The 57,540-nt window shown below is 64.9% G+C and carries 49 protein-coding genes, 1 tRNA gene and 1 pseudogene (1 of these 51 only partly in view); 26 read left to right on the top strand and 25 right to left on the bottom strand.

Annotated features, from left to right (window positions below):
* Together aroA and ABIB35_RS13370 are read right to left on the bottom strand one after the other, a co-directional pair.
* On the bottom strand, window positions 1–98 hold the 5' end (the start) of the coding sequence (gene aroA, locus ABIB35_RS13375) for a 3-phosphoshikimate 1-carboxyvinyltransferase (RefSeq protein WP_354182145.1). It extends 1,258 nt beyond the left edge of the window; only the first 98 of its 1,356 coding nucleotides appear in the window; it begins with the start codon at window positions 96–98; its stop codon lies beyond the left edge, outside the window.
* A gap of 4 nt (window positions 99–102) precedes the next feature.
* A complete protein-coding gene (locus tag ABIB35_RS13370; RefSeq protein ID WP_354182143.1) occupies window positions 103–684 on the bottom strand; it encodes a DoxX family protein in 582 nt (193 codons plus the stop codon).
* Between the two features lie 325 nt (window positions 685–1,009).
* Between ABIB35_RS13370 and ABIB35_RS13365 the strand changes: the two genes are divergently transcribed.
* On the top strand, window positions 1,010–1,735 hold the full coding sequence (locus tag ABIB35_RS13365) for a sigma-70 family RNA polymerase sigma factor (RefSeq protein ID WP_502915792.1): 726 nt from the start codon (window positions 1,010–1,012) through the stop codon (window positions 1,733–1,735).
* Entirely contained in the window at window positions 1,732–1,992 is a 261-nt protein-coding gene (rsrA, locus tag ABIB35_RS13360) for a mycothiol system anti-sigma-R factor (RefSeq protein WP_354182139.1), read from the top strand. The genes ABIB35_RS13365 and rsrA overlap by 4 nt, the downstream gene beginning before the upstream one ends.
* Before the next feature lie 92 nt (window positions 1,993–2,084).
* Here rsrA and ABIB35_RS18765 read toward each other — a convergent pair whose 3' ends face one another.
* The 7 genes from ABIB35_RS18765 to ABIB35_RS13330 all read right to left on the bottom strand — a co-directional run bounded on the left by ABIB35_RS18765 (window position 2,085) and on the right by ABIB35_RS13330 (window position 13,350).
* Complete coding sequence (locus tag ABIB35_RS18765) at window positions 2,085–2,159, bottom strand: 50S ribosomal protein bL37 (protein ID WP_369299106.1); 75 nt, start codon at window positions 2,157–2,159, stop codon at window positions 2,085–2,087.
* Window positions 2,160–2,261: 102 nt separating this feature from the next.
* Complete coding sequence (locus ABIB35_RS13355) at window positions 2,262–4,049, bottom strand: dipeptide ABC transporter ATP-binding protein (protein WP_354182137.1); 1,788 nt, start codon at window positions 4,047–4,049, stop codon at window positions 2,262–2,264.
* On the bottom strand, window positions 4,046–5,083 hold the full coding sequence (locus ABIB35_RS13350) for an ABC transporter permease (RefSeq protein WP_354182135.1): 1,038 nt from the start codon (window positions 5,081–5,083) through the stop codon (window positions 4,046–4,048). The genes ABIB35_RS13355 and ABIB35_RS13350 overlap by 4 nt, the downstream gene beginning before the upstream one ends.
* A gap of 12 nt (window positions 5,084–5,095) precedes the next feature.
* Window positions 5,096–6,628 (bottom strand): ABC transporter permease, encoded by a 1,533-nt coding sequence (locus ABIB35_RS13345; protein WP_354182133.1) that lies wholly within the window; start codon window positions 6,626–6,628, stop codon window positions 5,096–5,098.
* Window positions 6,629–6,742: 114 nt separating this feature from the next.
* Complete coding sequence (locus ABIB35_RS13340) at window positions 6,743–8,497, bottom strand: ABC transporter family substrate-binding protein (RefSeq protein ID WP_354182131.1); 1,755 nt, start codon at window positions 8,495–8,497, stop codon at window positions 6,743–6,745.
* 339 nt (window positions 8,498–8,836) lie between these two features.
* On the bottom strand, window positions 8,837–9,436 hold the full coding sequence (locus ABIB35_RS13335) for a GDSL-type esterase/lipase family protein (protein ID WP_354182129.1): 600 nt from the start codon (window positions 9,434–9,436) through the stop codon (window positions 8,837–8,839).
* Window positions 9,437–9,501: 65 nt separating this feature from the next.
* Complete coding sequence (locus tag ABIB35_RS13330) at window positions 9,502–13,350, bottom strand: multifunctional oxoglutarate decarboxylase/oxoglutarate dehydrogenase thiamine pyrophosphate-binding subunit/dihydrolipoyllysine-residue succinyltransferase subunit (RefSeq protein ID WP_354182127.1); 3,849 nt, start codon at window positions 13,348–13,350, stop codon at window positions 9,502–9,504.
* Window positions 13,351–13,870: 520 nt separating this feature from the next.
* Between ABIB35_RS13330 and ABIB35_RS13325 the strand changes: the two genes are divergently transcribed.
* From ABIB35_RS13325 to ABIB35_RS13305, 5 genes are all read left to right on the top strand, one after another.
* The gene (locus ABIB35_RS13325) at window positions 13,871–15,262 is read left to right on the top strand and encodes a hemolysin family protein (protein WP_354182125.1); all 1,392 of its coding nucleotides are present in this window, start codon (window positions 13,871–13,873) and stop codon (window positions 15,260–15,262) included.
* Window positions 15,259–16,329: a hemolysin family protein gene (locus ABIB35_RS13320; protein WP_354182123.1), complete on the top strand. Its 1,071-nt coding sequence runs from the start codon at window positions 15,259–15,261 to the stop codon at window positions 16,327–16,329. Before ABIB35_RS13325 ends, ABIB35_RS13320 begins: the two co-directional genes overlap by 4 nt.
* A gap of 148 nt (window positions 16,330–16,477) precedes the next feature.
* A complete protein-coding gene (locus ABIB35_RS13315; protein ID WP_354182121.1) occupies window positions 16,478–17,473 on the top strand; it encodes a metal ABC transporter substrate-binding protein in 996 nt (331 codons plus the stop codon).
* Window positions 17,470–18,285: a metal ABC transporter ATP-binding protein gene (locus tag ABIB35_RS13310; protein WP_502915790.1), complete on the top strand. Its 816-nt coding sequence runs from the start codon at window positions 17,470–17,472 to the stop codon at window positions 18,283–18,285. The genes ABIB35_RS13315 and ABIB35_RS13310 overlap by 4 nt, the downstream gene beginning before the upstream one ends.
* A complete protein-coding gene (locus tag ABIB35_RS13305) occupies window positions 18,272–19,144 on the top strand; it encodes a metal ABC transporter permease (RefSeq protein WP_354182119.1) in 873 nt (290 codons plus the stop codon). Before ABIB35_RS13310 ends, ABIB35_RS13305 begins: the two co-directional genes overlap by 14 nt.
* A gap of 27 nt (window positions 19,145–19,171) precedes the next feature.
* On the opposite strand, the gene ABIB35_RS13300 is transcribed toward ABIB35_RS13305, so the two are convergent.
* Window positions 19,172–19,594 carry a Fur family transcriptional regulator gene (locus tag ABIB35_RS13300; protein WP_354182117.1) on the bottom strand — a complete coding sequence of 141 codons (423 nt, stop codon included), beginning with the start codon at window positions 19,592–19,594 and terminating at the stop codon, window positions 19,172–19,174.
* A 197-nt stretch (window positions 19,595–19,791) separates the two neighbouring features.
* On the opposite strand from ABIB35_RS13300, the gene ABIB35_RS13295 reads away from it, so the two are divergent.
* From ABIB35_RS13295 to ABIB35_RS13285, 3 genes are all read left to right on the top strand, one after another.
* A complete protein-coding gene (locus ABIB35_RS13295) occupies window positions 19,792–20,460 on the top strand; it encodes an MBL fold metallo-hydrolase (RefSeq protein ID WP_354182115.1) in 669 nt (222 codons plus the stop codon).
* Entirely contained in the window at window positions 20,457–21,329 is an 873-nt protein-coding gene (locus ABIB35_RS13290; RefSeq protein WP_354182113.1) for a sulfurtransferase, read from the top strand. The genes ABIB35_RS13295 and ABIB35_RS13290 overlap by 4 nt, the downstream gene beginning before the upstream one ends.
* A gap of 135 nt (window positions 21,330–21,464) precedes the next feature.
* Window positions 21,465–21,893, top strand: a complete 429-nt coding sequence (locus ABIB35_RS13285) for an HIT family protein (RefSeq protein ID WP_354182111.1) — start codon at window positions 21,465–21,467, stop codon at window positions 21,891–21,893.
* Window positions 21,894–21,937: 44 nt separating this feature from the next.
* Here ABIB35_RS13285 and ABIB35_RS13280 read toward each other — a convergent pair whose 3' ends face one another.
* The 4 genes from ABIB35_RS13280 to ABIB35_RS13265 all read right to left on the bottom strand — a co-directional run bounded on the left by ABIB35_RS13280 (window position 21,938) and on the right by ABIB35_RS13265 (window position 28,369).
* Window positions 21,938–22,945, bottom strand: coding sequence for a phosphotransferase family protein (locus ABIB35_RS13280; protein WP_354182109.1), 1,008 nt, complete (start codon window positions 22,943–22,945; stop codon window positions 21,938–21,940).
* Window positions 22,946–23,159: 214 nt separating this feature from the next.
* Window positions 23,160–27,080, bottom strand: a complete 3,921-nt coding sequence (hrpA, locus tag ABIB35_RS13275; RefSeq protein WP_354182107.1) for an ATP-dependent RNA helicase HrpA — start codon at window positions 27,078–27,080, stop codon at window positions 23,160–23,162.
* A gap of 13 nt (window positions 27,081–27,093) precedes the next feature.
* Complete coding sequence (locus ABIB35_RS13270; protein WP_354182105.1) at window positions 27,094–28,092, bottom strand: helix-turn-helix transcriptional regulator; 999 nt, start codon at window positions 28,090–28,092, stop codon at window positions 27,094–27,096.
* 76 nt (window positions 28,093–28,168) lie between these two features.
* Window positions 28,169–28,369: a hypothetical protein gene (locus ABIB35_RS13265; protein ID WP_354182103.1), complete on the bottom strand. Its 201-nt coding sequence runs from the start codon at window positions 28,367–28,369 to the stop codon at window positions 28,169–28,171.
* 81 nt (window positions 28,370–28,450) lie between these two features.
* Between ABIB35_RS13265 and ABIB35_RS13260 the strand changes: the two genes are divergently transcribed.
* The 3 genes from ABIB35_RS13260 to ABIB35_RS13250 all read left to right on the top strand — a co-directional run bounded on the left by ABIB35_RS13260 (window position 28,451) and on the right by ABIB35_RS13250 (window position 30,803).
* Window positions 28,451–29,452, top strand: coding sequence for a GlxA family transcriptional regulator (locus tag ABIB35_RS13260; protein WP_354182101.1), 1,002 nt, complete (start codon window positions 28,451–28,453; stop codon window positions 29,450–29,452).
* Window positions 29,453–29,574: 122 nt separating this feature from the next.
* On the top strand, window positions 29,575–30,348 hold the full coding sequence (gene fabG, locus ABIB35_RS13255; protein WP_354182099.1) for a 3-oxoacyl-ACP reductase FabG: 774 nt from the start codon (window positions 29,575–29,577) through the stop codon (window positions 30,346–30,348).
* Window positions 30,349–30,350: 2 nt separating this feature from the next.
* Window positions 30,351–30,803, top strand: a complete 453-nt coding sequence (locus ABIB35_RS13250; protein WP_354182097.1) for a MaoC family dehydratase — start codon at window positions 30,351–30,353, stop codon at window positions 30,801–30,803.
* Between the two features lie 80 nt (window positions 30,804–30,883).
* Here ABIB35_RS13250 and ABIB35_RS13245 read toward each other — a convergent pair whose 3' ends face one another.
* The 7 genes from ABIB35_RS13245 to ABIB35_RS13215 all read right to left on the bottom strand — a co-directional run bounded on the left by ABIB35_RS13245 (window position 30,884) and on the right by ABIB35_RS13215 (window position 37,411).
* Entirely contained in the window at window positions 30,884–32,206 is a 1,323-nt protein-coding gene (locus ABIB35_RS13245) for an ABC transporter substrate-binding protein (RefSeq protein WP_354182095.1), read from the bottom strand.
* The gene (locus ABIB35_RS13240) at window positions 32,203–33,390 is read right to left on the bottom strand and encodes a branched-chain amino acid ABC transporter permease (protein ID WP_354182093.1); all 1,188 of its coding nucleotides are present in this window, start codon (window positions 33,388–33,390) and stop codon (window positions 32,203–32,205) included. Before ABIB35_RS13240 ends, ABIB35_RS13245 begins: the two co-directional genes overlap by 4 nt.
* Complete coding sequence (locus ABIB35_RS13235; RefSeq protein WP_354182091.1) at window positions 33,387–34,265, bottom strand: branched-chain amino acid ABC transporter permease; 879 nt, start codon at window positions 34,263–34,265, stop codon at window positions 33,387–33,389. Before ABIB35_RS13235 ends, ABIB35_RS13240 begins: the two co-directional genes overlap by 4 nt.
* A 1-nt stretch (window position 34,266) precedes the next feature.
* Complete coding sequence (locus tag ABIB35_RS13230; protein ID WP_354182089.1) at window positions 34,267–34,983, bottom strand: ABC transporter ATP-binding protein; 717 nt, start codon at window positions 34,981–34,983, stop codon at window positions 34,267–34,269.
* Window positions 34,980–35,774, bottom strand: coding sequence for an ABC transporter ATP-binding protein (locus ABIB35_RS13225; RefSeq protein ID WP_354182087.1), 795 nt, complete (start codon window positions 35,772–35,774; stop codon window positions 34,980–34,982). The genes ABIB35_RS13230 and ABIB35_RS13225 overlap by 4 nt, the downstream gene beginning before the upstream one ends.
* A 66-nt stretch (window positions 35,775–35,840) precedes the next feature.
* Window positions 35,841–36,815 (bottom strand): NADPH:quinone oxidoreductase family protein, encoded by a 975-nt coding sequence (locus tag ABIB35_RS13220; protein ID WP_354182085.1) that lies wholly within the window; start codon window positions 36,813–36,815, stop codon window positions 35,841–35,843.
* Window positions 36,812–37,411: a TetR/AcrR family transcriptional regulator gene (locus ABIB35_RS13215; RefSeq protein ID WP_354182083.1), complete on the bottom strand. Its 600-nt coding sequence runs from the start codon at window positions 37,409–37,411 to the stop codon at window positions 36,812–36,814. The genes ABIB35_RS13220 and ABIB35_RS13215 overlap by 4 nt, the downstream gene beginning before the upstream one ends.
* A gap of 257 nt (window positions 37,412–37,668) precedes the next feature.
* Here ABIB35_RS13215 and ABIB35_RS13210 point away from each other — a divergent pair, with 257 nt between their 5' ends.
* The 4 genes from ABIB35_RS13210 (at window position 37,669) to ABIB35_RS13195 (ending at window position 41,638) form a co-directional block, all read left to right on the top strand.
* Complete coding sequence (locus ABIB35_RS13210) at window positions 37,669–38,835, top strand: efflux RND transporter periplasmic adaptor subunit (RefSeq protein WP_354182081.1); 1,167 nt, start codon at window positions 37,669–37,671, stop codon at window positions 38,833–38,835.
* Entirely contained in the window at window positions 38,832–39,545 is a 714-nt protein-coding gene (locus ABIB35_RS13205; RefSeq protein WP_354182079.1) for an ABC transporter ATP-binding protein, read from the top strand. Before ABIB35_RS13210 ends, ABIB35_RS13205 begins: the two co-directional genes overlap by 4 nt.
* The gene (locus ABIB35_RS13200) at window positions 39,542–40,735 is read left to right on the top strand and encodes an ABC transporter permease (protein ID WP_354182077.1); all 1,194 of its coding nucleotides are present in this window, start codon (window positions 39,542–39,544) and stop codon (window positions 40,733–40,735) included. The genes ABIB35_RS13205 and ABIB35_RS13200 overlap by 4 nt, the downstream gene beginning before the upstream one ends.
* Before the next feature lie 219 nt (window positions 40,736–40,954).
* Window positions 40,955–41,638 carry a M23 family metallopeptidase gene (locus ABIB35_RS13195; RefSeq protein ID WP_354182076.1) on the top strand — a complete coding sequence of 228 codons (684 nt, stop codon included), beginning with the start codon at window positions 40,955–40,957 and terminating at the stop codon, window positions 41,636–41,638.
* Between the two features lie 76 nt (window positions 41,639–41,714).
* On the opposite strand, the gene ABIB35_RS13190 is transcribed toward ABIB35_RS13195, so the two are convergent.
* From ABIB35_RS13190 to ABIB35_RS13175, 4 genes are all read right to left on the bottom strand, one after another.
* Window positions 41,715–41,787 (bottom strand) — tRNA-Arg (locus ABIB35_RS13190).
* An 81-nt stretch (window positions 41,788–41,868) separates the two neighbouring features.
* A complete protein-coding gene (locus ABIB35_RS13185) occupies window positions 41,869–43,431 on the bottom strand; it encodes a ferredoxin--NADP reductase (RefSeq protein ID WP_354182074.1) in 1,563 nt (520 codons plus the stop codon).
* The gene (locus ABIB35_RS13180; protein ID WP_354182072.1) at window positions 43,428–44,294 is read right to left on the bottom strand and encodes an FAD:protein FMN transferase; all 867 of its coding nucleotides are present in this window, start codon (window positions 44,292–44,294) and stop codon (window positions 43,428–43,430) included. Before ABIB35_RS13180 ends, ABIB35_RS13185 begins: the two co-directional genes overlap by 4 nt.
* 10 nt (window positions 44,295–44,304) lie before the next feature.
* Complete coding sequence (locus tag ABIB35_RS13175) at window positions 44,305–44,754, bottom strand: hypothetical protein (protein WP_354182070.1); 450 nt, start codon at window positions 44,752–44,754, stop codon at window positions 44,305–44,307.
* Between the two features lie 170 nt (window positions 44,755–44,924).
* On the opposite strand from ABIB35_RS13175, the gene argS reads away from it, so the two are divergent.
* The 9 genes and pseudogenes from argS to ABIB35_RS13130 form a co-directional block, all read left to right on the top strand.
* Window positions 44,925–46,574 carry an arginine--tRNA ligase gene (gene argS, locus ABIB35_RS13170; RefSeq protein WP_354182068.1) on the top strand — a complete coding sequence of 550 codons (1,650 nt, stop codon included), beginning with the start codon at window positions 44,925–44,927 and terminating at the stop codon, window positions 46,572–46,574.
* Window positions 46,575–46,577: 3 nt separating this feature from the next.
* Complete coding sequence (lysA, locus tag ABIB35_RS13165; RefSeq protein WP_354182066.1) at window positions 46,578–48,038, top strand: diaminopimelate decarboxylase; 1,461 nt, start codon at window positions 46,578–46,580, stop codon at window positions 48,036–48,038.
* Between the two features lie 9 nt (window positions 48,039–48,047).
* Window positions 48,048–49,346: a homoserine dehydrogenase gene (locus tag ABIB35_RS13160; protein ID WP_354182064.1), complete on the top strand. Its 1,299-nt coding sequence runs from the start codon at window positions 48,048–48,050 to the stop codon at window positions 49,344–49,346.
* A 4-nt stretch (window positions 49,347–49,350) separates the two neighbouring features.
* A complete protein-coding gene (gene thrC, locus ABIB35_RS13155) occupies window positions 49,351–50,466 on the top strand; it encodes a threonine synthase (protein ID WP_354182062.1) in 1,116 nt (371 codons plus the stop codon).
* A 12-nt stretch (window positions 50,467–50,478) separates the two neighbouring features.
* A complete protein-coding gene (gene thrB / locus ABIB35_RS13150; protein WP_502915789.1) occupies window positions 50,479–51,480 on the top strand; it encodes a homoserine kinase in 1,002 nt (333 codons plus the stop codon).
* Between the two features lie 375 nt (window positions 51,481–51,855).
* Window positions 51,856–54,087 carry a transcription termination factor Rho gene (gene rho / locus ABIB35_RS13145; protein ID WP_354182060.1) on the top strand — a complete coding sequence of 744 codons (2,232 nt, stop codon included), beginning with the start codon at window positions 51,856–51,858 and terminating at the stop codon, window positions 54,085–54,087.
* Between the two features lie 221 nt (window positions 54,088–54,308).
* Window positions 54,309–55,388: a peptide chain release factor 1 gene (gene prfA / locus ABIB35_RS13140; protein WP_354182058.1), complete on the top strand. Its 1,080-nt coding sequence runs from the start codon at window positions 54,309–54,311 to the stop codon at window positions 55,386–55,388.
* Window positions 55,389–55,395: 7 nt separating this feature from the next.
* Window positions 55,396–56,268 (top strand): peptide chain release factor N(5)-glutamine methyltransferase, encoded by an 873-nt coding sequence (prmC, locus tag ABIB35_RS13135; protein ID WP_354182056.1) that lies wholly within the window; start codon window positions 55,396–55,398, stop codon window positions 56,266–56,268.
* Window positions 56,269–56,341: 73 nt separating this feature from the next.
* Window positions 56,342–57,001: pseudogene (locus ABIB35_RS13130) on the top strand (L-threonylcarbamoyladenylate synthase); the annotation flags it as partial.
* Window positions 57,002–57,540 lie beyond the last annotated feature (539 nt).

The following is a 57,540-nucleotide window of genomic DNA, read 5'->3' as shown; positions in this document are numbered from 1 at the left end:
GACTTGGAACCGGGGACGCGGACCTGGGCATCCAATGGAGCGGAAGCCCGGGGAGCGGGCCAGGGGGAGACTGTCTGCGGTGCGGCGGGGGAGGACATGGGGCTAGGAACCCGAGATGCCGGCTGCGGTGGTGCGGACGGCCCGGTTGGCCTTCTTGAGCTGCTTGGCTGCGTCCTTTTTAACGGAACGCGACTTGCGGCCGGCATCCTTGCCCAGAGATGCAACGCTGCGGCGGGTGTCGTCTGCCAGATGGCCGGCACGCCAGGCCAGCCCGGGGCGGCCGTTGGTATCGACAGCCACCAGCAGGACGGCGCCAATCAGCGAAAGGTTCTTCAAAAGGGCCGCACGGCGGGCCTTGCGCTCGTCTGAAGTGTCGGTATCCGCATTTTTGTATTCGACCACCGCGTTCAGTACAGCGGTACCGGTCAGCAGCAGGCCGGACAGCCGGGGCAGCTTGCCCAGGGCCAGCAGCGCGCCGGCACCCACCTGGGTGGCGCCAAGCACCTTGGCAACCAGCTGGGGGTTTCCGGTCACCGCGGCAGCGGAGGGAACCAGTGCACCGGCACGCTCCAAGGTGGGACGCAGCTGCTCCGCAGTTTGATCAGAATCGCGCAGGCGGTCGACACCGGCTGCGATAAAACCTGTGGCTAGGAGCGGGCGGGCGAGCAAACGGACAATCGACATATTGGCCTCCTGGTTGCTGCCCGGTCTCGGAATAATCGGGCAGAATACTCCTAGTTTGGCACTTTTGCTCAGTGTGCACACCTTAGGTGGCCTCACGGGCCGAAGAGCTCTCGCTGGAATAAGCGGCGAAGGGGGAGCGTTGTGGCGGGTATAAGGCATTCTTCACAGAGTTGGGGAATGCCGGATCATGGCCCGCCGGAGGAACAATGCGTTCCTCGCTGAAGCGCGGACCGCGCAGTCCACGAACGCAGTGAGGAGAGCAAACGTGAGTGCTGGCCTGGTGACCACGGACGCACAGCCAGAGGCTGGGGTGTCCGGACTGCAGCTGCGGGTGGCTCCTGGCCCTCGCACCGTAGACTTGGGAGTGATGAGAACTGATGCGCCGGAAGGCAGCCCCCAAGTGGAAGACTCCGAACTGGATGTCGCTTCCGAATCGGAAGAGGCCCGCAAGATTCGCTTTGAGCGCGATGCCATGCAGTATGTGGATCAGCTCTACTCTGCAGCCATGCGCATGGCCCGCAATCCCTCCGACGCTGAGGACTTGGTGCAGGAGGCCTACACCAAGGCCTTCTCCGCGTTTCACCAGTACCGGCCGGGGACCAATCTGAAGGCTTGGCTGTACCGGATCCTGACGAACACGTACATCAACCTGTACCGCAAGCGGCAGCGCGAACCGTTGCAGGCGAATTCCGACGGCGTTGAGGACTGGCAGCTGGCCCGTGCCGCGGAGCACAGCTCCACCGGACTGCGCTCCGCCGAAGCGGTTGCCCTGGACCATCTTCCCGATTCCGACGTGAAGGATGCACTGCAAGCTATTCCGGAGGAATTCCGGTTGGCCGTGTATTTCTCCGATGTGGAGGGTTTTGCGTACAAGGAAATCTCGGAAATCATGAACACGCCCATCGGAACCGTAATGTCGCGCCTGCACCGTGGCCGCAAAATGCTCCGCGAATTGTTGGCCGAATATGCACAAGAGCGCGGTATCCGCGGTAAGGCAGCACCTGCCGCTGCGGGAGCGCACCAGAACAAGAAACAGGGGAACACGCTATGAGCGATTGCCAAAGCCTGGGCGATTGCGAGGATACCCGCATCGAACGGCTGTACGAGTACCTTGACGGTGCCCTCTCCCACGAGGACATCGTGGAAATTAAGGAGCATCTGGACGGTTGTCCCGAGTGCGCCGAGGAACACGACTTGGAGTGCGTCATCCGATCGGTGGTGAAGCGCTCCTGCACGGAGGCTGCCCCGGAGACGCTCAAAGCCAGCATCCTGGCCAGGATCAGCCAGATTCAGACTGCTGACCACTAGCCGTCAAAGTCTGTGATCAAAAAGAACCCCCGGGGCCAAGAGGCTCCGGGGGTTCTTTTTAGTGGCGATGGGCCACACGGTGAGTCCAAGACTTAAGTGTTGGGACGCTTACCGTGATTGGCGCCGCCGCGCTTACGGTCACGACGCTTGCGTGCACGCTTGCTCATAGCTGCCTCCTTCGATTTGCTGAAAGTTCTGCCCTCCAGTGTCCCACAAAGTGAGCCCGACAACCTAAACCGCGGCACGGGCCGGCCGCGGTGCCGGTAGGGCTACTCAGCTGAGCTGCCTGCTGCCATGAGGGCGTTACGCTGTTCCCGGCGCAGCGCCTGTTCGGCGGGGTCCGGGACCGGTGCGGCGGCCAGCAGACGGCGGGTATACGCATCCTGTGGATAGCGCAGCACCTGCTCTGTGGACCCCTGTTCCACCATGATTCCCTTGTTCAGCACTGCGATGTGGCTTGCCAGGATTTCCACCACCGCCAGGTCGTGGCTGACGAACAGGCAGGCAAAACCGTACTGCTGCTGCAGGTCCTGCAGGAGGGCCAGCACCCTGGCCTGAACCGAAACGTCAAGGGCGGAGGTTGGCTCATCCGCGACCAGCAGCGAGGGCCGCAGCGAGAGTGCCCGGGCAATTCCCACCCGCTGCCGCTGGCCGCCGGAAAGCTCATGCGGATACCGGTTGCGGAAACTGGTGGGCAGCTGTACATCATCCAGCAGGCCCTCCACCCGGTGGTCCAGATCCTTCCGCGAGAGCTTTTCATGCAGGAACAGCGGTTCGCCGATGGATTCACCGATGGACATGCGCGGATTGAGGGAAGCCGCCGGGTCCTGGAACACAATGGCGAATTTCCTGCGCAGAGGCAGCATCTTCTTGGGGGACAAGCCGGCAATGTTGGTGCCGTTGATGTCCACGCTGCCGGCACTGACCGGCAGCAGGCCCGTCACTGCACGGGCGATGGTCGACTTTCCGGAGCCGGATTCGCCGACCAAACCCATGACTTCACCGGGATTGATGATGAAGGAAACATCGGACACTGCCTTGAATCCGGGCTGCCGGAAACGGCCGGGATATTCAATGGAGACACCGGTCAGCTGCAGGGCAGGGACCACGCCCGCGTCCGGAGTGGCAAGATCGGCTGAGTCCCGGAGGACAGCCCGGGGGGCCTCGGATATCTGGAGCGAGCCGTCATCCTCCACCTCGACGGCCGAAAGCACTCCGCCGACTATCGAACCCAGATGCGGAACCGCGGCCAGCAGTTGGCGGGTGTACTCCTCCTGCGCGTTGCTGAAAAGCTCAGCCACCGGAGCGGCTTCAACAATCCGGCCCTTCTCCATGACCACCACCTTGTCAGCGAGGTCCGCCACTACACCCATGTCATGGGTGATGAGCAGGACCGCACTGTTCAGACGCTTATTGAGGTTCCGGAGCAGTTCCAGGACTTCAGCCTGGACCGTGACATCCAGGGCAGTGGTCGGCTCATCAGCCACCAGCAGGATGGGGTCATTTGCGATGGCGATGGCGATCATGGCCCGCTGGCGCTGGCCGCCGGAGAACTGGTGCGGATAGGAATCGTACCGCCTCTCCGGCTCCGGGATTTCCACCATCCGGAGTAACTCGATGGCGCGTTTCTTTGCCTGGGCCGGAGAAGCATCGGTGTGCTGTTCGATGATCTCCTTGATCTGCTCGCCCACGGTGAGCACAGGGTTGAGCGCGGTCATAGGCTCCTGGAAAATCATGGCAATGTCATTGCCGCGGATTCTCCGCAGTGCCGACTGCGGAGCCCCGATGAGCTCCTTGCCCTGGAGCTTGGCACTGCCCTTGGACCGTCCGTTGCCGGGGAGGAGTCCCAGCAGTGCCATGGAGGACATGCTCTTTCCGGAACCGGATTCACCAACGATGGCCAGGATCTCGCCAGGGGATACGGTGAAGGAAACGTCCTCCGCCGCCATGACCCACTTGTTGTCCACGCTGAAATCGACGCCGAGGCCCGATACTTCCAGAATCGGAGCCGTGCCAGCTGTTGAGGTTATGTCGCTGTACAAGGGTGCCGAACTCATTGTTTGTTCCTTGTCTGTCGGGGATCAAACGCGTCCCGGAGGCCGTCGCCGATGAAGTTTACGGTCAGCGCGATGGCGACAATGAAGATGCCGGGCCAGAAGAAGAGCCATGGGCGGGTGGTCATGGCGGCCCGGTTTTCATTGATCAGCTTTCCTAGGGACGTGTCCGGCGCCTGTACGCCAAGGGTCAGGAAGCTTAGGGCAGTTTCCAGCAGGATGGCGCCGGAGATGGCCAGCGTTGCGGACACAATGATGACGCCAACGGTATTGGGCAGGATGTGTTTGAAGATGATGCGGCGGGAACTGGCGCCGACGGACTTGGCGGCCTCCACAAATTCTTTCTCCCGCAGGGAGAGGAATTCGCCGCGGACGATGCGGGCCAGCCCGGTCCAGGTCAGCAGGCCCAGGAAGATGGCGAACACCACGATTCCGTAGTCGGACACGAGGCTGGCTAGTGCGGCGGCCACCACCAGCAGGGGGATGGTGATGATGACGTCGGTGAGGCGCATCAGGACGGTTTCGGTGAAGCCGCGGAAATAACCGGCAACGGCACCGATGACGGTTCCCACCACAGTCCCTACGATGCCGACGATAAACGCGATCGTCAGGGAGATCTGGGCTCCCCGCATGGTCATGGCGAAGTAGTCGCGGCCCAAAGTGTCCTGGCCGAACGGGTGGTTTCCCAGTCCGCTCCAGGAGACGGTGGGGGCACCGCCGTCTTCCAGCTCCATTACCGTGGAAAACGTGTGCGGCCACCAGCCGGGGATGCGCAGCGGGCCAATTGAAAGCCCGATGGAGGTGAAGGCCAGCAGCACAATGAACACCAGCCCGCTCAGGCCGGCCAAGGCTCCTTTGTGGCGGAAGAACCGTTCCCGGACCAGTTGAGCCTGGCTTTTTGCGGCGGTGATCTGCGGATCTGCAGTGACCGCCCGGGTTGCGGGCGCATCTGCAATGTCAGTTCTCTGGCTCTCCAGAGTCATGCTCGTCAGTTCCGGGCTGCTGCCCTGGGTTCCGGACGGTATTTTTTCAGTCATGTCTTCCGCCTATCAGTTCAGGCTAATGCGCGGGTCGAGGAACGCGTACGCGATGTCGGCCAGCATGTTGAAGGTCACTGCGGCCACGCCTGTCACCAGGAAGAAGGCCATGATCACGTTGGGGTCCACATTGGTCAGGCCGTCGGTGAACATCTTGCCCATGCCGCTCCAGCCGAACACCGCCTCGGTAATAACGGCTCCGCCAAGGACGCCGGCAAAGTCGAAGGCCATCAGTGTGGTGATGGGGATCATCGCATTTCGGAAGGCGTGCTTGACAACCACCGTCCGCTCGCTCAGTCCCTTGGCCCGTGCCGTCCGGACATAATCCTGGTTCATGACTTCGAGCATGCTGGCCCGGGTATAACGGGTATACGTGGCAAAGGAGATCAGCATGATCGCCATGGTTGGCAGGACCAGATACAGGGCGTAGTCCAGATTGATTTCCCAGAAGGAGCCCTGCAGGTTCGGAGTCGACGATCCGGTGGTCGGAATTGGACGGCCGCCGTTTTTGCGTGCGAGTGACGGATAGGCGCCCAACAGGGCGTCCATAAAGACGAAGAAGCCAATGGCGATTCCAATGACCGCTGTCAGGTTGCGGGTCTGCTTGGCATAGGGGCCGCCGACAAAATGCCCGATGGCCAGTGATACGAGCAGAGTGAGGACAGCGAGCCCTGCAATGATGCCCCAGTTGGGATCCTGCATGAGGGGCTGGGTCACCAAGTAAGCAACGAATCCCACAGCTGCGGTGGCGAGAGCGGCGTACACAATCCGGCGGCGGCGGAAGCCTGCCAGCAGGGCTGTGAGCCCAAGTGCAAGCCCGAACGCTGTGATGAGGAGGCCAATCGGGCCCAGACCCGGGGTCTTGAACCAGTTGCTGACCAGCAGCAGGTAGAACGTAAGCGAGGTGGCAACGGCGGCAATGGCGAAGACACGGAGGCGGCGGTTCCTGTCGCCGCCGACGGCTATCGCCGCGACGACACCTGTTATGAGCCCCACGGCCGCTATGCCCAGATAGGACATTTGGGGATCGGCCAGCCAGGTGTTCAGATCAATCGCCAGGTACTGCTTAAGCAGGGTGGAGAGCCAGAACAGCGGCATGGAGAAGAGCAGGAAGGAAACGAAGGTAATGGAGTAATCAAAGGTGCTGTACTGGCGGAGGGCGGTGACCAGGCCAACCGCGACTCCCAGGACGATGGCGATGACGGTGGCCACGACGACGAGTCGGAAGGTGGAACCGATCGCTGTCTGCAGCTGGTCGATCACGGGGCTGCCTGCGCGGTTGAGTCCAAGCGTGCATTCGGCACCGCCGGGGATCAGGCAGCGGCCCACTTCCTGCAGCCACAGGAGGTAGCGGGCTGCGACGGGCTGGTCGAGGTGCAGTGCTGCCGTTCGCTGGGCAATGCGCGATTCGCGTTCGGCGCTTTGGAGTTCGACGAGGTCAGCAAGGGGATCGCCCGAGTTGATGGCAAGGATGAACATCAGCACTGTGGCGGCGAGAAGGATGAAGAACGAGGTCACCGCTCTTTTGAAGATAAAGAAGAACACCGAAGGCTCCTATGGGGATGGTACGGAAAGCCGTTTGCGGGACAAAAGTTTGGGATGGGCAGACACTTGGGTCTGCCCATCCCGCTTTCTAACCGTTTAGGCGTGATGCCTTGGCTAGGCCTTCTTGGTCCACTTGAAGGCGTTCCAGGTGACGCCGCTCTGGGTGGGGTTGTATACCACTTCTTCCATGCCGGAGTTGTGGGCCACAATGTCGGCCTGAGTGTAGAGAACGACGTTGTAGACGTCCTTGGCCAGTTCTTCTTCGAGTTCCTTCTTCAGTTCCAGTACGCGGTCAGCGTCAGTGGTCCGGGCAACTTCGTCCCACAGGTCGTCGACCTTTTCGCTCTTGAACTTGCCGTAGTTCTGGACGCCCTCGGAGTCGTAGATCGACTGTGCGCTGGCAACCAGGCCTGAACCGGCCCAACCGAAGACTGCTGCGTCCCAGGAGCCGAGCTCATCGAGCTTGGTGGTCCACTCGGCATCAGGGGAAGCAATGATGTTGAAACCGGCCTGGTCGCAGGAATCCTTGATCAGGGCAGTGATGTCCGCGCGCACCTGGCTGGCTGCGGAGAACAGCATACGGACGTCAACGGGCTCGGTTTTGCCGGCCTCTTCCATCAGCGTCTTGGCGCCTTCGAGGTCAACCTCATCGTATTCGCTGGCAGCCGGGGCTGCTTCAAGAACTTCGTCGTACTCTGCCTGCGACTGCTGGAAGTCGCGCAGGTTCAGCACAGTGGCCTCCGGGTCGACCGGCTTGACGAACTTGTCGACGATGTCCTGGCGCGGAACGCACTTGGAGAAGGCCTGGCGGACCTTGAGGTCCTTGAATACACCGTTTTCGGACTGGTCCAGGTCAATGTGGGTGAAGGTCATACCCGTACCGGTGATCATGGAGACAGACTCACCGATGGCTTCGATCTGGTCCTTGGTGTCACCGGTGGGACCGGACGGTTCAATGACGTCCACGTCACCGTTCTGCAGGGCCTGGACAGCTTCTGTGTCATCAATGGTCTTGAAGACGATGCTCTCGGTGGCGCCCGTGCGTCCGTCGCCCCAATAATTCTCGTTCTTCGTCAGCGTTAGGTTACCGCCGGCGGCGCTGTCCAGCTTGTACGGGCCGGAAGAGGGGATGAGTGCCGCATCCGGCAGCGAGGGGAGTCCCTCGGCGTAGCCCCAGCCGGTGTTCCAGAACTCAGCAACGGGCTTCAGAGCGGCCAGGTTGTTGTCCTGGATAGCGGCAACGAGTGCTTCGCCGTTGTTGTCGGTGCTCAGACCACCCTGCTCAGCGGCAATGTGCGCCGGCATCAGGGAACCGATCATGAGGTTTTCCCAGTCAGCGTACGGCGTGTCGTAGATGTACGTGAATTCCTTGTCGCCGGCTTCGCCTTCAGGCATTGCCAGGTACTCGTAGCCGTTGTTGGAGGAGGGCTCAAAGATCTCGGTTTCGCCTTCAACCACCTTGCCGGAGAAGGCCGCCCAGTTCATCAGGATATCGTCGAAGTCGATCGGAGTTCCGTCGGACCACTGGGCGTCCTCGTTGATCGTGTACTTGACGGTCAGCGGGTCGTCACTGGTCTTCTCGAAGGTGCCGAACTCTTCGTTGCGGATAACACCTTCGGGGCTGTACTCCGAGAAGTTGCTGTGGACCAGGTTGTCAACGTACGTGTTGTACACGCTATTGGACTTGGAGGTGCCCCCGTTGTAGAAATCCGGGGCCTGGCTGATGGCAACCGAGATGGAGGCCGCAAGGTTGGCGTCCTCGGTAGTGTCGGTATCGGCGGTTTCTCCGCCTCCGGCTGAGCCGCAGGCTCCCAGGAAGAGGGCCCCCACGGAAAGTGCGGCAAGAGTTGCCGTGCGCTTAGTACGCATTCGTAGTCCTAACTGGTGATGAAGTCGTCAGGAACCCCCATTGGCGGCTCCCCCAAAGCGATCGTGATGACCGCCACATGTTCCGAAAGACTAGCCACTAAATGTTTCAGCCGTGCTAACAGTGAGCGGATGTTAACTGATTGTTACCTGAGACACAGGAGAAGCAGATGTGCCAGGGGGTTACCGAATGCCAGGTGGGGGAGCAGATCCCGCGCGGATGCAGGGATCTGCGCCTGCTGGCGGTTCTCAGTGCGGGGAGGAAGGGTCCCCGGAGTCAAGACTTTAAACGATGAGGGCCTCCGGCGTGTCGCCGAAAGCCCTCATGGGGAAATCCGAAATTCAGTTCATGTCCGGCAGGTCCAGCCAGCGGTACCAGCCGCGGTGCAGGACCAGCCACGCGATCAGGCCATAGCCTGCCTGGCCCGGGGTCCCCCCGTTGGACGCCAGATCAGTGCGCCACTGTTCGTGGTTCAGCAGGGGAGTCAATGTATCCACGTATACGTGCTTGCGCCGTGTGGTGACGTCACCGAAAGCCGCCGACAGGTCCGACAGACGCCTGTTCCGCTCGGCGTCAAGGCCGGGAGGCGGCCCCACAACAAAGACCTTGATGCTCATCTGGGCAGCCCCGTCCAGGATGTTGGCCAAGTTGAGGCGGCTTCGCGCGGTCGACAGGTCAAGGTCAAGGTCACGGTCCGACAAGCCGATGACGAGCCGGTTTTCACAGTGGTCGTCGAACCGACGGCCGGCTTCCTGCAGCCAGCGGTTCGCCAGCGATTCAGTTCCTTCTTGGGGGGCCGCCAAGGTGTATGCCTGGACACTGACGTTTTCGGGCGTGGTGCGGGCCAACACGCGGCCCAGCCAGCCCAGTGCACGAGGGTCGCCGTGCCCGGCCAGCAGCTCGTCGCCGACTGCCGCAAGCCTGATTTTGCGTTGTTCCACTAGTCACCTTCTCCGGTCACAAAAAAACAGGGTGGGGCGCCACCGGCGCCCCACCCCAACTTAGCCTACTGACGTTCGAAGGCCTTCTTGACGAGGATGTCCTGCTCGACGGCGTGCCGCTTGGCGGATCCTGTTGCCGTGGACGCCGACGCCAGGCGCGAAACCAGGCGCAGCGGCCGGTCCAGCTGGGCCGGCAGGTTCAGGCCGATGAACGGCCACGGACCCTGGTTGGCGGGCTCGTCCTGTGCCCAGACCACATCGGCGTTCGGGTACTTGGAGACAGCGGCCTGGATTTCCGCGACGGGCAGCGGGTAAAGCTGCTCTACCCGGACAATGGCTGTCTTCTCGTCTCCGGTCTTCTGCCGGTTTGCCAGCAGATCGTAGTACAGGCGGCCGGAAACCAGAAGCACGCGCTCGACGGCGTTTGCGTCCAGTTCAGCATGCTCCGGGATAACCGGCTGGAAGGAACCCTGCGTGAACTCTTCCACCGAGGTGGCGGCCGCCTTCAAACGCAGCAGCTGCTTCGGCGTGAAGACGATCAACGGCTTCCGCGGCCGGCTGTAGGCCTGGCGGCGCAGCAGGTGGAAGTGCGAAGCACCCGTGGTGGGGTTGGCAACAATCATGTTGTCTTCGGCGCACATCTGCAGGAAACGTTCGATCCGAGCGGACGAGTGGTCCGGACCCTGGCCCTCGTAGCCGTGCGGAAGCATCAGCACCAGCGACGAACGCTGGCCCCACTTCTGCTCGGCGGACGAGATGAACTCGTCGATGATGGTCTGCGCGCCGTTGACGAAGTCGCCAAACTGCGCCTCCCACAGCACCAGTGCGTCCGGGCGCTCCACGGAGTAGCCGTATTCGAAGCCCATGGCGGCGAATTCGGACAGCAGCGAATCATAGATCCACAGCTTGGCCTGGTTCGGGTCCAGCTCGGCCAGCGGCATCCACTCGGCGCCGGTTGCCCGGTCGTGGAAGACAGCGTGGCGCTGGGTAAAGGTGCCGCGGCGCGAGTCCTGTCCGGCCAGGCGTACGGGGACGCCTTCCATGACCAGCGAGCCAAAGGCAGCGATTTCCGCGAAACCCCAGTCGATGCCGCCTTCACGGGACATCTGCTCGCGCTTCTCCAGCAGGGCCTTGAGCTTGGGGTGAACGGTGAAGCCCTCCGGCACTGCCACGTGGGCCTTGCCGATATGCGCCAGCACCTCGGATGAGATGGCCGTGGAAGCCGGAGACACAATCGTGGTGCCCTCCTGCTGCGCTGCGGGGCGTTCCAGATCCGAGACAGCTTCGGTGTCCTTGGTGATGACCGGCAGGGGAGAGGTCTGGGCGGCATGCGTTTCGGCAAACACCCGTTCCAGCCGGCCCTGGTAATCGCGCAGCGCCTGCTCCGCCTCTTCCTGGCTGATGTCGCCGCGTCCGATGAGGGACTCGGTGTACAGCTTCCGGACGGAGCGCTTGGCCTCGATCAGGCTGTACATCATCGGCTGGGTCATCGAGGGATCGTCGCCCTCGTTGTGCCCGCGGCGGCGGTAGCAGACCATATCAATGACAACGTCCTTGTTAAAACGCTGACGGTAGTCGTAGGCCAGCTGTGCGATGCGCACAACCTGCTCCGGATCGTCCCCGTTCACATGGAAGATCGGTGCCTGAACCATCTTGGCCACGTCGGTGGAGTACACCGAAGAACGCGACGACGTGGGCGAGGTGGTGAAGCCAACCTGGTTGTTGACCACTACATGAATTGTTCCGCCGGTGCGGTAGCCCCGAAGCTGCGACAGGTTCAGGGTTTCCGCCACGACGCCCTGGCCTGCAAAAGCGGCGTCACCGTGGATGAGAATCGGCAGGACCGGGAACTCGTCGCCCTGGTCCAGTCGGTCCTGCTTGGCGCGGACAATACCTTCGAGGACGGAATCCCCGGCCTCAAGGTGGGACGGGTTGGCTGCCAGATAAACCTTGGTCTGGTTGCCGTTGTCAGACGTGAAGGTGCCTTCGGTGCCGAGGTGGTACTTGACGTCGCCCGAGCCCTGGACGCTGCGTGGGTCCTGGGTGCCTTCGAATTCGCGGAAGACCTGGGCGTAGGTCTTGCCGGCGATGTTGGTGAGTACATTCAAGCGTCCGCGGTGGGCCATGCCAATGCCCACTTCGACCAGGCCGTCGTCGGCCGCACCGGAGATTATCGTGTCCAGCAGCGGGATTAGGGATTCGCCGCCTTCCAGCGAGAAACGCTTCTGGCCAACGAACTTCGTCTGCAGGAAGGTCTCAAAAGCTTCGGCCGCGTTGAGCTTGCTCAGGATACGCAGCTGCTCTTCGCGCGTGGGCTTGCTGTACCTGGTTTCCAGACGGTCCTGGAACCACTCGCGCTCCGCCGGATCCTGAATGTGCATGTACTCAATGCCGGCAGTACGGCAGTAGGCATCACGCAGCACGCCAAGGATCTTGCGCAGCTTCAACATGGGTTTTCCGCCGAAGCCGCCGGTGGGCCATTCCCGGTCCAGGTCCCAGAGGGTCAGGCCGTGATTGAGGACGTCCAGGTCCGCGTGGCGGCGCTGAACGTATTCCAGCGGGTTGGTATCCGCCATCAGGTGGCCGCGGACGCGGTACGCGTGGATCAGCTGCTGGATACGCGCAACCTTGTTGATCTGCTCTTCGGGGTTGACCTGGATATCCGGGCTCCAGCGGACGGGCTCGTAGGGAATCCGCAGCGACTCGAAGACTTCGTCGTAGAAACCCTGCTCGCCGAGGAGCAGCTGGTGAATGATGCGCAGGAACTCGCCGCTGCCTGCACCCTGGATGACGCGGTGGTCATAGGTGGAGGTCAGGGTGATGACCTTGGAGATGGCGTTGCGGGCCAGGATCTTCTCGTTGGAACCCTGGAATTCCGCCGGGTAGTCCAGGGCGCCGGCACCGATGATGCAGGCCTGGCCCTTGGACAGACGGGGAACGGAATGGACCGTTCCGATGCCGCCGGGGTTGGTCAGCGAAATGGTGGTGCCCTTGTAGTCGTCAGCCGTGAGCTTGCCGTTGCGGGCCTTCTTCACGAGCTCTTCATAGGCGTGCCAGAACTCCGAGAAGTTCAGGGTTTCGGCCTTCTTGATATTCGGGACAACCAACAGGCGGGTGCCGTCGGGCTTGGGCATGTCAATGGCCAGGCCGAAGTTTACGTGCGCAGGCTGGACAGCAACGGGCTTGCCGTCCACGACGTCGTAGTACACATTCTGGGACGGGAACGCAGCGGCTGCACGGATGATGGCGTAGCCAAGGAGATGGGTGAAGGACACCTTGCCGCCCCGGGCGCGCTCCAGATGGCTGTTGATGACAATGCGGTTGTCGATGAGCAGCTTTGCCGGAATCGCGCGGACCGTGGTGGCCGTGGGGACACTCAGGCTGAGGTCCATGTTGGTGGCAATCGCCTTAGCCGGACCCCGGAGGATGTTGACCTTATCTTCCTCCGCCGCGGCAGAGGTGGGCTGGGTCTTGGGCAGCTGGGCCGGGATCGGCGGTGTCTTGCTGTCAGCCGTCTTATTCTCGGCGGCTGTGTTCTTGGCCTCGGCCGGCTTGGAATCCTTGGCGGCGGAGTTCGGCGCTGCTGCTTCCTTGGCAACCGGTGGCTTACCGGACTGCTGGGTGGAAGCGGGGGATTCCCCGGAGGCCTTCGGCTTTACCGACTCGGTCTGCACCACCGGAAGCTGACGGGTAGCGGGATTGGCGCCCAGTTCGCTTGGGGCAGCGGATCCGTTTCCGGTCGATGCGGCTGCGCCGGAGCCCTGTGCCTCCTCGTTCTTGAAGGAGTCGAAAATGCTCCACCACTTCTTGTCAACCGAATTCTTGTCCTTGAGATACTGCTCGTAGAGTTCATCGACAAGCCACTCGTTGCCGCCGAATTCTTCCGGCAGCCGGTGGTTGGATTGGTCTGGCACTGTTAATACGCCTCTTCCATGAGTTGCCTTTTGCCCTGAATTGGCACCATGTCTGAGGGCTTGCGCCGCAAAGCTCACTGGTGCGGCCCGGCCGGTGCGCTGTGACCGAGACTTCATGCCAGTCTAGTGACATTCCGGGACAACTGGCCAATTTGGTTTGACTTCCAGCGTGCGGGAGCGCCCTCGCGTCCGCGCCCTGACCCGCGGCTGCCAGTGCCTGCGCGTGGGGCGCCTGCGGGCCGTGCGGCGAGCGGGTTAGCGGCATCGGATTAACTGTGGCGCTCAAATACCAAACCTGTAAACTGAAAATCTAATGGACAGTTTCTCTAGGCGCCGGCCTGCGTCCCCGTCCGCAGTTACTGCGGATCGCACGCACAGAGCCGGCCACGCCCGAACGCAAGCACACCGTACCCCCAGCGCCGCATCGGAGCCTTCCAGACCGGCTTGTGCCGATCACCCTCCGTCTGCCCCGCGCGATGCCGTTAGCCCCGCCCCCCGTCTCTGGGCGGTGAGCTCCTAAATGGAATGGCTCTATCTTCTTTTTGGCCTGGTGCTGATTCTCGGTACCGGCTTTTTTGTGGCCGTGGAGTTCTCCCTGGTGGCCCTGGACCAGCCCACGGTACGCCGTGCCGTGGAGAACGGCGACAAAGCAGCCGAACCTTTGCTGCGCTGCCTCACCTCACTCTCCACGCAACTCTCCAGCTGCCAGCTGGGCATCACCCTCACTACGCTGCTGACCGGCTTTGTCATGGAACCCTCCGTGGGCAAGCTGCTGAAAACGCCGCTTTCAGCCCTGGGGCTTCCTCCGGTTGCCGTGGATTCGGTCTCCGTTGTGGCCGCGATGATCCTGGCGACGTTCCTGTCCATGCTCCTGGGTGAGCTGATCCCCAAGAACATGTCCATCTCGCTGCCTTTCCGGATGGGTCGTGCGCTGGCCCGGCCGCAGCTTGCCTTCACTGTGGTGTTCAAACCGGCCATCCTGGTGCTGAACGGCTTCTCCAACAAGGTCCTGAACCTGTTCGGCCTTGAAGCCAAGGAGGAAGTCACCGGCGCACGCACCCCGGCGGAACTTTCCTCCATGGTGCGGCGCTCCGCTGAAATGGGAACCCTGGACCAGGGGACAGCAAACTTCCTCTCCCGAACTTTTTCCTTTGCTGAGCGGACGGCTGCTGACGTCATGACCCCGCGGATCCGGCTGGAGACCATCGATTCCGAGCAGTCGGTTGCCGATGTTATTGAGGCTGCGCGCCGCACCGGCTATTCCCGCTTTCCTATCCTGGGCGATTCCCCGGATGACATCAGGGGTGTTGTCCACGTTAAAAAGGCAGTGGCCGTCCCGCGGAGCCGGCGGGCGGATCTGCCCGCCGGAGCCATTATGAGCGAGGTCCTGCGGGTGCCGGAGACTGTGCACCTGGACAGCCTGCTCTCCGAGCTCCGCAATGCCAACCTGCAACTCGCCGTCGTCCTTGACGAGTGGGGCGGAACCGCCGGCGTCGCCACCCTTGAAGACCTGGTGGAAGAGATCGTAGGCGAAGTCTCCGACGAGCACGACAAGATCAAGCCGGGCGTGCTGCAGAGCGCCGCCGGAGCGTGGTACTTCCCGGGGATCATGCGCCCGGATGAAGTCTCCCGGCTGGTGCCGCTGCTGACCATCCCGGACGAAGCCGGCTACGAAACCGTGGGCGGTTACATTATGGCCGAGCTCGGACGCATCGCCCGCGTGGGAGACCATGTTGCCGTTGACGGCGGTGAGCTGGAAGTCGAGCGCATGGACGGGCGCCGGATTGACCGCGTCAGCTTCATTCCGCAGTACGACGACGACGACGACCCGGCAGCTGTGGACGAAAGCGTTCCGACCTCCGCCAAGTCCTCTGAACCGTCCGCCGCGCGGGAAGCGGGGGATCGGCGATGAGCGATGTCATGGGCATTTTTTGGTTGGTCATCCTCTTGATCGGCAACGCGTTCTTTGTGGGCGGCGAATTTGCCGTCATGTCCGCACGGCGCAGCCAGATCGAACCGCTGGCCGAAGCCGGCTCCAAACGCGCGAAAACCACCCTCTGGGCCATGGAACATGTGTCTCTCATGCTGGCCTGCGCCCAGCTGGGCATCACGGTGTGTTCCCTGCTGATCCTCTCCGTGGCAGAACCGGCCATCCACCATCTCCTGGCCGCTCCGCTGGAGGCCGTTGGCCTGCCGGTTGAATTTGCTGACGGTGCCGGATTCCTGGTGGCACTGCTGATTGTCACCTTCCTGCACGTAACCTTCGGCGAAATGGTCCCGAAGAACATTTCGGTGTCCGTTGCGGACCGCGCGGCGCTGCTCCTGGCGCCGCCGCTGGTCTTCATTTCCCGGGTAGTGCGCCCCATCATTTTCAGCCTGAACTGGCTGGCGAACCACGCACTGCGCGTTATGGGCATTACGCCGAAGGATGAGGTGGCCTCCACCTTCACGCTGGAGGAGATGCAGTCCATCGTGGAGGAATCCACCAAACACGGACTGGTTGCCGATGACTCCGGCGTCATCTCCGGTGCGCTGGAATTTTCCGGGCAGTCTGCCGGCACCGTGATGGTGCCCCTGGATGAGCTCGTGACCCTGCGGACGGATACCACTCCGGCGGAGTTTGAAAAGGCCGTGGGACGCACGGGTTTCTCACGTTTTGTGCTGATGGATGACCACGGAAACCTGACGGGCTATATGCATCTGAAGGACATCATGGCCATTCCAGCTGATGCCTATGACCGTCCGCTGACTGAAAACAAGGTGCGCACCCTGGCTAACCTGAGGCTGGAGGACGGCATCGAAGATGCCCTGGCCACTATGCAGCGCACCGGTTCGCACCTGGCCCGCGTGCTGGGTCCGGACAACCAGACCCGCGGGGTGCTCTTCCTGGAAGACATCATCGAACAGCTGGTGGGTGAGATCCGGGACGCGACCCAGGCCCAGGGTTTCCGCCGCTCCGGAGAAAGCTATTCCGAATAGCGGCCCGGCGGCGCTGTAAATACGCAGCTGAAACACTGGTGTAGCCAGATGCGAATGATTCGCGTTTAGGTTATGCTGAGGGGAACTCCGTTCGCGGAGTTCCCCTTCCACCTTTAAGCCTCACTGTTCGACAGGAATACCACTACTTATGCGACGAACCTCCGCCCGCCTTGCCGGAATTCTCCTGGCCGGCGGAGCCCTTGCCCTGACCGGCTGTACCGGCGGAGGGGACTCCGGGGCCGGTTCTTCCGACACCGGGGCAGGAGAAGGCCGGCTGAACGTGGTGGCCTCCACCAACGTTTACGGCAACATCATGGAGACTGTGGGCGGGAACAACGTCAGTGTCACCGCCATCATTGACCGGCCCAGCCAGGACCCGCACTCCTACGAGGCGACGGCGCGGAACAAGCTGGCCGTCTCGGACGCCGATCTGGTGGTGCTCAACGGCGGCGGCTACGACGTCTTTATGGAGCAGCTGGTTGCCGATTCAGGAATCGACAGCGCCGATGTGCTCAATGCCGTGGAAATTTCCGGGCTGGAGAAAGAAGCCGACGACGGCGCCTCCCACTCCGCAGACAACGAAGAAGCGCACGACGAAGATCACGGCGGGCACTCGCACGGTTCCTTCAACGAGCACGTCTGGTACAGCCCCCAGGCCATGGGGCTGCTGGCCGAAGCCGCGGCAGAACGCCTGTCCACCCTGGATCCGGACAACGCCTCCGACTACCGGGACAACGCCGCCTCATTCAACAGCGGCATCGAGAACCTCACCGCCGATCTCTCGGAAGCCAAGGCCGTGGCCGGGGACCGGGAGGTAGCCGTAACGGAGCCGGTTCCGGAGTATCTGTTCGAGGCTGCCGGCCTGCACAACGTGACCCCGGGGGACTTCACCTCGGCCGTTGAAGAGGGAGCCGACGTTCCGCCCGCCGTGCTGAAGGAGATGCAGGACCTGCTGCGTTCGGGCGACGTAGCCTTCCTGGCCTACAACACCCAGACCTCCACCTCGCAGACCGAATCAGTCCGCGCCACCGCTGAGGAAGCCGGAGTTCCCGTGCTTGACTTCTCCGAGACTCTGCCCGAAGGGCAGGACTACCTGACCTGGATGGGCTCGAACGTGGCTTCCATCGATGACGTGCTCCGGTGACCGGTCCGGTAGTGCGGCTCCGGAACGCCGGCTTGTCCTTTGGCTCCCGAACCCTGTGGGACGGACTGGACCTGGACATCACGGCCGGCGAATTCCTGGCGGTCCTGGGGCCCAACGGGTCCGGGAAGACCAGTTTCCTCAAGGTCCTGCTGGGCCTGCAGGAACTCTCACGGGGGTCCGTGGAGATCAACGGCCGGCCCGCCCGGCGCGGCAGCCGCGACATCGGCTATATACCGCAGCAGAAGGCCTTTGCCCCCGGAACACCCCTGCGTGCACGCGATCTGGTGGGCCTAGGCGTGGACGGCAACAAATGGGGCCTGCGGCTGAAGCGTTCCCCCGTGCGGCGGCGGGTGGATGACCTGCTGGAACAGGTGGGGGCCACCCGGTACGCCAACGAACCAGTAGGGCTGCTTTCCGGCGGGGAAGTCCAGCGTCTACGGGCAGCGCAGGCACTGGCTACCGATCCTGAGCTACTGCTCTGCGACGAACCGCTGCTTTCCCTGGACCTGCATCACCAGCAGGCGATCAGCGGGCTGATTGACCGGCGCTGCCATGAGCAGGGTTCGGCCGTGGTCTTTGTGACGCACGAGATCAACCCTGTGATCGACTACGTGGACCGCGTACTCTACCTGGCCGGCGGCACCTTCCGCACCGGAACGCCGCAGGAGGTGCTGCGCTCGGACGTGCTCTCGGAAATGTACGGAAGCCGGGTGGAAGTGCTGCGCAGCCACGGCCGCATTGTGGTCCTGGGCATTCCCGATGCGACCACCCACGTACACGGTGAGAGCGAGGACGACCATGGACTTGCGTGAATTCTTCTCCGCCGTCTTTGATTTCAGCGACTACGGGCAGCTGCTGCCGCTGGTCACCAATTCCCTCTGGGCAGCGGCGATCCTTGGCCTGGTGGGCGGCCTTATCGGCACCTTTGTCCTGATGCGGGACCTCGCCTTTGCCGTGCACGGCATTGCGGAGCTGTCCTTCGCCGGCGCAGCCTTTGCGCTGCTGATCGGTGCCAACGTGGTGTTCGGTTCACTGGCCGGTTCGGTGGTCGCAGCGGTGCTGCTGGCCGTCATGGGCCTCAAGGCACGGGACCGGAACTCCGTGACCGGGGTAATCATGCCCTTCGGGCTGGGCCTGGGCATCCTGTTCCTGGGCCTCTATGAGGGCCGGTCCGCCAACAAATTCGGGCTGCTCACCGGGCAGATTGTCGCCGTTGATACCGTCCAGCTGAACCTGCTGGCCGGCACCGCCGTCGTTGTGGTGGCCGGACTGGTCCTGATCTGGCGGCCGCTGACATTCGCCAGCGCCGATCCCGAGCTGGCCGAGGCCCGCGGGGTTCCCGTGCGCGTGCTGTCCGTTGTCTTCATGATCCTGCTGGGACTGGCAGTGGCACTGTCCATCCAGGTGGTGGGTGCGCTGCTGGTGCTCTCGCTGCTGATCACGCCGTCGGCCGCGGCCCTGCTGGTGACGTCCTCGCCGCGGCTGGTGGTGCTGCTTAGCGTACTGTTTGCAATGACCTCGGCGGTGGGCGGCATTCTCCTGGCGCTGGGCGGACGGATCTCGATCAGCCCGTACATCACCACCATTTCGTTCCTGATCTACCTCATCTGCCGGTTGGTCAAGCGGATGAGGACCCGGGGGCGGGCTCGGGCGGGCACTGTTGCCGCCTAACTGAACAGTGAGGGGCTGACCTGGTTCCTAGGCGCTGCATTCGGGGCAGAGGCCAAAGATCTCCACTGTGTGAGCCACATCGGTGTATCCGTATTCGGCGCCCAGACCGGAGGCCCAGGCCTCCACGGCGGGGGCTTCCACTTCCACGGCCTTGCCGCAGTTACGGCAGACCAGGTGATGGTGGTGGTGTTCGACGGCGCAGCGGCGGTACAGCGCCTCGCCGTCGCCGTTGCGGAGCACATCCACCTGATTCTCTTCCGCCATGGACTGCAGGATGCGGTAGGTGGTGGCCAATGATACGCTGTCGCCCCGGTCATGCAGCAGGCGGTAGAGCTCCTGCGTGCTGACAAAATCGTCCAGTTCATCCAGTGTCCGGCCCACTGCAAGGCGCTGGCGTGTGACCCGTTGTTCCGGGGCCCGCTTTGCGGGTCGGGACGTCTCGGATGACATGCTCGCTCCTTAGGAAGGTAATGCCGGAACCGGCCGGTGCCGGGAATCCCGGACCGCGGCCGGCAGCGGAAGGATCTGCTGCTTCCGCCCAGGGGCCGCCGGTACAACTTCCAGATTATCGCACCGGGCACACAACGGCCCTGCCGCCGATCGGCACTACGGATACGGCGCCGGGAGCGCAAGGGTACTGTGACCCTATGAAACTGACCAAGTACACCCACTCATGCGTGCGGCTGGAGCGCGACGGCAACGTCCTGGTACTGGATCCGGGTTCGTTTTCCGAAGTGGAAGAGGCCCTGAACGGGGCTTCCGCCGTCCTGATCACCCACGAGCACGCCGACCATCTGGACCGGGAACGGGTCCTGGCCCAGATGGAGGCCAATCCGGGCCTGGTGCTCTATGCACCGGCGGGGCCGGCCGCCCAGCTCAGGACGGCGGCGGCCGGAGACGGCAGCGGTGCTGCGGAGCGGATCTTCGACGTCGAGCCGGACACAGCCTTCACCGTCGCGGGCTTTGACGTGCAGTCCTTTGGCGGTCAGCACGCGCTGATCCATCCGCTGGTGCCGCTGGTGGCCAACGTGGGCTACCTGATCGAGGGCACCGTGTATCACCCGGGGGATTCCTTCGTGATTCCGAACGGGCTGACGGTGCAGACGCTGCTGGTCCCCATCCATGCCCCGTGGTCCAAGGTGGGGGAGGTCATCGACTTTGTTATTGCCTCCGGGGCGGAGCGGGCCTATCCCATCCATGATGCGCTGCTGAACGAGCGTGGCCTGGGAGTCGCGGAGGGCCATGTGACCCGGTTCGGAGAACTCTACGGCACCGTCTACCGGCACCTGTCGGCCGGCGAATCGGTTCAGGTATGAGCAGGCCCGTGATGGATGTGCCCGACCTGCAGGAGCTGCTGGCTTCCGGCGAGCCGGTGGTGCTCCTGGATGTTAGGTGGGCGCTGGGCCATACCGACGGCCACAAACAGTACCAGCGCGGGCACATCCCGGGCGCCGTCTTTGTGGACCTGGAAAAAGACCTCGCAGCGCCGGCGGGGACGGGCTCCGGGGGACGTCATCCCCTGCCCGATCCCCAGGAGTTTCAGCGGACTGCGCGCCGATGGGGGATTAACTCCGGGGACACTGTAGTGGTGTACGACGCCGTCAGCGGCACGTCCGCCGCCCGCGCCTGGTGGCTGCTGCGCCACGCCGGACTGGAGGCGGTGTACCTGCTCGACGGCGGTGTGGTCGCCTGGCATCGGGCGGGCGTGGCACTGGAAGGCGGGGATGTGACTCCCGAGGAAGGGAACATCGAGCTGACCTGGGGCCGGATGCCGGTTCTTCAGATGTGGGATGTACCGGAAGTGGTCGCAGCCGGACGGCTGCTCGATGCCCGGGCCAAAGAACGCTACCGCGGCGACCGAGAGCCGGTGGACCCGCAGGCCGGGCACATCCCCGGCGCCGTCAATGCTCCCACTACGCAGAACCTGACCGAGGAAGGAACCTTCCGCAGCCCGGAGGAGCTGCGCGCGTCTTTCGAAGCACTGGGAGTGCGGCGGGGTACACCGGTGGCCGTGTACTGCGGATCCGGGGTCAGCGCCGCCCATGACGTGGCTGCCCTGGAACTGGCCGGTTACAAGGCTGCCCTCTATCCGGGGTCCTGGTCGCAATGGTCATCCACCAAGGGCTCACCGGTTGCAGTTGGGCAGCAGCCCGGGGAATGGCCGGGAGCCGGGCAAAGGCGGTAGCGTCAAGAGATGATTACCGGCCGCCCCGTTCCCCCTCCGCTGCATCTGCGAATACCTGCCACCGCGCAGGCCTTCGATACAGCAGCGGGTACCGGCACCTCAGCCCGGTCCGCCCCGCCATCCCAAGGAGCCCCCATGCCCACCCTGTTCACCAAGATCATCAACGGCGAGATCCCCGGCCGCTTTGTCTGGAAGGACGATGACGTGGTGGCCTTCCTGAGCATCGGCCCGCTGAGTGACGGCCACACCCTCGTTGTTCCTCGGCAGGAGATCGACAAGTGGACGGATGCTCCCGCTGACCTGCTGCAGAAGCTGACCGCTGTGGCCCAGGTGATTGGACAGGCACAGGTTGCCGTCTTCGGCTCCGAGCGGGCAGGGCTGAGCATCGCCGGGTTCGAAATCGACCATTTGCACCTGCACGTCTGGCCCACCAACTCGCTGCAGGACTTCGACTTCAGCAGAGCAGAGTCCAACCCGGATCCCGAACGCATGGACGCCAACGCCGAGTTACTGCGCGAGGCCCTGCGGGGTGCCGGTCACGGGGAGTTCGTACCCGAAGCGTAACGCGCTCAGATGCCTGACTGTGGAGCGGTTCCGGTCCGCTCAGATCAGGGGCGGGGAGGCCCACCCCCGATCGTTGCCTGCCGGCTGTCCAGCCAGTCCCGGACGAGCCGGGCGGTATAGCGCCCGTGGCTGCGCAGGTGCGGACTGGCCGCGACCTCCGGCTGGCTGCCGGCATGGATCATGTAGTTCAGCAGGGCGGCCAGCCAGGCATCGATGTAGGCCGGCGGCACGTCACGGGTGAGTGCTGAGCGCTGCAGCCAGGCATCGGCGTCGAGCCCGCCGCCCCTGGCATAGGGCAGCACCCCCACCCAATCCGTCCAGGGGGCACCGGTGCCCAGGAAATTCCAGTCGCAAAAGAGCGCCCGGCCGGAGCTGATCAGGATGTTATCCGGACGGAGGTCGCCGTGGAGGACAGCGTCCCCGGCAAGTGCCTCCGGGCACAGGTCCAGGGAGGCCTGGAACAGACGGGCCTGGGCGGCATTCAGCTCGGGCAGGAACCACGGGGCAGCACCGCCGTCGGCCACCGGCACGAACTGGGAGGGAACCAGGGCCATGTCCTCGGCCAACGGGTCACCGGCCATACCTGCCGGGAAACCGGGCATTCCAGCGGCGGCCGCACAGGCTGCCTCCACGGAGCACAGATCTGCCTCGCTCCAGGGCTGGCCTGGCATTCGGCCCTCGATAGCCTCATAGACCAGCAGCTGCCAGTCCACCCCATTCACTACATGGTGCTCTGCAAAGTGCAGCCGGGGCACCGGCATCCCTTCTGGCAGCAGGGGGACAACCTGCGCCTCGCGCTCATATGCCGGATAGATCAAGGAATCCGCTGCCGGAGCCGCCTTGGCGAAAATGCGGGCACCCGTGTCGCTGGTCAGAACGGCTGCGAAACCGTTGGTGAACCCGCCGCCGGCATTATGGACCGAGGCAATGCTGCCGCCCGCATGAGCTGCCAGCCGATCCCGCAGGACTGCGGGCAGTTCGGAAAAGGTGCGGCGGCTGGCCGTCCGGCGGTAGTCCGGGACGGGGACCAGATTCTTTGTTGGGTGCGGCATCCGAACAGCCTAGGGGGCAGGGCTGGGCCGCGGGTGCGGGAACCGCCGAGGGACTGCGGGGGAGTGGGATCGCCGGCAAAAAACAACCGCTTTGGGATTCCGCAACCACTGTGGGAATTTACTGCCGGTGCGGACCGGCAGTAAATTCCCAAAACGGAGGGGATTGCCCAAAACGGAGGGTTTTAGCGGGGCGCTACCCTCCAGCCGGGCCCGCCTAGGACGGGGCCAACGCGGCGTTCAGCGCAGTCCGGATCCGCTTCTCCGACACCGACCGAACCGTGCCCAGCTCCTGCGCAAAGAAGCTGATCCGCAGTTCCTCGATCATCCAGCGGACCTCGGTCAGGGCCGGCGGGGTGCCGGTGCCGGGAAGCAGGGCCGCGACGGCGTCGTCGTAGTCATCCTCGAGTGCCTGCACCACTGCCATCTGCTGCGCGTCGCGCTGGACATTGGTGGGCAGTTTCTCCAGTCGGCGCTCGATGCCTGCCAGGTAGCGCGGCAGGTGGGTGAGCTGCGCATAGCCGGTGCTGGCCACGAAGCCGGGATAGACCAGCGAATCCAGCTGGGCCCGGATGTCGTTCAGGGCACTGATCAGTGCCAGGGACTGCGCGCCCTTCAGCGCCTTGGTGATCCGACGGGTGCTGGAGAGAATCTTTTCCACCGTGGCGGTCACGGTGAAGACTGTGTCGATCAGCTCGGCACGGACCTTTTCATAGAGTTCATCGAACTCGGCGCGGGTCCACGGCAGCGTTTCGGGCGTGAGCTTGTCCACGGCGGCCAGCGTGCAGTCCTCGATCAGGGCGGCCACCGAACCGTGCGGATTTTGGCTGAAGGTCAGCTTCTCCGTGTTGCTCAGGTGTTCCAGGACGTACTTCGCCGGGCTGGGAACGCGCAGCACCAGCAGCCGGATGACGCCGCCGCGCATGGCGACTGCCTGTTCTCCGGCGCTTTGGAACATCCGCAGGCCGACGGTTTTTCCTTCGTCCACCAGAGCGGGATAGCCGGTGACCGTGTGCCCCGCCACGAGGCGCTGCACCTGTTTCTCAACGGTGCCGACGCTCCACTCGGTGAGCCCGGACTGCTCGGCCAGCGACGGGCCGGAGCCGGCTGCTCCCGTTTCTGCGGGCGCAGCGGTGCCGGACGGCTTGCCGGCGCCCTTTCCATTGCCCTTGCCTACAGCCTTGGGCGTCACCGTCTTGGGCGTTGCACCGAGAGACTCGGCAATGGCACGCCGGGTGGCAGGGGCCAGCGATTCCTGCAGCGCGGCCAGATCCTTGCCTTCGTCCAGGACCTTTCCGGACCCGTCCACCACACAGAAACTCATGCGCAGGTGTTCGGGCACCGCATCCCAGTTCCACGAACCGGGCGGGATGATGTGGCCCTTGAGCCGGCGCAGGGCCAGCTCCAGCGAGGGCTCCAAGGCATCGGAGGCTGGGTCGAAGTCCGCGGCCAGGGCGGCAGCGGCGGCGCGTGCCACGTCCGGCGCCGGAATGAAATTCTTCCGCACCGCCTTGGGCAGGGACTTGATCAGGGCGGTAATGAGTTCGGCGCGCAGGCCCGGGATCTGCCACTTGAACGGTTCCGGATCCAGCTGGTTCAGGAACAGCACCGGGACCTCCACGCTGACGCCGTCGCCTGCTCCGGCAACGCCGGGGGAGAACTCGTAGGTCAGCGGCAGCTCAAAGTCCCCGTAGTGGAAGGTCTTGGGGAAATCGTTCTCGTCCAGCCCGGCGGCGTCGTCGGTGCGCAGCGCCTCGGGGTCAAAGTCCAGCAGCGCCGGGTTCTCATGGCGGGCACTCTTCCACCACTTGTCAAAGTGGCGTTCGGAGACCACGTCCTTGCCCACACGCTCGTCGTAGAACTCAAACAATGTTTCGTCATCAACGCGAAGCCCGCGGCGCCGGACCCGGTTCTCCAGCTCCTCCACTTCGGCCAGCAGCGCCTGGTTGCGGTGGAAGAACTTATGGTGCGTACGCCAATCACCCTCCACCAGGGCATGCCGGATGAACATTTCGCGGGAGAGTTCCGGGTCAACGCGGCCATAGTTGATGCTCCGCTGGGGGATGACCGGAACGCCGTAGAGAGTGACCTTCTCATAGGCCATGACGGAGCCGCGGCTCTTGGACCAGTGCGGTTCGCTGTAGGAGCGCTTGATCAGGTGCGGAGCCACCTCCTCGACCCACAGGGGATCGAACTTGGCGGCCACGCGTGCCCACAATCGGGAGGTTTCCACCAGCTCGGCGGCCATCACCCAGTCCGGTGTCTTCTTGAACAGGGCTGAACCGGGGAAGACAGCGAACCTGGTGCCGCGGGCACCGGAGTACTCCCGCTTGCGCTGGTCGTAGAGACCTATGTGGCTGAGCAGGCCGGCTAGCAGGCTCATATGGATTTCTTTGTCATGCGCCACCGGATCCACCGGACCGGGGGTGAGCGTAATGTCCAGCGGCTTGGCGATCTGGCGCAGCTGGGCAAACAGGTCCTGCCATTCGCGGATGCGCAGATAGTTCAGGAACTCGTTTTTGCACAGCCGCCGGAAGGCCGACGACGACAGTTCCTTCTGCTTGTCCTGCAGGTAGCGCCACAGGTTCAGGTAGCCGGTGAAGTCCGAGTTCTCATCCACAAACCGCTTGTGCAGCTCCGCAGCCTTCTGGGCGCGGGCGGCATCATCCTTGGACGGGCGCTCGCGTGGATCCTGGATGGTCAGGGCGGCGGTGAGCACCATGACTTCCTTGGCGCAGCCGCGGGCGCCGGCCTCCACGATCATCCGGCCCAGCCGGGGATCAACCGGCAGCTGTGAGAGCTTCCGGCCCACCGGGGTAATGCCGCCGGCCGGCTGCAGGGCGCCGAGTTCCTTCAGTAGGGTGGCGCCGTCGTTGATGGCCTTGGAATCCGGGGGCTGGACAAAGGGGAAGTCCGCCACGTCCTTGGGTCCCTTGGCCACACCCATGGCAGCCATCTGAAGAATGACGGCGGCGAGATTGGTGCGCAGGATTTCCGGATCCGTGAACTCCGGCCGCGCCTGGAAGTCCTCCTCCGAGTAGAGGCGGATGGCGATGCCGTCCGAGACACGGCCGCAACGGCCCGAACGCTGATTCGCGGAGGCCTGCGAGATACGCTCGATGGGCAGGCGCTGGACCTTGGTGCGGTGCGAATAGCGGGAGATGCGTGCGGTCCCGGTATCGATGACGTACTTGATGCCCGGAACGGTCAGCGACGTCTCGGCGACGTTAGTGGCCAGGATGATGCGCCGGTGCTTGCCCGGATGAAATACCTTGTGTTGGTCCGCCAGAGAGAGCCGGGCATAGAGCGGCAGGATCTCGGTGTTGGCCAGGCGGGGCACGCGCTGCACCGAGGAGCGCAGGGCGTCGGCGGCATCGCGGATTTCGCGCTCGCCGGAGAAGAAGATCAGGATGTCTCCGGGTGCTTCGCGGGAGAGCTCCTCCACGGCGTCGCAGACGGCGTCCACCGGATCCCGGTCTTCCTCCAGCTCATCGTCGATCTCTTCATCCTCGGACCCGCCGTTGGCCGGCTGGTTCAGGGGACGGTAGCGGATTTCCACCGGGAAGGTCCGGCCGGACACCTCGATGATGGGGGCGGGCTTGCCGTTGATGGCGAAGTGCTCGGCGAAGCGCCCGGGGTCGATGGTGGCCGAGGTGATGATGACCTTCAGGTCCGGCCGTTCGGGCAGCAGCCGCCGCAGGTAGCCCAGGATGAAGTCAATGTTCAGGCTGCGCTCATGGGCCTCATCAATGATGATGGTGCTGTACTTCTTCAGCTTGCGGTCATGCTGGATCTCGGCCAGCAGGATGCCGTCGGTCATCAGCTTGACCTTGGTCTGCCGGCTGGTCTCGCCCGTGAATCGGACCTGGTAGCCCACCTCGGCGCCCAGTTCGACGTCGAGCTCCTCGGCAATGCGCTCGGCCACCGTGCGTGCGGCGAGCCGCCGCGGCTGGGTGTGACCGATCAGCCCCTTCTCTGCCAGCCCGAGTTCCAGGCACATTTTGGGGATCTGGGTGGTTTTGCCGGAACCGGTTTCGCCCGCGATGATCGTCACCTGGTTGGCCGCAATGGCAGCCATGATGTCTTCGCGGCGCTCCGAAACGGGCAAAAGCGCGGGATAGGAAATAGTCAGTGCCATGATTACTCCCAGTCTAATGGCTGGAATCCGCGGCTTTCCCGATTTCCGCCGAGGGCTGGACAGCCGCTGCACGCTGGAGCAGGGCCGCCGCGGCGCGGGCGCGTTCCCGCATTTCGGCAGGGGCCAGGATTTCGAATTCGATGTCCAGGCCAGCCAGGCGCATCAGCGGCAGGTCCAGGGAGTCCCATCCTCCGCGCAGGATGGTGTGCCCGGGGCCATCGGCTTCCAGAGTGGCCGCATCCGGGGGAATCTGGTCCTGCAGCTCAGCGATCGGCGCTGCCAGTCTCAGGACGACGTCGTACCGGTAGGGGAAGCGGGTAATAGAGTCCTGGACGTAGGCAGCCATGTCTTTCGCGGGCAGGGGGCGGGGGAAGAAACGCTCGCGACTGACCGGAATGCTCTGGCAGCGGTCCATCCGGAACGTGCGCCAGGCCTGCCGCTCCAGATCCCAGCCGGCCAAATACCAGCGCCGGCCGGTGCTGACGAGTTTGTACGGCTCCACCAGTCGGCGCCCGGGTGCACCGCCCACCGCCGTGTAGCGGAACGCGACCACGCGCTGTTCGGCAATGGCGCCGGACAGTGCGGTCAGGGTCTGCGGATCGACAGTGGCTGCGTTGCCGGCCAGCACGCTGACGGACTGGCGCAGCGCGGAGAATTTGGGCCGCAGCCGTCCGGGCAGCACCTGCTCGAGTTTGGCCAGGGCGCGTACCGAGGCTTCGCCGATTCCCGAGACCGGGCCGGTGGCCACTGCGGCCAGCCCCAGGGCGACGGCGAGTGCTTCGTCATCGTCCAGCAGCAGGGGCGGAAGCTGGGCGCCGGACCCCAGCTGGTAGCCCCCGGCGATTCCCGGTGAGGCAGAGATCGGATACCCCAGGCTGCGCAGCTTGCTGATGTCCCGCCGGACGGTGCGCTCGGTGACCGTCATGCGGTCCGCCAGTGCTGCGCCGGTCCATTCGCGTCGCATCTGCAAAAGCGACAGCAGATGCAGCAGCCGTGCCGAGGTTTCCAACATGGTCCCACGGTACTCCGGCATGCGGACAGAAGCTGTCCTTAACCGTTTTTAGTGTGGAGGAGAGGACGGAATCGGGTTACGGAAGGTACGGCAGGGTGCTGAACTCGCCGCGCCCGCCCGGGCCGGCTCCGGACTGATCCGTTCCGGTCTCGCCCCACTCAGGGTGCGAGCGGACAGGCGGAAGATGGCCTCTGCCGTCACCGCTCACCGCATGGACGGTGGCGATAACCAGGAAGAGCAAAGCGGCAACACCGACAAGAAGGATTAAAGTAACCATGCCTCCATGCTGGTCCGCCGGTCCGTCAAAAATAAGTGGCAGAAATGACCATTACCATCAAATACCTGCCATGCTGGTTTCATGCTCACCTCAGTAGCCCTTATAGTCCTCGACGACGTTGCTCCCTTTGAAATGAGCGTCATCGCCGAGGTGTTCGGCATCGACCGGTCTGGGCGGGGCACGGGTGTTCCGGCCTTCGACTTTCGGATCTGCACCCCGGTGCCGGGTCCGGTGTCCACCAAGACAGGCTTCAGCATCATGGTGGATGCAGGGCTGGAAGCGGCAGCCGATGCTGATCTTGTGGTTATGGCTCCGGCGGGCAGCATTGGACCGGAGGGTGCGGGAACCACCCCGGCATCTGTCCTGGCGGCACTTCGCATGGCCCATGCCAGAGGAGCCTGGGTCATGAGTATCTGTTCGGGCGCCTTTGTCCTGGCCGAAGCCGGCCTGCTGGACGGCCGCCGGGCCACCACGCACTGGATGTATTCCGCCGAGTTTGCTGCCTGTTACCCCTTGGTGCACCTGGATGAGGATGTGCTGTACGTCCAGGACGGCACCATGATGACCAGCGCCGGTACGGCCGCCGGGATCGATGCTGCGCTGCATTTGGTGAGGATGGAACATGGCGCAAAGGCAGCGGCGGCCATCGCGCGGGACATGGTGGTGCCTCCCCACCGGGAAGGTGGCCAGGCGCAGTTCATTGACCGCGCAGTCCCGGCCTCGGCCTGTGAGACCCTGGGGCCGGTCTTGGAATGGGTGGGGGAAAACCTGGCTGCGGAGCTCACCGTCAAGGACCTTGCTGCCCGCGCAGCAATGTCGGAGCGGACGTTTGCGCGCCGGTTCCGGGCTGAGACCGGAACCACCCCGGCGGCCTGGATCAACTCCCAGCGGGTCCTGCGGGCCCAGGAGCTGCTGGAGGACACGGACCTCAGCGTGGAGGAGGTGTCGCGGGCCGCCGGGTTTGGGCAGCCGGAGCTGCTGCGCCACCATTTCCACCGGGATGTAGGTGCCAGCCCGGCAGCCTACCGCCGCACGTTCCGCGGCGTTGCGGGCAGCAACCACACTGTCTCGCGGCGCAGTTGAGTTGGCGCAGTTGAGTTGGCGCGTTGAGCTGGGGCAGTCGAGGCTCGGATCATTGCTTACGTACCGTCCGGTCGGTACGCTCAGCGGACAGTATGATCCGGCTCACATCCGAAGGAGAAAACATGACCGAGGTCCAGGAAGCGCCTGAACAGCGCACCGCCGTCGTTACCGGAGCAGGACGCGGCATTGGCGCCGCTATTGCCGCGCGGCTTGCCGCCGACGGCCATCGCGTGGGTGTCATCGATCTGCGTGAGGAGGACACCGCCGCCACTGTGGAGGCCATCAACAACTCCGGCGGCAAAGCCGTGGGGGTGGGAGCGGATGTTTCCGACGCCGGCGCCGTGGAAACCGCGGTGGACCGGATTGCCGCCGACCTCGGCGCACCGACCATCCTGGTCAACAATGCGGGCATCCTGCGGGATAACCTGCTGTTCAAAATGACGGACACGGACTGGGACGCTGTGATGGGTGTCCACCTGCGTGGTGCCTTCCTGATGAGCCGCGCCGTGCAGGCACATCAGGTGAAGGAAAAATGGGGGCGCATCGTCAATCTTTCCAGCACCTCGGCGCTGGGGAACCGCGGCCAGGCGAACTACGCCGCGGCCAAGGCCGGGCTGCAGGGGTTCACCAAGACACTCGCCATTGAGCTGGGCAGGTACAACGTCACGGTCAACGCCATTGCGCCGGGATTCATTGAAACCGACATGACCCGGGCGACGGCGGAACGGACCGGGGTGCCCTTCGAGGACTTCGTGAAGCATGCAGTGGCCGAAATTCCGGTGGGACGGGCCGGAACCCCGGCCGACATTGCTGCTGCGGCATCATTCTTTATCCGGGAGGAAGCATCCTTTGTTTCCGGACAGGTGCTGTACGTTGCCGGCGGACCGAGGGCCTAGCGATGGCGCACTTTACTTCCGTGCAGGAGCTGGAAGCTGCCGTGGGACAGGTCGAAACCAGCGAATGGATCACGATTGACCAGGACCGGATCAACAGGTTTGCCGACGCCACCGATGACCAGCAGTGGATTCACACCGATCCCGGGCGCGCAGCAGCCGGACCGTTCGGCTCTACCATCGCGCACGGCTTCCTGGTCCTTTCGCTGCTGCCGGCACTGGAAGCAGGCCGGGTGAGCGTGGACGGAACCGTGATGGGCATCAACTACGGGCTGGATCATGTGCGGTTTCCGCATCCGGTTCCGGTGAACAGCCGGGTCCGTGCGGTATCCGAACTGGCGAAGGTCGAAACCACCCGCCAGGGCGTCCGCGTTGTCACCGGCATCACGATTGAACTGGAGGGGGAGGCCAGGCCGGCGGTTGTCGCCGACTGGATCACCCTGTATGTGCTGGCCTAAGCAATAATCCAGCAAAAAGGGAAAGGGGCCGCTGCCGGGCCCTTTCCCTTTTTGGTGCGCTCTCCTGCTCCCGAACGGCCCTACTCAGGAATGCCGTTTTCCGGCATGGCTGGCCGGTCCTCGGTGTAGGGTCTCACCGAGTCGCCGTTCACGGCGTACGGCGTTCCCGTATAGGCCTGCACGCCGCTCGCGATCAGGGTGATCATGCCGCCGGTGTAGCCGGCATGGCTGTCCGCGCTGAAGCCCAGCGGCACATGTCCGTTGCCTTTGACATTGCCCGACTCCAGCGCCTCAAGCAGAGACTCCCGGGTGGGATTCTCCCCGGCCTCCGTCAGGGCTTCGACGAACAGGTAGCCCAGGGACATGCCAAAAATGGTGTTGCCGTCGAACTCCGCGCCCGGGTTGTACTCCTCATTGATTTCTTTGAACTTAGCCGTCCACTCGTCGCCGGTATCGGAGTAGGACGGAAGGTAGTTGGCGCTGATGAAGCCTTCGAGCAGCTTGTCGGTGTTCTCGCCAAGGTAGCTGGCCAGGGTGTTGTAATCCCCGCCGGCGGAGGACGCCGCCCATTTGGGAAAGTAGCCCAGCTGTGCGGCGGTTCCGATGGCCTGGGCACTGAACCCGTTGATGGAGGCCAGGAAGTTTACGTCGCAGCCGGCTGCCTGCAGGGCGCTGATCTGGGCGGCAATGTCCGTGTTTGCGGTGGAATAGACCTGTGAGCTGGCCAGTTCTCCACTGCCCAGCGCCGACTCGAGTCCGGTCTTGAAGTCGGCACCGAAGTCGTCATCCTGCCCGAACAGGCAATAGGTCGCATCAGGAAATTCCTCCTGCACATACGTGGCCAGGACCTTGGCCTCCGTGTCATAGTCCTGCATGAAGCCGTAGGTGTAGGGATAATCTTCGGGCTGGTTCCAGGTGGGGCTGCCTGAGGCCACAAAAAGGTCCGGAACCTCATTGTCGTTCAGGAAATCCAGCACAGAGCTGTGCGGCGGGGTGCCGAGGCCGCCCAGGATCGCGAACACCTCATCCTGGAGGACCAGTTCCCGCACCACGCTTTGGGTGTTGGCGGGGTTGTAGCCGTCATCCTTGACGCTGTACTCGATGGTGCGTCCGTGGACTCCGCCGTTGGCGTTGACGTAGTCGAAGTAGGCCTTGGTGGCCGGCGAGATGGAGGCATAGCCGGCTGCCGCGGGGCCGGTGAGTGGCTGGTGCGTCCCTACCTTGACCGTGCTGTCGGTGACGCCGGGAACGTCCTCCGTAGCAGCCGGGCTTTCATCACCGGAGGACCCGCAGGCCCCCAGGACGAGGGCTGCGGCCGTGACCGCGGCGGCAAGGACGGCCCCTTTGGAACCGGAGCGCCCGGACCCGGTTCGCAGGGAAACGGAATGCTGGGAACTAGTCATCGTTGACCTTTCGTGGTGGATAGTGTTTCTGGCGACGTGCGGGAATCGGGTGCGCTGCCGGGGGTGCCGGGTGCATCGGGACTGGTTTGAGCGTTGGTGTCGGTGGCGGCGCCGGCAAGGGGAACAACGACGGCGGCGGCCGGCGTCCCGGCGCCGGGGGGACGTCTGCCACGGATCCGGCGTCCGGCGCCGGAGAGCAGCCCCTGGATGCCGCGCGGGGCGAGCATGATCATCAGCACCAGAATGGTGCCGAACACTGCAATGGCCAGGTTTCCGTCCAGCCGGGAGGCGAAGTCGGCGGAGACCGGGAGATCGGCGGTGAACGAATTCACCGCATAGGGCAGGAACACCATGATCAGTGCGCCCCAGACAGCGCCGGCGAGCGATCCTATGCCGCCGATGACCGCTGCCATCAGCAGGTAGAGGGACAGCACGAGGGAGTAGGCCCCGGGGCTGGCGCTTTGGGTGACGTAGGCGAGCAGTCCGCCGCCCAGCCCGGCAGCCGCGGCGCTGACTGTGAAGGAGATGACCTTGGTTCGAGCCACGTTGACGCCGGCAAGCGAGGCGGCGGCGTCGTTGTCCCGGACCGCCCGCAGCGCCCGCCCGAACCGGCCGCGCAGCAGGTTGTTCAGGACCACCATCACCGCAGCAGCGCAGATGATGGCCAGCCAGGCCTGCCACTGCTCGTTGCTGACGGTGCCCCGCAGGGCGGCGGGCCGCTTCTCCACCGTGATCCACAGGCCCTGATCGCCGCCCAGGACAGAGGAGAAGGTGCTGGTCACCGCGGGAATGGCCACCACCAGGGCGAGGGTGAAGCCGGCCAGATAGGGACCATGCAGCCGGCCGGCGGCGCAGCCGATGATCAGGCCGAGGACCGCCGCTCCCAGGACAGCGGCTCCGAGCGGAGCCAGCAGCAGGAGGGGGCCTTCGATCCCGGCATCGGCCAGGGCATTGGCGCTAAGAGCGTAGCTGTACGCGCCGGCAGCCATAAGGGCCGCCTGACCGAGGGAGAGCTGGCCGCCGGCGCCGGTAAGCAGAGTGAGGCCGGCAACGGCGCACAGGTAGGCGCACGCCGTGGCCAGTTGGTAGGACCGAAAGGGCTCGATGGCGAAGGTCAGCCCGATCAGCGCCGCTGCCGCTGCAACAGCGAGCAGGAGGGAAGCCAGCGGTGTTAACGGTTTCATGCCGTGCGCTCCTTCGTCAGGGAAAAGAGTCCGGCCGGGCGGAGCAGCAGCACCGCCAGCAGCAGGACCAGCACCGCTATGGGAGCCAGCGTGGCGCCCAAGTACCCGCTGACCCAGCTGAGCACCACGCCCACGGCCAGCCCGCCGGCAACGGCTCCGCCCGCGGAGTCCAGTCCGCCCACCACCGCAACGGTGAAGGCGTAGACAAAAACGGTGTCCACTGCGTGCGGGTTCAGGCCAAGTTCGGTGGGAATGATCAGCAGCGCCGCCAGGGCGCCGACGGCGGAGGACAAGGCCCAGCCGAGCGTCAGCATGCGGGAGGAGCGCACGCCCAGTAGCCGGGCCAGGTCCGGTGCAAAGGCTGCGGCCCGCAGCCGCAACCCAAGGGACGTCCTGGTAAACAGCAGCGCCAGTCCACTGACGATCAGTGCCACGCAGGCGCAGACAAACAGGTCGTAAGGGGAGACGGCATTAACGCCGCCGATGGGCAGCGGCGCGGTGCTGAACGGCGTGGCCATGGCCTTGTAGCCGTTGCCGAAAATCATGCCCAGGACGGCCTGGATCACCAGCAGCAGCCCCAGGCCGGCGATGACCGAGTTCAGCGGGTTGGTGTTTGTCACAAAGCGCATCACTGTCCGCTCCACCAGTGCGCCCAGCACCAGTCCGGCGACGACGGCGGACGCCAGTCCCAGCCAGTAGCTGCCGGTGGCGCTGGTGACGGTGAAGGCAATGTAAGTGGTGGCCACGGCCATCGCGCCCTGAGCGAAGTTCACGATCCGGGCGGCGCGCCAAATAATGACGAGGGAGAGGGCGAAAGCGGCAAGCACGGCGCCGCGGGCGAGCCCGTCGACGGTAAGGAAGAGAAATCTGTCCATCTCAGAACCCCAGGTAAGTGTGGCGAAGATCGGTGTCCGCGGCCAGGTCGGCGGCGGGGCGGGCGGCAACGACCGAGCCCAGGCTGAGCACCACGCCGTCGTCGGCCACCGCGAGGGCGCTGCGGACGTTCTGCTCGATCAGCAGCACGGTGAGGCCGGTGTCGTCGCGGAGGCTGCGCAGCAGGCCCAGGATTTGGGCAGTGATGCGCGGGGCCAGTCCCAGTGACGGTTCATCGAGCAGCAGCAGGCGTGGCCCGGCCATCAGCGCCCGGCCCAGGGCGAGCATCTGGCGTTCCCCGCCGGAGAGCTGATGCCCCGGGGCCTTGCGGCGCCGGTTCAGCGGCTCGAACAGTTCGTACATGCGCCCCAGCAGGGCGGCGGCTGCGGCCCGGTCACGCCGCCACAGCCCGCCCAGGCGCAGGTTCTCGTCCACGGTTAGCTCCATGATGACGCCGCGCCCCTCCGGCACGAGGGCAATGCCGCGGCGCACCATGTCCTCCACCCTGGTGGCGGCCAGATCGGCGCCGTCGAAGCGAATGCTGCCGGCGGCAGGCTGCAGCTGGCCAATGACGGTGCGCAGCAGGGTGGTCTTGCCCGCACCGTTGGCGCCGACGACGGCGGTGATGCTGCCCGCCGCGACCTTCAGACTGACGCCGTGCAGCACGGGGACTGGGCCGTAGCCTGCACTGACCGAGTCCAGGACCAGCAGGTCGCTCATGCCGGCTCAACTCCCAGATAGGCGTCGGTAACGGCCTGGTTGGCGCCGATCTCCGCCGGGGTGCCCTCGGCGATCAGCTTGCCGAAATCCAGGACGGCAATGCGCTCGCAGACGTTCATGACCAGATCAACGTGGTGTTCCACGAGCACTACCGAGCACCCGGTGGCGGGAACGGAGCGGATAATTTCCGCCAGTTCATCAATGTCTTCGTGGGCGAGGCCGCCGGCGGGTTCGTCCAGCAACAGGAGCCGCGGCGACCCGGAGAGGGCACGCGCCAGGGCCGTCTTTTTCCGGATGCCGTAGGGCAGCGTGTCCGGCAGCGAGGCGGCAAACGAGACGATGCCCAGGTCATCCAGCGCCTGGAGTCCCCGTTCGCGCAACCGCGCTTCCCCGCGGCGGGAACGCGGCAGGCAGAGGGCATCTTCCAAAGCGTTGTGCCGGGCCGAGGACTCCAGCCCGAGCAGAACGTTTTCCAGCACGGTGAGCCCGGGAAACAGGCCCAGCCCCTGCAGGGTCCGGGCAACACCTTGGCGGGTGAGCCGGTGGCGCCGTGGCCGGAAGATCTCGCCGTCGAGCTCAAGAGATCCGGAGGCCGGAGTGTTGAAACCGCAGATGACGTTGAAGAGGGTGGTTTTGCCGGCTCCGTTGGGGCCAATGATGCCCACGACAGCTCCGGCCGGGACCGCAAAGGACACCGAGTCCAGCGCCGTCAGTCCGCCGAACCGCACGCTGACATCGCTGAACCGCAGGCGGGCAGGCAAAACCGACTGGTCGGTATGTTGGACTTCCATGAGTACTCCGTTGTCTCGTGTGAAGGGTGTCTCGGTGACGGTGATCTCGGCGCGTGGAGCGGACGGCTACAGGGTCAGCACCACCCGGCCTGCCGTGGTGCCGTCACCCAGGCGCGCGATGGCGTCGGGTGCGGAGCTGAAGGGAACGGTTTCGGTGACCACGGGGCGGATCAGGCCTTTGTCCGCCAGTCGGGTGAGCTGTTCATGTGCTTCAGCCACCAGTTCAGGAGCTTTTTTGGTGTACAGCGCCCAGTGCAGTCCCAGGAGGGAGTAGTTCTTGACCAGGGCATGGTTCATCCGGGCGGTCTGCAGGGTGCCGCCGGCAAAGCCGACCACGACAATCCGTCCCTCAAAGGCGATGCAGCGGGTGGACCGGTCAAAAGTTTCTCCGCCGACGGGGTCGTAGACCACGTCTGCTCCGCGTCCGCCGGTGGCCTCCTTGACCACCTCCACGAAGTCTTCGCTGCTGCGGTTGACCACAAGGTCCGCGCCGGCCTTCTGAGCAACCTGCCGCTTTGCCTCATTGCCCACCACGCCGATTACGGTGGCGCCGGCTGCTTTGCCCAGCTGAACGGCGGCCGTGCCTACGCCACCGGCAGCGGCATGGACCAGCAGCGTTTCGCCGGGGGAGAGCCGTGCGCGCCGGTGCAGTCCGAACCATCCCGTTTGGTAGCCGATGCACAAGGCGGCGGCCTCGGCGTCGGACAGGGCTTCCGGGGCGGGAAACGTTGTGGCGGCTGGAACCATTACCTCTTCCGCCATGACACCCAGGTGGGTGGCAATGACGCGGTCGCCGAGCCCGAAGCCGATGACGCCGTCGCCGATTCCCGTGACGATACCGCATAGCTCGATGCCGGGTACAAAGGGCAGCTCCGGCTTTTCCTGGTACTCCCCGCGGCACAGGAGCACGTCGGGGAAGTTCAGTGCCACCGCGAGGGTTTTCACCACCAATGAGCCCGGTGCGGCGGTGGGGGAGGGCTGCTCGGTCAGGCGCAGTGCCTCGCGGGGCTCGGCGAGGGTGACAACATTCCAGGCTTTCATTGGTCTGATCCTTCACATGGAGCGGGCCGCAGTCCGGCGAGGTATAGGTCCGTCAGCTGTGTGGCGACCTGCTGTCTGGTCAGGGTCCCGTGCGGCTGGTACCAGAACGAGAGGTAGTGCGGGTTGGCGAAGAAATTGGCCACAAGGACAGCCGTGGGAATGTCACGGCGGAAAAGACCCTCGGCCTGGCCGCGGGTGATCAGGGCTCCGAAGATCTCGTTGTACCGGCGCCGGCGGATTTTCACATCCTCCATCCGGTCGGGGCTGAGCATGTGCTGGGACCGAAAGAACACGGTCCCTTCACGGATCCATTCAATGGAGGTGATGATGACGTCCTCGCAGACCGTCCGGACCGTCTCCTCCAGCGGAAGGTTTCGGGCCGCGATCTCTTCGAGGTTGCGGTGCTGCAGAGTAAGGATGCGGTCATAAATCTCGAAGAGGAGATCGTCTTTGGAATTGAAGTAATGGTAGAGCGCGCCCTTGGTGACTCCGGCGGCGTCAACAATCTGCTGAACACTGGTTTTGGCATAGCCCTGGGTGGAAAAGAGGTCCACGGAAACGCGGGCCAGTTCTTCTTTGATGTTCATGGTTTTCATGCGGATGTTCCGTGTTTCTCTTTGGGGGTGGTCCTTAGCGTGCACCGACCGGCGGCTGGGCTACGGAACCGACCGGTTGGTATGTGGCTCACCATACCGTTGACCAACCCGCTGTGCGCAAGAGTTTTGCGGAAATATCTTCGGGCGCCGTCCCATCGGGTGCAGCCACCACTGCGCCACTGCGCTCGTGTCCCGGCCGCCAAAGTCCCGTTCCGCTGGTAGCGTCCCTTCTCAATCGGTGCGAACGCTGCCCCGGGGTGATGACTTCGACGGGGGAACCGATGACTGTGCGCCGCTATGTCTTTCCAACGCTGTGGCTGGTGATTTTTGCCGTCATGGCTGCCGCTCTTTTTAAGCTCGCCTTCCTTGACGGGTTGCAGGCTGAGGCTTCAGCCGGCTACGAGCAGCCCAGCGCCCGGATCAGCACTCCGCTGGTCCCCGCCGCCCTGGGAACTGTTACCAACCTTGTCTCCGTGGCGGGTTCTGTGGTGAGCGATCCCGCCGTCACGGTCAAGAGCACGAGCGAGGGGAGCGTGGACTTCATATATGTGGAAGCCGGGGACACCGTTATTGAGGGCACACCGCTGTTCCAGGTGAAAACCCTCCTGGAGCCGGAGCCCCAGGCGGCTCCCGCTGTCCCCGCAGACGACGACGAATCAGCCGTTCCTCCCGTCGCGGCGCCCCCGGCCTATGCCTACTCCGACGTGGTGGCCACCTCGGACGGCACCGTCGCCGAGCTGTCGGTGCTCCTGAAGCAACAGCTATCAGTCGGCGCGGATGTTGCCTCCCTTGATCCCGGCACCTTCTCCGTTGCCGGAACCCTCACCTCGGATCAGCAGTTTCGAATCTTTTCGCGGGCAAACACCGCAACGGTGACCGTCAACGGCGGACCCGCCCCCTTCCCGTGCAGCAACGTCACCATGGGCAAGACGCCCGCCGCGCAGGCCGGAATCACTACCCAGGCGCAGGCTGTGGGACCGGGCGGCCCCGCTGCGGAGGCGCCGGCAGCCGGCAGCGTGAGCTGCGCCGTTCCACGGGAGACAGCCGTCTTCGCCGGCTTGGGCGCAACCATCGACATTTCAGCAGGTCAGGCCGAGAACGTCATCACCGTTCCGACGACGGCGGTTCAGGGTTCCGTTCAGACCGGTGTTGTCTGGGTGATGCCCGCCGGCGAGGATGGTTCCGAAGGGGCAGGAGCCGAGGGGATGGCCGGCGCGGCAGGGCCTGAAGCCGCTCCCGGCGCGGGCGCGCAGGCCGAAGGCGCCGCCGTTGAGCGGGACGTGGCCCTGGGCCTGAATGATGGCCAGACGGTGGAAATCACCTCCGGCCTGGCCGAGGGCGAAATGGTGCTGCAGTTTGTGCCGGGCGCTCCCGCAGCCATGGACGAAGGGCAGAGCGGCATGCCCGGAGTGATGGGCGGATGACCGCCGGTAAGCCGGAACCCCTCGCCGCCCTCTCACAGGTCACCAGATCGGTTTCCCTGCCGGACCACGGCACCCTGCAGATCCTGACCGGTATTGACCTCATCGTGTATTCGGGGGACCATCTCTCGATTGTGGGCCGCTCGGGTTCGGGCAAGTCCACGCTCCTGAACATCCTGGGCCTGCTGGACGTGCCTACATCGGGAGAGATGATGTTTGCGGGGGAGCCCGTGGAGCGGATGGGGGAAAAGCGACGGGCACAGGCCCGGGGCTCCGCGGTGGGTTTCATCTTCCAGCAGTTCAACCTGCTGGCTGAGCGCACGGCGTTGGAAAATGTCATGACGCCGCTGCTCTATGCCCGCGGCAGGCAGTTCTGGCAGCGGGAGCGTCTAGCTGCAGCCATGCTGGATCGGGTGGGGCTGGGCAGCCGACTCCATGACCGACCGTCCAAACTCTCGGGCGGAGAACAGCAGCGCGTCGCCATTGCCCGCGCCCTGGTGCGCTCGCCGCAGCTGATCCTTGCCGATGAGCCAACCGGGGCGCTGGACATCGCCACCGGCAAATACGTCATGGATCTGCTCGCCGAGGTGGCTGCCGAATCCGGTGCCGCCCTGGTCACCATCACCCATGATCCCAACGTGGCGGCCCTGGCACACAAGCATTTCCTGCTGCAGGACGGGCGGCTGGAGCCCGGCCTGCAGGTGGCCGCATGAGTCTCTCGGGAATTGTCGGCACGCTGGTGGAAGCGTGGGCCGAGCTGCGGATCCACAAGACACGGATCCTGCTGGCACTGATCGGCGTCGCCCTTTCCGTGGCCGCGCTGACCACGGTGGTGGGGCTGGGCAACATGGTGCGCGAGTCGATTGCCCAGGGCAGCGAAGCGCAGAGCGGCCGGCCAGCAACTCTCTCGGTGATGATGTACTCACCGGACGGGGCGGGGCCTGATCCTGCCCTGGCGACAGCGGCCTACCGGGAAATGACCGAACGGTACGCCGTGGAGTACTCCTCTCTGATTTATCAAACGATGGTGCCGTTCCAGCTGCCCAACGGAGTTACGCAGACGCAGACAATGGTGGTGGATGCGGACTACGAGGTGATGCGGCGGGTGCCGATGGCCCAGGGGTCCTGGTTCACTGCTGCCGACGGGCAGCGGCTGGCGCCCGCCGTCGTCATCAACGAAGCCTTTTACACCAGCCTGGGGAGCCCTGACCTGCGCTCTCACCCGGTGCTGCCGATCTCCCTGGACCATGAAGTCAACGCCGTTGTGGTGGGCGTCAACCGCGACCGCTACGAGGGGGAGTTTCCGCAGGCGATCATGCTTTCCGAGGCCTACGACCGGCTCGGGATGGAAGCGGCCAATCCGAGCATGGAACTGTGGGTACCCGAGGAACTCAGTGACTCCCTGGCCGCAACACTCACGGCGGACCTCACGGCGCAGTTCCCCGGCATGCAGGTTGAGGCGTACCGGAGCGACTACGCCGCCTGGGGGGATCCCTTTGGAGGACTCCAATGGGCGGTGGGCGGAATCGCCGGGCTGGTGATGCTGCTTGGAGCCGTGGGCCTGCTGAACATTTCGATGGTGACCGTGAAATACCGGGTGCGGGAGATTGGTATCCGGCGCAGTTTCGGTGCGACGTCGGGTCGGATTTTCTTCGGCGTGATGCTGGAATCGGTGGTGGCCACCTTTGTTGCCGGCGTACTGGGGGTCATGGCGGCCGTGGCCGTGGTCAAGCTGCCGGTAGTCCAGCGTGCCGTCGCCTCCGGGCTGACGGAGCTGCCGCCGTTTCCGCTGGAGGCGGCACTGATCGGTCTCGGTGCGGCCACCGCCGTGGGTGCACTGGCCGGGCTGATTCCGGCGGTGGTAGCGGTGCGGGTAAAAGTCATCGACGCCATCCGGTATTGACCGCCACGGTGCCGGCGGATCAGGTCGGGACCGGGCAGGTTTCGCAGGTTGGACCGGGCCATGCTGACGGCTATTTGCCCATGAGAACTCCCGTTGTCTGCCGTGAATATCAGGCTACGACAGGGCGCGCGTCAGGGGCAGGGGCCGAGGAAAGCCGTGTCTATGCCGCGCTCAACAAATAACCCAGAATGGAGAAAAATCACCACAGGGGGAAGAATCATGGACCATAACCTTCAGACAGTTCAGGTTTCGCTTCCGTTTACCGGAACCTGGAGGGTGGAGAACAGTCCGCGCAGACGTGTTCCCAGCCACGGTACGCACCTGCTCGCTACCACGTACGCCATCGATTTTGTGGGGGTGGACGATGACGGCGCCTCGGCTCCCGGCGTCAGCTGGCGAAGCTCCTTTGCCACTGAGCCTGCCGATCTTTTCTTTGCCTACGGCCGTCCGGTCCTGGCCCCCGTCAGCGGGGAGGTGGTGGCCGTTCACGACGGCGAGGCTGATCATGAAGCGCGTCGATCGCAGCTGGCACTGGTGCCCTACCTGCTGGGGCAGGGCGCCCGCCTGCGCCGCGGGATCGGCGCCATTGCCGGAAACCATGTCCTTATTGCCCCGGCCGGAGGCGCTTGCGTGGTGGGCGTCATGCATCTGCAGTCCGGGTCAATCACTGTTGCCGTTGGCCAGGGCATTACGCAGGGCGAGCGGATCGGATCCTGCGGCAATTCGGGAAACTCCACACAGCCACACGTGCACCTGCAGGCCATGGACAATGCTGACCCGTGGACCGCCCGGGGCCTGCCGCTGAGTATCAGCCGATTTCTCGAGAAGCCTGCGCGGGGACACCATTTTGCAGTGCGGGAGAACTCGATTCCGGCGGAGGGCGCAATTGTGGCGTCAGTGTGAAGAACCTGAAAAGTCATGAAACCGCAAAAAGCAGAAGAACCCCGCACCAGGTGCGGGGTTCTTCCTTGTCTCAAAGTGCCCTCGATAGGATTCGAACCTACGGCCTGTTGCTCCGGAGGCAACCGCTCTATCCCCTGAGCTACGAGGGCAAGGACGCCGGTAACCGGCGGCTCCTGTGGGACTCAAGAAGCTTAGCAGGTCCGGCGCGCCGTGTGAAAACGTCCCCTGAATCAGTAGCCCAGAAAGGCATCCGTCCGGATGGAGCGGCCGCCGGCTCCGCGGACAGCGGTGCGGGCCGCAGCCACGGCGGAAGGTGATCCGGAGACATACGCTGCACGCCGGGCCACGTCCGGTACCTCGCGGGCAAGTGCCTGGGCATCGGGCAGGCCCGGTCCCAGCCAGGTCCATCCGCTGATCTGAGGATCAGTGGGTGTGCACACCAGGACCCGGATGCCCCTTCCGTGCAGCTCTGCGGCGTAGGCCAGCTCATCCACCGAGGATGCCGCGTAGACCAGGACGACGTCGCGTGCGGGTGTGCCGGCAGGGCTTCCGCCGGCACTTGTGTGCAGGTTTCCCCCGGCAGCGAGGGAACGCAGCTGGCTCATAAACGGTGTAATGCCCACGCCGGAGGCGACCAGCAGCAGCGGAACGCCCGGATTGCGGGGGAGCAGGAAATCTCCGGCCGCGGTGGTCCCGGAGATGATGGCGCCGGGCTTCAGCTTCAGCAGGGCAGATTTGAAGGAGCTGACCGGTTCGGTGGCACGCAGCCCCACGGCTACGGTTTCCGGGTTTTCGGGTGCCGTGGTGAGGCTAAAGATCCGTCGGGTGCCGCGCGAATCCGGGGTGGAGTGGGGCAGGCTCAGCTCCACGTACTGTCCGGGCCGGAACCGCAGCGGGTGCAGCGGTTCAAACACCAGTTCCCGCGCCGTGGGCGTGAGGGCCCGGTTTTCCCGCAGCCGCAGACGGATGGCGGCGCGCGGTGCCAAGGCAAAGGCCAGCAGGTTGCCGATGAGCAGCGCCAGCTCCGGGGACATATAAACCGGTCCCAGGTTCAGCGGCACGGCGAACAGGATGCCGACGACGGCGGCCTCCAGCAGCCGCTGGTTCCGGCGCGGCGGCAGGGTCAGCGGCTCGGACAGCATGAACCCTGCAAAGAACAGCACCGGGTAGGAGCCGAACAGGGTGGCCAACGCCGTAACGGGCGACTCGCCGCCGGTCAGGAACCGCGTCACGATGATAATGCCCGAGGCCAGCAGGAACACCGAAGCCATGGGCAGTAGCCGGTTTCGGTAGAGGATCAGCGCGGCCGCGGGCAGGACCACCACCAGCATCAGCGGTGCGGCCACCCACCACACGGCGCTGTTCAGTCCGGTGAGGGCCAGTGCCGCGGCGCCGAAGGCCGCCGGATTGAAGATATGCCGTCCGCGCCAGACCAGCAGGTACTTGGAGGCCGTGGCGGCACCTGCCGCCAGCGCCACCGTCAGTAGCTGCGAACCCTCGGTGGTGGGCCAGAACAGGAAATACAGCAGCAGGCCGGTGATCAGCGAGGAATCGGTCTGCGGGCGCGTGCGGAACAGCAGTCCCATCACCCTGCTGGCCACCAGTGCGGAGACGACGGCGGTGGCGGCGGTGGCGGCGAGCTCTGCCGGGGTGTAGAACAGCTGCCCGGTAAAGGACAGCACAAAAGACCATGCCGTCATGGCCAGCAGCAGGAAGACGGTCAGCCGGTACATCGTCCAACGGCCGGCGAACGCATCCAGCCGGCGGGAGGTGGCGGACAGGGAAAGGCTCATGAAAACAGGACTCCAGCCATGGCATCTGAGTAGGTGGCCCGCCCGTCCGAGAACATCCGCACATAGTCAAACGCGAAGTCTTCGGCGAGCGTGCCGGGGTCGGTGAAAAACAGGGCAGTGGCCAGCCCGTCGGCGGTCATGGCGTCATCGGCCAGGACCCAGGTGGCTGCCACCGCGTCCACCGGGCGCCCGGTGGACGCATCGAGGATATGGTGCAGGCCCTCACCCCAGCACCGGCGGTTGGCAGCCGAGGCGCACAGGGCACGGTTTTGCAGCGGCAGAACACCGATGGCACGCGTGGTGTCATACGGGTGCTCCAGCGCTATCCGCAGGGCGCCGGAGCCGGCCTGCCGCAGGTCGGAACCGGCGTCTACGGTCAGCTCCTCGTGTCCGGCAGCGTGCAGCAGCGCAAAAACCAGGTCAACGAGCTGACCCTTTCCTGCGGCACCAATGTCGAAGGTTACCGGTACGGACGTGCTCAGCAGGGTTCGGTCGGTATCCGCCTGCCAGGCCGCGGCGGCCGGCCACGTCGGTGCCGGGGACGGGCCGGCGGAGGCAAACGAGTACGCCGCGTCATAACCCAGATGCTCCAGGGAATGCCCTACCAGGGGATTCACGGCTCCGCCGGTAAGACGGTTCAGAGCGTCGAAGAGGCGGAGCAGGGGAGCAGCGGAGGGCGGCAGCTCTACGGTGCCGGGCGCCTTGGCCAGCGGCGCAATGACCGAATCCGGCCGGAAACGCGAGTAGGTGAGGTCATACGCCTCAACCAACTCCAGAACGGCTGCGCGCACCGGCTCGGTCACCGGCACCGCGGTGCTTACGGTCCAGGCCGTGCCGATGGCTTCAAATCTGAGGTCCGGCATGGAAGGCCGGTCAGCTCGCGGCTTCGGTCCGGATGGCGTCCAGGGCCTTGTTGAAGCCGGAGCTGGTCAGGGACGAGCCGGCCACCTTGTGTACATCCAGCTCGTCAATATTCTTGCCCACCACCTGTTCCTGGATACCGGAGGTGAATTCGCGCTGATACTGCTTGGAGGTGGGGTTGTTGCCCGAGGTATTGACCTCCAGGGCCGTGACCACACCGTCTGCCAGCGTCAGTGTCACGTCCACTTCCTCCGTCTGGTTGGACGGAGGAATGTAGCTGCCGGCAGCGGAGTACTCGCCGTCGCCGTAGGTGCCGGCCGGTGCCGGCGTTCCTGCAGTGGACTGCGCGGCAGGAGAAGTATCAGCGGCGGAGGCACCGTCGTCGGCCGCCGGCGCACAGGCGGTGGAGGCCAGCGTCAACGAAGCGGCGGTGAACAGCAGGGTCTTGCGTGCGGGGGTCAATTTCTCTCCTGGGGTGGGGATCCGTATCTATTACAACGTATCCGGATGTGCCGCGCCTGTGCTCAGGGTGTTGTTTTGCCCACGGGGCGGCCCCCGAGGCTGCCCGGGCGGCTCCACGGGCGGCGTCACAGTTCGCGGAACGGCGGCTGCCCGGAGGCTATGCTTAACCGGTGACTCCTGAAGAACTTTCCTCCGCCGTAACTGCCTGCCTCCAAGACGCCATCGATGCCGGTGACTTCAGCATCGACGTGCCCCGGGAGGTGCGCGTGGAGCGGCCGAAGAACCGCGACCACGGCGACTGGGCCACCAACATTGCGCTGCAGCTGTCCAAGCAGGCCGGAATGAACCCGCGTCAGTTCGCGGAAATCCTCAAGGGACGCCTCGAGAAGATCAACGGCGTCGCCAAGGTGGACATCGCCGGTCCCGGCTTCCTGAACATCACCCTGGCCGCCGGTGCCGCCGGCGAGCTGGTCAAGACCATCGTGGACGCCGGCGAGTCCTACGGGACCTCCGAGATCCTGGCGGGAACCCGGATCAACCTCGAGTTTGTTTCCGCCAACCCCACCGGCCCGATTCACCTCGGCGGAACCCGCTGGGCCGCCGTGGGCGATGCCCTGGCCCGCGTCTTCGAATCCCAGGGCGCCGAAGTCACCCGCGAGTACTACTTCAATGACCACGGCGCGCAGATTGACCGCTTTGCCCGCTCTCTCCTGGCCTCTGCCAAGGGCGAAGCTGCCCCCGAGGACGGCTACGCCGGTGCCTACATCGAGGACATCGCCAACCGGGTGCTGGCCGTCGAGCCGAACATCACCGACCTGCCCGACGCCGAAGCCCAGGAACGTTTCCGCGCCGTCGGCGTGGACCTGATGTTCGGTGACATCAAGGAATCCCTGCACAACTTCGGCGTGGACTTTGACGTCTTCTTCCATGAAGACTCGCTGCACGAGGGCGGCCAGGTGGAAAAACTCCTGGAACAGCTCAAGGGCTCCAAGAACCTGTACGAAAAGGACGGCGCCTGGTGGCTGAACTCCTCCGAATTCGGCGATGACAAGGACCGCGTGGTTATCAAGTCCGACGGCAACGCCGCCTATATTGCCGGGGACATTGCCTACATCCAGAACAAGCGCGACCGCGGCTTTGACCTGAACTTCTACATGCTCGGCGCCGACCACCACGGCTACGTGGCCCGGCTCAAGGCTGCCGCCGCAGCCCTGGGACACGATCCGGAGTGCGTTGAGGTGCTGATCGGCCAGATGGTGAACCTGGTCAAGGACGGCAAACCCGTGCGCATGTCCAAGCGCGCCGGCACCGTGGTGACCCTGGAGGACCTGGTGGACGCCGTGGGCGTGGACGCCGCCCGCTACACGCTGGCCCGCTTCTCCGCCGACTCCAACATTGACATTGACCTGGACCTGCTGACCAAGCGCAGCAACGAAAACCCGGTGTTCTACGTCCAGTACGCCCACGCCCGCACCTATGCTCTGGCCCGCAACGCCGAAGCCGCCGGCGTGGACGATTCCGCGTTTGACGCTTCGCTGCTGACTCACCCGACCGAGGGCGAACTGCTGGCCGCGCTGGGACAGTATCCCGGCGTCGTCGCGCAGGCCAGCGCCTTCCGCGAACCGCACCGGGTGGCCCGCCACCTGGAGGTCATCGCCGGCACCTACCACCGCTGGTACGACGCGTGCCGCATCGCCCCGCAGGGCGACGAGGAGATCACTGACGTGAACCGCACCCGCCTGTGGCTGAACCTTGCCGCCCGCCAGGTCCTGGCCAACGGCCTGGGCCTGCTGGGAGTCTCCGCACCGGAACGGATGTAATCGATGACTGTTTCCCCGCTCGCCCCCGAATGGCTCAGCCACCCGGCGGACGCCAATGCACTGCGCCCGCAAATGTGGGCCCGCGACGTGAGCCGCAATGCCAGCGGTGAACTGGAAGTGGCCGGCGTGTCCGCGTCCACCCTGGCCGGCGACTTCGGCACACCGCTGTTTGTGGTCTCCGAAGCAGACTTCCGGGCCCGCGCCCGGGACTTCAAGGACTCCTTCGACGCTGCCTTTGCCGATCTGTGCGGGGGAGTGGACGTCTACTATGCGGGCAAGGCCTTCCTCTGCACCGAAATCGCCCGCTGGGTCGCGTCCGAGGGCCTGCGGCTGGACACCTGCTCCGGCGGCGAACTGGCGGTGGCCCGCCGCGCCGGCATCCCGGGTGCCAATCTGGGCCTGCACGGAAACAACAAATCCGACGCCGAGCTGACCCGGGCCCTGGACATGGGTTTGGGCCGGATTGTGGTGGACAGCATGGCCGAACTCCACCGCCTGGACGCCCTTGCGGTGTCCCGGGGCGAGCGGGCCAACGTGATGCTGCGCCTGACCCCCGGGGTGCACGCGCACACGCACGAATTCATTGCCACCGCCCATGAGGACCAGAAGTTCGGCCTCTCCATGGCGCCGGATACCGCTGCCGGCGGCGTATCCCCGGCGGCCGCCGCCGTGGCGGCAGCACTGCAGGCCAAGGGCATCGCCCTGCTGGGCCTGCACTGCCACATTGGCTCGCAGATCTTTGAGCCCGAGGGCTTTGAGCTGGCCGCGAAACGACTGCTCGGTTTCCTGGCGGAGATCAAAGCCGAACACGGCGTCGAGCTGCCGGAGCTGGATCTGGGCGGCGGCTACGGCATTGCGTACACCGAAGCCGACACCCCGCGCCCGCCGGCAGAAATTGCGCAGGCGATGGCCGCCGTCGTCGGCTCCACCTGCACTGAGCTGGAACTGGCCGTGCCGCGGATCTCGATTGAGCCCGGCCGCGCCATTGTTGGCCCCACCACCTTCACCCTGTACCGCGCCGGCACCGTCAAGACGGTCCGAGTGGACACGGCCGACGGCGGCACCGCCGAACGCCGGTACGTGTCAGTGGACGGCGGGATGAGCGACAACGCCCGCCCGGTGCTCTACGACGCGGATTATTCCGCCGTGCTCGCCTCGCGGACGTCCCAAGATGACGCCGTTATGTCACGCGTAGTTGGCAAACACTGCGAGAGCGGGGACATAGTGGTTCGGGACGTCTATCTCCCGGCGGACACCGGAGACGGTGATCTGCTGGCGGTTCCCGGAACGGGTGCGTACTGCTGGGCGCTGTCCAGCAACTACAACTACATTGCCCGTCCGCCGGTGGTCGCCGTGCTGAACGGCACCGCCCGGCTGATCATCCGCGGAGAAACCGAAGAAGACCTGTTGGCCCGGGACGTTGACGCGTCAAGCTCACGTCCGCCCGAATCGCGCAAGGAGTAGGCACGCACAATGAAGACCCTCAAAGTTGCCCTGTTGGGGTGCGGAAACGTTGGCTCCCAGGTTGCCCGGATCCTCATTGACGACGCCGAAGACCTGGCCTCGCGCACCGGAGCCCGGCTGGAGCTGACCGGGATTGCCGTCCGCAATCCGGACGCGCCGCGTGATGTGGAGCTGCCCCGCAACCTGTTTACCACCGACGCCGAAAAGCTGGTGGAGGACGCGGACATCGTCATTGAGCTGATGGGCGGCATGGAACCGGCACGCACGCTGATGCTGCACGCGATTGGCCACGGCGCCTCTGTGGTCACCGGCAACAAGGCGCTGCTCGCTGCCGACGCCGCTGCCCTGTTTGAAAAGGCGGACGCCGCGGGTGTCCGGCTGGCCTACGAAGCCGCAGTGGCCGGAGCCATCCCCATCCTGCGCCCCATCCGGGACAGCCTCTCCGGCGACCGCATCACCCGGGTCCTGGGCATCGTCAACGGCACCACCAACTACATCCTGGACGCCATGGACACCACCGGCGCCCAGTTTGCCGACGCCCTGGCCGAAGCCCAGCGCCTGGGCTACGCCGAAGCTGATCCCACGGCAGACGTTGAAGGCCACGACGCAGCTGCCAAGGGCGCGCTCCTCGCCTCGCTGGCGTTCCACACCAACTTTGACCTGGCAAACGTGTCCTGCGAGGGCATCTCCGCGGTCACCGCCGATGACATCGCCGCGGCGAAGGACGCCGGATTTGTCATCAAGCTGCTGGCCATTGCGGAAAAGCTGGAGAACGACGGCGAACCCGGCGTCAGCGTGCGCGTGCACCCCACGCTGCTGCCGCGCACCCACCCGCTGGCCGCCGTACACGGCGCCTTCAACGCGGTATTCGTGGAGGCGGAAAACGCCGGCGAACTGATGTTCTACGGCCAGGGTGCCGGAGGTGCGCCCACCGCCTCAGCCGTAATGGGCGACGTGGTCAGCACCGCCCGCCGGCTGGTTCTGGGCGGGCCGCTTGGCGCAGAAACTCCCACCGGATCCGTTCCGGCGCTGCCGTTCGCCAAGGTCACCACCAGTTACAGCATTGGGCTGAAGGTCTCCGACCAGCCCGGCGTCCTTGCTGCCGTGGCCCGGGTCTTCGCCGAACACGGCGTGTCCATCGAGACCATGCGCCAGACCATCCACAGCGACGGCACCATAACGTCCGCCGAACTGCGCTTTGTCACACACCGTGCGTCCGAAGCTGCACTGGCAGCCACCGTCGAGGCCATCAAGGGCCTGGACGTCATCAATTCAGTCACATCCGTCCTGCGGGTAGAAGGGGTCTAATACCGTGGCTCATCAATGGCGCGGCGTTATCCGCGAATACGCCGATCGTCTTCCCGTTACCGACAGCACCGAGGTCATTACCCTCGGTGAGGGCGGCACTCCGCTGGTGAAGGCGAAAGCCCTCTCCGAACTCACCGGCAATGAGGTCTACCTCAAGGTTGAAGGCATGAACCCCACCGGTTCCTTCAAGGACCGCGGCATGACGATGGCCATGACGGCCGCCGTCGAGTCCGGAGCCAAGGCCGTGGTCTGCGCTTCCACCGGCAATACCTCGGCCTCCGCTGCGGCCTACGCCACGCAGGCCGGCATCACGTGTGCCGTGCTGGTTCCGGACGGCAAGATCTCCATGGGCAAGCTCAGCCAGGCCATTGCCCACGGCGCCGAACTGCTGCAGGTCAACGGCAACTTTGACAATTGCCTGGACGTGGCCCGGAAGCTCGCCGAGGCCTACCCGGTGTTCCTGGTGAACTCCGTGAACCCGGCCCGCATCGAGGGCCAGAAGACGGCGGCCTTTGAAGTGGTTGACGCCCTGGGTGATGCCCCGGACTTCCACCTGCTGCCCGTGGGCAATGCCGGAAACATCACCGCATACTGGAAGGGCTACAAGGAATACTCCGCGCCCTACACCAACCTCGCCGGCGAAGAGCTGGCCCCGGTGGCCACCAAGACCCCCGTGATGTGGGGCTTCCAGGCTGAGGGTGCCTCGCCGCTGGTGTTGGGGCATCCGGTTACTGATCCGGACACCATTGCCACCGCGATCCGCATCGGCAACCCCGCCTCCTGGGACCAGGCCATCGCCGCCCGCGATGAATCCGGCGGACTGATCGAAGCTGTTACCGACACGGAAATACTCGAAGCGCACCGCTGGCTGTCCTCCCGCGAGGGTGTCTTTGTGGAACCGGCTTCCGCCGCTGGTGTGGCAGGGCTGCTCAAGAAGCACGCCGCCGGAGAAGCCCCCACGGGCAAGAAGATTGTCATCACGGTCACCGGCCACGGACTGAAGGACCCGCAGTGGGCCCTGCGCACGGCGGACGGTTCCGATGTGGAGCCCACCAAGGTGGAGTTCGACGTCGTCTCCGTTGCCGCCGCGCTGGGCCTGGAAGCACAGGCCGCGGGCTAAGCGACCATGCACGTGAGCGATTCCGCTGCCCTGCCCCGCCCCGCAGCCGAAGCTGGAGTAGGAGCTGCCGAAGCCGTGGCCGCCGGCCAGGATATTACCGTCCGGGTGCCGGCCACCAGCGCCAACCTGGGCCCGGGCTTTGACAGCCTGGGCCTGGCCGTTGGCCTGTATGACACGGTGCGGGTGCGCACTTCCGGTGAGCCCGGCACCACGGTTCAGATCAGTGGAGAAGGGGCCGCCACGCTGCCCACCGATGACACCCATCTGGTGGTGAAGACCATCCGGGAAACGGTGGAGAGCGCGGGGTTCTCCCTGACCGGGCTGCGCCTGGACGCGGAGAATGTCATTCCGCACGGGCGCGGGCTGGGATCTTCGGCGTCGGCCATCGTATCCGGGGTGTTGGCGGGCAATGCCCTGCTGCCGGCGGAGAACCGGCTGGATGCCGCCGCGCTGCTGGATGTGTGCTCCCGGCTCGAAGGCCATCCGGATAATGTGGCTCCGGCGCTGGCCGGCGGTCTGGCGATCTCCTGGGAAGAAGAGGGGACGTTCCGCTCCGTCACCACGCCGGTGCACGCGGACATTGTTCCGGTAGCCGCCGTGCCCGCCACTGAACTGTCCACGGAAAGCGCCCGCGGGCTGCTTCCCTCCCAGGTTCCGCATCCGGCCGCTGCAGCCAACTCCGGGCGGGCGGCGCTGCTGATTCATGCGCTGTCCTCCGAGCCGGCCCTGCTGCCGGCGGGAACTGTCGATTTCCTGCACCAGGAGTATCGCGCGCCGGCCATGGCGCCCAGCGCAGCTCTGATGCAGCACCTGCGCGGCAACGGGATCGCTGCCGTCATCTCGGGAGCGGGCCCCACCGTGATGGTCCTGGCCAACGGGCCGGCTCAGGCAGAGCGGGCAGAGCAGCTGATATCCGAGCATCTGGAGGCCACTGAATCTGCCGAATTCTGGCGTGTTTTGCGGCTGAGTGTGGACCGAGATGGTGCTAGAGTGGAAGAGCACCAGCGGTACTAACCGTCTTTTGTGCTCCCGCAAGCAGGCCGTCCGCTTCTGGACCGCCCTTGAAAATTTGTTGAAAACCCCTGTCTGGGCATAGTGTCCAAACACCGTGTTGGAAACGCTTGTTCAACTGCGGAAGCTCAGATCCTCGGTGCAGCCTTCCGGGTACTGCCAAGAAGATGGTCAGTTCCCTTGAATGCCGCAAGTTCGGCAGCGAAGCTGACCAGACTCCTGTGGATTTCTTTCCAAGAGGCACCCAGTAGATTCGCCGTCGCCCGGCTCTTGCCGGAAGCGGCGAACCCTGACCCCCATGTCTGACCATAGGGGCAGGATCAAATCATCCGCGGCCGGCACTGCGCCGGACCGCCCGACGAGGGGGAAGGATCCTTCGTGACAGACACCACTGACCTGACAACAGGTGTGGACTCAGCTACCGCCGGAACCAACGGCGAAGCGACTTCAAAAAGCTCCGGACTTGCCGGACTCAAGCTTGCCCAGCTCCAGGCTCTTGCCGGACAGCTGGGCATTACCGGCGGATCCCGCATGCGTAAGGGAGATCTTGTAACGGCCATCTCCAATCACCAGCGCGGCGGCGCAGTAGCCGACCGCCCGGTGCGCGGCGCCAAGACCGACGGTGTTCAGGCTGATGTGGCCAAGGCCGCCGCTCCGGCAGCAGCCGAGGCCCCGGCCGCCGAGCAGTCCGCTCCCGAGCGTCCGGCGCGGACCCGCAACCGCAACCGCCGTGCCGCCAGTGACGGAGTAGTCACTGCACCCGCCGCCGAAGCACCGGCTCGGAATGCTCCTGAGCCCGCACAGGCCGAGGCGCCGCGCGAGGACAGCCAGCGCGAGGAGACTCCGCGGGAGGAACAGCCCCAGCGCGAGCGCACCAACCGCCGCTCCCGCAGCCGCCGTGCGGACAGCGACGGCACCTCCGAGAACGGCCGGGCCGACAGCAAGCCGGACGCACAGGCTGAGGCCGCGCCGTCGAACGCTTCGGAGAACGGAACGGGCGCTTCGGCAAACGGCTCCGCATCCGAGGATCGCAGCCGCGAGAACTCCCGTGAGAACAAGCGCGAGAACAACCGCGGCGACCGGGATAACAACCGCGAGAGCCGCAACGAGCGTGAGAATAACCGCAGCGACAGCCGCGATAACAACAGCCGCGATAACAACAGCCGCGACAACAACAGCCGCGATAACAACAGCCGCGGCGACCGGGGCGAGCGCGACAATAACCGTGATAACAACCGCAGCGACAGCCGCGACAACAATCGCGACAATAACCGCACCGATAGCCGCGATGACAACGATGAGAACGGCCGCGGGCGCAACCGCCGCAACCGCAACCGTAACGACCGGAATGACCGCAACGACCGCAGCGACCGGAACGACCGTTTCCGTGACCGCAACGAGCGCCGCCGCAACCGGAGCCAGAACCCGGATGTCGACGACGTCGAGGTCACCGAAGATGACGTCCTGCTGCCCGTAGCCGGCATCCTGGACGTCCTCGAAAACTACGCGTTTGTCCGGACCTCCGGTTACCTGCCGGGCCCGAACGACGTGTACGTATCTCTGGCTCAGGTCAAGAAGTACAACCTGCGCAAGGGCGACGCCGTCGTCGGCGCCATCCGCGCACCGCGTGAAGGCGAGAACCAGGGCGGAAACCAGCGCCAGAAGTTCAACGCACTGGTCCGTCTGACTTCGGTCAACGGCAAGCCGGCTGAGGACAACAAGGACCGCGTGGAGTTCTCCAAGCTGGTTCCCCTGTACCCCTCCGAGCGCCTGCGTCTGGAGACGTCCGCCAAGGTGATCGGCCCGCGTGTCATTGACCTGGTGGCTCCGATCGGCAAGGGCCAGCGCGGTCTGATTGTCTCGCCGCCGAAGGCCGGCAAGACGCTCATCCTGCAGTCGATCGCCAACGCCATCACGATCAACAATCCTGAGGTCCACCTCATGATGGTCCTCGTGGATGAGCGCCCTGAAGAAGTCACCGATATGCAGCGCACGGTGAAGGGTGAGGTCATTGCCTCCACCTTCGACCGCCCCGCCGATGACCACACCACGGTTGCCGAACTCGCCATCGAGCGGGCCAAGCGCCTTGTGGAAATGGGGAACGACGTCGTCGTCCTCCTGGACTCCATGACCCGCCTGGGACGTGCCTACAACCTGGCCGCTCCGGCGTCGGGCCGTATCCTTTCCGGTGGTGTGGATTCCTCCGCTCTGTACCCGCCCAAGCGTTTCTTCGGTGCTGCCCGCAACATCGAAAACGGCGGTTCGCTGACCATCCTGGCCACGGCCCTGGTGGAAACCGGTTCCAAGATGGACGAAGTGATCTTCGAGGAATTCAAGGGCACCGGCAACATGGAACTGCGCCTGTCCCGCAATCTTGCGGACAAGCGCATCTTCCCGGCCGTGGACGTCAACGCGTCCGGCACCCGTCGCGAAGAGAACCTGCTTTCCCCTGATGAGGTCAAGATCATGTGGAAGCTGCGCCGCGTTCTGTCCGGTCTGGACACCCAGTCGGCGCTGGAACTGCTCACCGGAAAGATCCGGGAGACGCAGTCCAACGTTGAGTTCCTGATGCAGGTCCAGCAGACCACCTTGGGCACCAAGGACAACTAGCTGCCTTATCAAGCCGCTCATATTCCGGCCTCCGCCTTCCGCGGACGGTCCGGAGTCTGGGCGGCTTGGCAGTTAACGCGCAGGTCCGGATGCTCTGGCGCACGTCCGGAAGCCGGGCGCGGATAAACTGCTGGTGGGCAGTCGAAAAATCTCCGCCGTGAAATTGCCATGGAACCGTCCGGTTTGGGCCGGCTCCTACCGTCGAAAGAGGAACGTAAAACATGTTTGAGTCCATACAGGGTCTGTTGGATGAGCACGCAGAGCTGCAGCTGCGGCTTTCCGATCCCGCAGTGCATGCGGATCAGGGCCTGGCCCGGCGGCTCGGGCGGCGCTACGCCGAGCTCAGCCGCATCGTGGACGCCTACAACAAGTGGCACGCCCTCGAGGACGATCTTGCCGCCGCTTCGGAAATGGCAGCGGAGGATCCTGAATTCGCCGCCGAGGTTCCGGTGCTGAAGCAGCAGCTGGATGAAGCTCAGGAAATCCTGCGCCGCCTGCTGATCCCGCGTGATCCCAACGACGGGCGCGACGTCATCATTGAAGTCAAGGGTGGCGAGGGCGGCGACGAAGCAGCGCTCTTTGCCGGTGACCTGCTGCGCATGTACACCCGCTACGCCGAGCACCGCGGCTGGCGCACCGAGATCATCTCCGCCACGGAGTCGGATCTGGGCGGCTACAAGGACGTCTCGATGGCCATCAAGGGCAACTCGAACGACCCGGCCGAAGGCGTCTATGCCCGTCTGAAGTACGAAGGCGGCGTGCACCGCGTCCAGCGCGTCCCCGTGACCGAGTCCCAGGGTCGGATCCACACCTCGGCCGCCGGCGTCCTGGTGCTCCCCGAAGTGGACGAGCCCGAAGAAGTCGAAATCAGCCAGAACGACCTGAAGATTGACGTCTACCGGTCCTCCGGTCCGGGCGGCCAGTCCGTGAACACCACGGACTCCGCTGTGCGCATTACCCACCTTCCCACGGGCATTGTGGTGGCCATGCAGAACGAGAAGTCCCAGCTGCAGAACCGTGAAGCGGCCATGCGTGTGCTGCGCTCCCGCATCCTGGCGCACCAGCAGGCGGAGATCGACGCCGTGAACTCGGACATCCGCAAGTCGCAGATCCGTACCATGGACCGGTCCGAGCGCATCCGTACCTACAACTATCCGGAAAACCGGATCGTGGATCACCGCACCGGCTACAAGGCCTACAACCTGGACACCGTGCTGAACGGTGAGCTCGAGGCAGTGGTGCAGGCCGCCATCGAAATGGATGAACAGGCCCGCCTGGACGCCATTGGTGACGAGAACTAACCTGCCGATGGAATCCACCACCCTGGCGGCGGCCCTGCGGGAAGCCGCCGCCACTCTGGCCGCGGCCGGGGTGCCCAGCCCGGCTGTCGACGCCGAGCTGCTGGCTGCCCATCTGCTGGGGGAATCCCGCGGCAGGGTCAAGGCGCTGGCCTTCACCGACGCCCCGGTTCCTGTCGGGTATGCGGAACTCGTGGCCGAGCGTGCCTCCCGCGTGCCGCTGCAGCACCTGACCGGCACCGCGTCCTTCCGCTATCTCGAGCTGAAGGTGGGGCCCGGGGTCTTCGTGCCCCGTCCTGAGACCGAGACGGTGGCGCAGCTGGCCATTGACCACGCCCGCGCCGTTCTTGCCGCCGGCAAGTCCTCGGTCAGGGCGGTGGACTTAGGCACGGGCTCGGGTGCCATTGCCGCCGCGCTGGCGTCCGAGGTTCCCGAAGCCGAGGTGCACGCCGTCGAACTGAGTCCGCTGGCTCTGGCCTGGGCACGGCAAAACCTGGATCCGCTGGGCGTGCAGCTGCTGCACGGTGACCTGCGGACCGCTCTGACGGATCACAACGGCACCTTTGACGTGGTGGTGTCCAACCCGCCGTACGTTCCGGCCGACGCCGTCCCCAACGAACCCGAAGCCGCTGAGCATGATCCGGCCATGGCGCTGTACGGCGGAGGTCAGGACGGACTGGAGCTGCCGCTGGCCGCCGCCCGCACCGCCGCCCGGCTGCTGTTGCCCCACGGGTTTTTCGTGATGGAACACGCCGAGGTGCAGGCCCCGCGGATTGCTGCGCTGCTGTCGGCGGAGCCCTGCTGGCGCGATGTGGCCACACATACCGACCTCAACGGCCGCCCTCGCGCCACCTCCGCGGTGCGCACGTCGTCGAACACCTGAGACCCTCAGACCAACCTGAGCCCCGGACCACCTGAGCCCCTGACCATCTGATACGAAGGAATGAAAGACGCCCGTGACTACCACTTACGACTGCACTGATCCTCAGAACCGCAGCGAAGGCCTGGCCAAAGCGCAGCAGGCTGTTGCTGCCAAACAGTGCGTGGTCCTGCCCACCGACACGGTCTACGGCATTGGTGCCGACGCCTTCTCGCCGCAGGCAGTGGCCACACTGCTGGCAGCCAAGGGACGGGGCCGGTCCATGCCGCCGCCCGTGTTGATTCCCCGGATCCAGACCATGGACGGGCTGGCAGTGGATGTCTCCGAGGAAGCCCGGAAGCTGGCGGAGGCCTTCTGGCCCGGTGGCCTGACCCTGATCTTCCATTCCCAGCCGTCCCTGACCTGGGACCTGGGCGACACCCTGGGTACCGTGGCCCTGCGGGTGCCTGATGACAGCATTGCACTTGAACTGCTCGCTCTGACCGGCCCGATGGCGGTCTCCTCCGCGAACCGTACCGGCAGCCCCGCAGCACAGACGGCCGAGCAGGCGCGCGAGCAGCTGGCTGAGTCGGTTGAGGTCTACCTTGAAGCCGGACCCCGGCCGGAGCTCGGCGCGTCCGGGGTGCCGTCCACCATTGTGGATGCCACGTCCGAAACGTTGCGCGTGGTTCGTCTGGGCGCCATCAGCCTGGAGCAGCTGCAGGAAGTTGTGCCGGGCGTCCAGGGGCCTTCCGAAGACGTTGCCTAATCGCTGACTGATCACTCCGCGCCGGTTGCGGGGTCGAAGGTGAGTGTTTCTTTTGCGCTCGAGTGTCGACGTCGTGCGGCTTTCCCCGGTCGATTGTCGCGTTCGTGCCGTTCTGCGGCGGGCAATTCGGCATTGTTGCGTCACTCGGTGGGCGGAAGCCGTGTGATCCCTACACTCGAGGGGGTGGCCAGGTGACGTGCGCTGGTGTGGCGAGGTGCGTGCGAGTGCGCGGTTTCGGCGTGCGGCGCTGCTTGGCGGGCTGAGGCGCGTTGTAGTTTCCGCGAGTGTCGACGTCGTGCGTTTTGCCCCGGTCGAGTGTCGCGTTCGTGCGCCTTTCCCCGGTCGATTGTCGCGTTCGTGCGGCTTTGCGGCGGGCAATTCGGCATCGTTGCGTCACTCGGTGGGCGGAAGCCGCATGATCCCTACACTCGAGGGGGGTGCCTCTATGGTTTTCGTCAAGCGACTGAGGGCAGGTTCTTTGGTGCCGGGTCTGCGTAGAGGGTGCCGTCACGGAGCATGGCGAAGAG

Source organism: Arthrobacter sp. UYP6 (assembly GCF_040547315.1).
Taxonomy (GTDB): Bacteria; Actinomycetota; Actinomycetes; order Actinomycetales; family Micrococcaceae; genus Arthrobacter_B.
This window is presented reverse-complemented; position numbering and strand designations above follow the sequence as displayed.

Bases quoted from the DNA above. Each gene is read 5' to 3' on its own strand.
- ABIB35_RS13370 (WP_354182143.1), bottom strand. From the start codon at position 684: ATGTCGATTGTCCGTTTGCTCGCCCGCCCGCTCCTAGCCACAGGTTTT.
- rsrA (WP_354182139.1), top strand. From the start codon at position 1,732: ATGAGCGATTGCCAAAGCCTGGGCGATTGCGAGGATACCCGCATCGAA.
- ABIB35_RS13355 (WP_354182137.1), bottom strand. From the start codon at position 4,049: ATGAGTTCGGCACCCTTGTACAGCGACATAACCTCAACAGCTGGCACG.
- ABIB35_RS13350 (WP_354182135.1), bottom strand. From the start codon at position 5,083: ATGACTGAAAAAATACCGTCCGGAACCCAGGGCAGCAGCCCGGAACTG.
- ABIB35_RS13340 (WP_354182131.1), bottom strand. From the start codon at position 8,497: ATGCGTACTAAGCGCACGGCAACTCTTGCCGCACTTTCCGTGGGGGCC.
- ABIB35_RS13325 (WP_354182125.1), top strand. From the start codon at position 13,871: ATGGAATGGCTCTATCTTCTTTTTGGCCTGGTGCTGATTCTCGGTACC.
- ABIB35_RS13320 (WP_354182123.1), top strand. From the start codon at position 15,259: ATGAGCGATGTCATGGGCATTTTTTGGTTGGTCATCCTCTTGATCGGC.
- ABIB35_RS13315 (WP_354182121.1), top strand. From the start codon at position 16,478: ATGCGACGAACCTCCGCCCGCCTTGCCGGAATTCTCCTGGCCGGCGGA.
- ABIB35_RS13305 (WP_354182119.1), top strand. From the start codon at position 18,272: ATGGACTTGCGTGAATTCTTCTCCGCCGTCTTTGATTTCAGCGACTAC.
- ABIB35_RS13300 (WP_354182117.1), bottom strand. From the start codon at position 19,594: ATGTCATCCGAGACGTCCCGACCCGCAAAGCGGGCCCCGGAACAACGG.
- ABIB35_RS13295 (WP_354182115.1), top strand. From the start codon at position 19,792: ATGAAACTGACCAAGTACACCCACTCATGCGTGCGGCTGGAGCGCGAC.
- ABIB35_RS13290 (WP_354182113.1), top strand. From the start codon at position 20,457: ATGAGCAGGCCCGTGATGGATGTGCCCGACCTGCAGGAGCTGCTGGCT.
- ABIB35_RS13285 (WP_354182111.1), top strand. From the start codon at position 21,465: ATGCCCACCCTGTTCACCAAGATCATCAACGGCGAGATCCCCGGCCGC.
- ABIB35_RS13280 (WP_354182109.1), bottom strand. From the start codon at position 22,945: ATGCCGCACCCAACAAAGAATCTGGTCCCCGTCCCGGACTACCGCCGG.
- hrpA (WP_354182107.1), bottom strand. From the start codon at position 27,080: ATGGCACTGACTATTTCCTATCCCGCGCTTTTGCCCGTTTCGGAGCGC.
- ABIB35_RS13270 (WP_354182105.1), bottom strand. From the start codon at position 28,092: ATGTTGGAAACCTCGGCACGGCTGCTGCATCTGCTGTCGCTTTTGCAG.
- ABIB35_RS13265 (WP_354182103.1), bottom strand. From the start codon at position 28,369: ATGGTTACTTTAATCCTTCTTGTCGGTGTTGCCGCTTTGCTCTTCCTG.
- ABIB35_RS13260 (WP_354182101.1), top strand. From the start codon at position 28,451: ATGCTCACCTCAGTAGCCCTTATAGTCCTCGACGACGTTGCTCCCTTT.
- fabG (WP_354182099.1), top strand. From the start codon at position 29,575: ATGACCGAGGTCCAGGAAGCGCCTGAACAGCGCACCGCCGTCGTTACC.
- ABIB35_RS13250 (WP_354182097.1), top strand. From the start codon at position 30,351: ATGGCGCACTTTACTTCCGTGCAGGAGCTGGAAGCTGCCGTGGGACAG.
- ABIB35_RS13245 (WP_354182095.1), bottom strand. From the start codon at position 32,206: ATGACTAGTTCCCAGCATTCCGTTTCCCTGCGAACCGGGTCCGGGCGC.
- ABIB35_RS13240 (WP_354182093.1), bottom strand. From the start codon at position 33,390: ATGAAACCGTTAACACCGCTGGCTTCCCTCCTGCTCGCTGTTGCAGCG.
- ABIB35_RS13235 (WP_354182091.1), bottom strand. From the start codon at position 34,265: ATGGACAGATTTCTCTTCCTTACCGTCGACGGGCTCGCCCGCGGCGCC.
- ABIB35_RS13230 (WP_354182089.1), bottom strand. From the start codon at position 34,983: ATGAGCGACCTGCTGGTCCTGGACTCGGTCAGTGCAGGCTACGGCCCA.
- ABIB35_RS13225 (WP_354182087.1), bottom strand. From the start codon at position 35,774: ATGGAAGTCCAACATACCGACCAGTCGGTTTTGCCTGCCCGCCTGCGG.
- ABIB35_RS13220 (WP_354182085.1), bottom strand. From the start codon at position 36,815: ATGAAAGCCTGGAATGTTGTCACCCTCGCCGAGCCCCGCGAGGCACTG.
- ABIB35_RS13215 (WP_354182083.1), bottom strand. From the start codon at position 37,411: ATGAAAACCATGAACATCAAAGAAGAACTGGCCCGCGTTTCCGTGGAC.
- ABIB35_RS13205 (WP_354182079.1), top strand. From the start codon at position 38,832: ATGACCGCCGGTAAGCCGGAACCCCTCGCCGCCCTCTCACAGGTCACC.
- ABIB35_RS13200 (WP_354182077.1), top strand. From the start codon at position 39,542: ATGAGTCTCTCGGGAATTGTCGGCACGCTGGTGGAAGCGTGGGCCGAG.
- ABIB35_RS13195 (WP_354182076.1), top strand. From the start codon at position 40,955: ATGGACCATAACCTTCAGACAGTTCAGGTTTCGCTTCCGTTTACCGGA.
- ABIB35_RS13185 (WP_354182074.1), bottom strand. From the start codon at position 43,431: ATGAGCCTTTCCCTGTCCGCCACCTCCCGCCGGCTGGATGCGTTCGCC.
- ABIB35_RS13180 (WP_354182072.1), bottom strand. From the start codon at position 44,294: ATGCCGGACCTCAGATTTGAAGCCATCGGCACGGCCTGGACCGTAAGC.
- lysA (WP_354182066.1), top strand. From the start codon at position 46,578: ATGACTGTTTCCCCGCTCGCCCCCGAATGGCTCAGCCACCCGGCGGAC.
- ABIB35_RS13160 (WP_354182064.1), top strand. From the start codon at position 48,048: ATGAAGACCCTCAAAGTTGCCCTGTTGGGGTGCGGAAACGTTGGCTCC.
- prfA (WP_354182058.1), top strand. From the start codon at position 54,309: ATGTTTGAGTCCATACAGGGTCTGTTGGATGAGCACGCAGAGCTGCAG.
- prmC (WP_354182056.1), top strand. From the start codon at position 55,396: ATGGAATCCACCACCCTGGCGGCGGCCCTGCGGGAAGCCGCCGCCACT.